The 57,671-nt window shown below is 37.1% G+C and carries 44 protein-coding genes (2 of these 44 cut by a window edge); 16 read left to right on the top strand and 28 right to left on the bottom strand.

Going from position 1 to position 57,671, the window contains the following annotated elements; genetic code table 11:
* Nucleotides 1-1,366: the 5' portion of a methyl-accepting chemotaxis protein gene (locus AO843_RS12285; protein ID WP_054611389.1), read on the bottom strand. Its footprint begins 737 nt before the window's first position; the window shows 1,366 of its 2,103 coding nt (coding positions 1-1,366); it begins with the start codon at nt 1,364-1,366; its stop codon lies off the left edge, out of view.
* 255 nt (nt 1,367-1,621) lie between these two features.
* Here AO843_RS12285 and AO843_RS12280 point away from each other — a divergent pair, with 255 nt between their 5' ends.
* Nucleotides 1,622-3,259 (top strand): hypothetical protein, encoded by a 1,638-nt coding sequence (locus tag AO843_RS12280; protein WP_054611388.1) that lies wholly within the window; start codon nt 1,622-1,624, stop codon nt 3,257-3,259.
* Nucleotides 3,260-3,314: 55 nt separating this feature from the next.
* On the opposite strand, the gene AO843_RS12275 is transcribed toward AO843_RS12280, so the two are convergent.
* On the bottom strand, nt 3,315-4,475 hold the full coding sequence (locus AO843_RS12275; protein WP_054611387.1) for a response regulator: 1,161 nt from the start codon (nt 4,473-4,475) through the stop codon (nt 3,315-3,317).
* Nucleotides 4,476-5,222: 747 nt separating this feature from the next.
* On the opposite strand from AO843_RS12275, the gene AO843_RS12270 reads away from it, so the two are divergent.
* A complete protein-coding gene (locus tag AO843_RS12270; protein WP_054611386.1) occupies nt 5,223-6,515 on the top strand; it encodes a hypothetical protein in 1,293 nt (430 codons plus the stop codon).
* A gap of 138 nt (nt 6,516-6,653) precedes the next feature.
* Here the strand turns inward: AO843_RS12270 and AO843_RS12265 are convergent, their stop codons facing one another.
* From AO843_RS12265 to AO843_RS12250, 4 genes are all read right to left on the bottom strand, one after another.
* Nucleotides 6,654-8,576, bottom strand: coding sequence for an ABC transporter substrate-binding protein (locus AO843_RS12265; protein WP_054611385.1), 1,923 nt, complete (start codon nt 8,574-8,576; stop codon nt 6,654-6,656).
* 140 nt (nt 8,577-8,716) lie between these two features.
* Complete coding sequence (locus AO843_RS12260; protein WP_054611384.1) at nt 8,717-10,627, bottom strand: AraC family transcriptional regulator; 1,911 nt, start codon at nt 10,625-10,627, stop codon at nt 8,717-8,719.
* A gap of 169 nt (nt 10,628-10,796) precedes the next feature.
* Nucleotides 10,797-11,741: an ABC transporter substrate-binding protein gene (locus AO843_RS12255; RefSeq protein WP_054611383.1), complete on the bottom strand. Its 945-nt coding sequence runs from the start codon at nt 11,739-11,741 to the stop codon at nt 10,797-10,799.
* Between the two features lie 101 nt (nt 11,742-11,842).
* Nucleotides 11,843-13,408, bottom strand: coding sequence for an AraC family transcriptional regulator (locus AO843_RS12250; RefSeq protein ID WP_054611382.1), 1,566 nt, complete (start codon nt 13,406-13,408; stop codon nt 11,843-11,845).
* 99 nt (nt 13,409-13,507) lie between these two features.
* On the opposite strand from AO843_RS12250, the gene AO843_RS12245 reads away from it, so the two are divergent.
* Nucleotides 13,508-14,467 (top strand): ABC transporter substrate-binding protein, encoded by a 960-nt coding sequence (locus AO843_RS12245; RefSeq protein WP_054611381.1) that lies wholly within the window; start codon nt 13,508-13,510, stop codon nt 14,465-14,467.
* Nucleotides 14,468-14,508: 41 nt separating this feature from the next.
* Here AO843_RS12245 and AO843_RS12240 read toward each other — a convergent pair whose 3' ends face one another.
* Both AO843_RS12240 and AO843_RS12235 read right to left on the bottom strand, forming a co-directional pair.
* Complete coding sequence (locus AO843_RS12240) at nt 14,509-15,480, bottom strand: helix-turn-helix transcriptional regulator (RefSeq protein ID WP_054611380.1); 972 nt, start codon at nt 15,478-15,480, stop codon at nt 14,509-14,511.
* 89 nt (nt 15,481-15,569) lie between these two features.
* Entirely contained in the window at nt 15,570-16,736 is a 1,167-nt protein-coding gene (locus AO843_RS12235; protein WP_054611379.1) for an MFS transporter, read from the bottom strand.
* Nucleotides 16,737-16,963: 227 nt separating this feature from the next.
* Between AO843_RS12235 and AO843_RS12230 the strand changes: the two genes are divergently transcribed.
* From AO843_RS12230 to AO843_RS12210, 5 genes are all read left to right on the top strand, one after another.
* Nucleotides 16,964-17,920: an ABC transporter substrate-binding protein gene (locus AO843_RS12230; RefSeq protein ID WP_054611378.1), complete on the top strand. Its 957-nt coding sequence runs from the start codon at nt 16,964-16,966 to the stop codon at nt 17,918-17,920.
* A 97-nt stretch (nt 17,921-18,017) separates the two neighbouring features.
* A complete protein-coding gene (locus AO843_RS12225; RefSeq protein ID WP_054611377.1) occupies nt 18,018-19,652 on the top strand; it encodes an ABC transporter substrate-binding protein in 1,635 nt (544 codons plus the stop codon).
* A 34-nt stretch (nt 19,653-19,686) separates the two neighbouring features.
* A complete protein-coding gene (locus AO843_RS12220) occupies nt 19,687-20,874 on the top strand; it encodes a helix-turn-helix domain-containing protein (protein ID WP_054611376.1) in 1,188 nt (395 codons plus the stop codon).
* A 45-nt stretch (nt 20,875-20,919) separates the two neighbouring features.
* Nucleotides 20,920-21,918 (top strand): ABC transporter substrate-binding protein, encoded by a 999-nt coding sequence (locus AO843_RS12215; RefSeq protein ID WP_082389453.1) that lies wholly within the window; start codon nt 20,920-20,922, stop codon nt 21,916-21,918.
* Nucleotides 21,915-22,715 (top strand): alpha/beta hydrolase, encoded by an 801-nt coding sequence (locus tag AO843_RS12210; protein ID WP_054611375.1) that lies wholly within the window; start codon nt 21,915-21,917, stop codon nt 22,713-22,715. The genes AO843_RS12215 and AO843_RS12210 overlap by 4 nt, the downstream gene beginning before the upstream one ends.
* A 48-nt stretch (nt 22,716-22,763) precedes the next feature.
* On the opposite strand, the gene AO843_RS12205 is transcribed toward AO843_RS12210, so the two are convergent.
* The 7 genes from AO843_RS12205 to AO843_RS12185 all read right to left on the bottom strand — a co-directional run bounded on the left by AO843_RS12205 (nt 22,764) and on the right by AO843_RS12185 (nt 34,352).
* On the bottom strand, nt 22,764-23,744 hold the full coding sequence (locus AO843_RS12205) for an ABC transporter substrate-binding protein (protein ID WP_054611374.1): 981 nt from the start codon (nt 23,742-23,744) through the stop codon (nt 22,764-22,766).
* 128 nt (nt 23,745-23,872) lie between these two features.
* Nucleotides 23,873-25,444, bottom strand: coding sequence for a helix-turn-helix domain-containing protein (locus AO843_RS12200; protein WP_054611373.1), 1,572 nt, complete (start codon nt 25,442-25,444; stop codon nt 23,873-23,875).
* 297 nt (nt 25,445-25,741) lie between these two features.
* Entirely contained in the window at nt 25,742-27,682 is a 1,941-nt protein-coding gene (locus AO843_RS12195; protein ID WP_054611372.1) for an AraC family transcriptional regulator, read from the bottom strand.
* Between the two features lie 114 nt (nt 27,683-27,796).
* Nucleotides 27,797-27,919, bottom strand: coding sequence for a hypothetical protein (locus tag AO843_RS25380; protein ID WP_255350375.1), 123 nt, complete (start codon nt 27,917-27,919; stop codon nt 27,797-27,799).
* A 269-nt stretch (nt 27,920-28,188) separates the two neighbouring features.
* The gene (locus AO843_RS12190) at nt 28,189-32,307 is read right to left on the bottom strand and encodes an S-layer homology domain-containing protein (RefSeq protein WP_054611371.1); all 4,119 of its coding nucleotides are present in this window, start codon (nt 32,305-32,307) and stop codon (nt 28,189-28,191) included.
* Between the two features lie 17 nt (nt 32,308-32,324).
* Nucleotides 32,325-32,471 (bottom strand): hypothetical protein, encoded by a 147-nt coding sequence (locus AO843_RS24535; protein ID WP_156313961.1) that lies wholly within the window; start codon nt 32,469-32,471, stop codon nt 32,325-32,327.
* 312 nt (nt 32,472-32,783) lie between these two features.
* On the bottom strand, nt 32,784-34,352 hold the full coding sequence (locus AO843_RS12185; RefSeq protein ID WP_054611370.1) for a sensor domain-containing diguanylate cyclase: 1,569 nt from the start codon (nt 34,350-34,352) through the stop codon (nt 32,784-32,786).
* Nucleotides 34,353-34,853: 501 nt separating this feature from the next.
* Between AO843_RS12185 and AO843_RS12180 the strand changes: the two genes are divergently transcribed.
* Complete coding sequence (locus tag AO843_RS12180) at nt 34,854-36,038, top strand: CaiB/BaiF CoA transferase family protein (protein ID WP_054611369.1); 1,185 nt, start codon at nt 34,854-34,856, stop codon at nt 36,036-36,038.
* Between the two features lie 46 nt (nt 36,039-36,084).
* Here the strand turns inward: AO843_RS12180 and AO843_RS12175 are convergent, their stop codons facing one another.
* The 4 genes from AO843_RS12175 to AO843_RS12160 all read right to left on the bottom strand — a co-directional run bounded on the left by AO843_RS12175 (nt 36,085) and on the right by AO843_RS12160 (nt 40,618).
* Nucleotides 36,085-37,530 carry a hypothetical protein gene (locus AO843_RS12175; protein ID WP_231630134.1) on the bottom strand — a complete coding sequence of 482 codons (1,446 nt, stop codon included), beginning with the start codon at nt 37,528-37,530 and terminating at the stop codon, nt 36,085-36,087.
* A gap of 227 nt (nt 37,531-37,757) precedes the next feature.
* Nucleotides 37,758-38,312, bottom strand: coding sequence for an HPP family protein (locus AO843_RS12170; RefSeq protein WP_054611367.1), 555 nt, complete (start codon nt 38,310-38,312; stop codon nt 37,758-37,760).
* A gap of 199 nt (nt 38,313-38,511) precedes the next feature.
* On the bottom strand, nt 38,512-39,867 hold the full coding sequence (locus AO843_RS12165; RefSeq protein WP_054611366.1) for an acetamidase/formamidase family protein: 1,356 nt from the start codon (nt 39,865-39,867) through the stop codon (nt 38,512-38,514).
* Between the two features lie 136 nt (nt 39,868-40,003).
* On the bottom strand, nt 40,004-40,618 hold the full coding sequence (locus tag AO843_RS12160) for a PH domain-containing protein (RefSeq protein ID WP_054611365.1): 615 nt from the start codon (nt 40,616-40,618) through the stop codon (nt 40,004-40,006).
* Nucleotides 40,619-40,840: 222 nt separating this feature from the next.
* On the opposite strand from AO843_RS12160, the gene AO843_RS12155 reads away from it, so the two are divergent.
* Together AO843_RS12155 and AO843_RS12150 are read left to right on the top strand one after the other, a co-directional pair.
* Nucleotides 40,841-41,563: a response regulator transcription factor gene (locus tag AO843_RS12155; RefSeq protein ID WP_054611364.1), complete on the top strand. Its 723-nt coding sequence runs from the start codon at nt 40,841-40,843 to the stop codon at nt 41,561-41,563.
* Entirely contained in the window at nt 41,560-42,948 is a 1,389-nt protein-coding gene (locus AO843_RS12150) for a sensor histidine kinase (protein ID WP_054611363.1), read from the top strand. Before AO843_RS12155 ends, AO843_RS12150 begins: the two co-directional genes overlap by 4 nt.
* A gap of 21 nt (nt 42,949-42,969) precedes the next feature.
* Here AO843_RS12150 and AO843_RS12145 read toward each other — a convergent pair whose 3' ends face one another.
* The 7 genes from AO843_RS12145 to AO843_RS12115 form a co-directional block, all read right to left on the bottom strand.
* Nucleotides 42,970-43,329: a YxeA family protein gene (locus AO843_RS12145; RefSeq protein WP_054611362.1), complete on the bottom strand. Its 360-nt coding sequence runs from the start codon at nt 43,327-43,329 to the stop codon at nt 42,970-42,972.
* A gap of 1 nt (nt 43,330) precedes the next feature.
* Nucleotides 43,331-45,199: an ABC transporter permease gene (locus AO843_RS12140; RefSeq protein ID WP_054611361.1), complete on the bottom strand. Its 1,869-nt coding sequence runs from the start codon at nt 45,197-45,199 to the stop codon at nt 43,331-43,333.
* Complete coding sequence (locus tag AO843_RS12135) at nt 45,186-45,953, bottom strand: ABC transporter ATP-binding protein (RefSeq protein WP_054611360.1); 768 nt, start codon at nt 45,951-45,953, stop codon at nt 45,186-45,188. The genes AO843_RS12140 and AO843_RS12135 overlap by 14 nt, the downstream gene beginning before the upstream one ends.
* Nucleotides 45,954-46,137: 184 nt before the next feature.
* Nucleotides 46,138-46,611: a glutathione peroxidase gene (locus AO843_RS12130; protein WP_054611359.1), complete on the bottom strand. Its 474-nt coding sequence runs from the start codon at nt 46,609-46,611 to the stop codon at nt 46,138-46,140.
* Between the two features lie 17 nt (nt 46,612-46,628).
* A complete protein-coding gene (locus AO843_RS12125) occupies nt 46,629-47,963 on the bottom strand; it encodes an FAD-dependent oxidoreductase (RefSeq protein ID WP_054611358.1) in 1,335 nt (444 codons plus the stop codon).
* 13 nt (nt 47,964-47,976) lie between these two features.
* The gene (locus AO843_RS12120) at nt 47,977-49,122 is read right to left on the bottom strand and encodes a VanZ family protein (protein WP_054611357.1); all 1,146 of its coding nucleotides are present in this window, start codon (nt 49,120-49,122) and stop codon (nt 47,977-47,979) included.
* A gap of 363 nt (nt 49,123-49,485) precedes the next feature.
* On the bottom strand, nt 49,486-49,773 hold the full coding sequence (locus AO843_RS12115) for a DUF6509 family protein (protein WP_054611356.1): 288 nt from the start codon (nt 49,771-49,773) through the stop codon (nt 49,486-49,488).
* A 158-nt stretch (nt 49,774-49,931) separates the two neighbouring features.
* Between AO843_RS12115 and AO843_RS12110 the strand changes: the two genes are divergently transcribed.
* Nucleotides 49,932-51,110, top strand: a complete 1,179-nt coding sequence (locus AO843_RS12110; protein ID WP_054611355.1) for an alanyl-tRNA editing protein — start codon at nt 49,932-49,934, stop codon at nt 51,108-51,110.
* Between the two features lie 47 nt (nt 51,111-51,157).
* On the opposite strand, the gene AO843_RS12105 is transcribed toward AO843_RS12110, so the two are convergent.
* Nucleotides 51,158-53,155, bottom strand: a complete 1,998-nt coding sequence (locus AO843_RS12105) for a methyl-accepting chemotaxis protein (protein ID WP_054611354.1) — start codon at nt 53,153-53,155, stop codon at nt 51,158-51,160.
* Nucleotides 53,156-53,482: 327 nt separating this feature from the next.
* On the opposite strand from AO843_RS12105, the gene AO843_RS12100 reads away from it, so the two are divergent.
* From AO843_RS12100 to tatC, 4 genes are read left to right on the top strand one after another with little or no spacing between them, the layout of a single operon-like run.
* Nucleotides 53,483-54,232: a gluconate 2-dehydrogenase subunit 3 family protein gene (locus tag AO843_RS12100; protein ID WP_054611353.1), complete on the top strand. Its 750-nt coding sequence runs from the start codon at nt 53,483-53,485 to the stop codon at nt 54,230-54,232.
* 13 nt (nt 54,233-54,245) lie between these two features.
* Complete coding sequence (locus tag AO843_RS12095) at nt 54,246-55,958, top strand: GMC family oxidoreductase (protein ID WP_054611352.1); 1,713 nt, start codon at nt 54,246-54,248, stop codon at nt 55,956-55,958.
* A gap of 41 nt (nt 55,959-55,999) precedes the next feature.
* Complete coding sequence (tatA, locus tag AO843_RS12090; RefSeq protein ID WP_054611351.1) at nt 56,000-56,203, top strand: twin-arginine translocase TatA/TatE family subunit; 204 nt, start codon at nt 56,000-56,002, stop codon at nt 56,201-56,203.
* An 11-nt stretch (nt 56,204-56,214) separates the two neighbouring features.
* Entirely contained in the window at nt 56,215-57,060 is an 846-nt protein-coding gene (gene tatC / locus AO843_RS12085) for a twin-arginine translocase subunit TatC (protein ID WP_054611350.1), read from the top strand.
* 14 nt (nt 57,061-57,074) lie between these two features.
* Here tatC and AO843_RS12080 read toward each other — a convergent pair whose 3' ends face one another.
* A protein-coding gene (locus AO843_RS12080) for a metallophosphoesterase (RefSeq protein WP_054611349.1) crosses the window boundary here: on the bottom strand, nt 57,075-57,671 show its 3' portion. It continues 219 nt past the right edge of the window; the window shows 597 of its 816 coding nt (coding positions 220-816); its start codon lies off the right edge, out of view; its stop codon occupies nt 57,075-57,077.

Here is a 57,671-nt window from a genome sequence, read left to right as displayed (position 1 = left end):
TTTGATCAGATAAATCCATCATGCGATAGTTCGTTTCTTCTGTATCTTCCGATTGCTTCGATGCTCCCTGTGCAATTTCATTGATGGCTACTGATACTTCTTGACTCGAAGACACTATTTCATTAAATGCTTCATGTACCTGGTTTGAAGATTGGTTCAATAAAGTCGTGGAGTTTAATACGGCTTTAATAGCACTATTGGTTTTATCCAGCATGTTATTATAGGCCAATGCAACTGCTCCGATCTCATCAGGTTTAATATATTTCTCCTCTACCTTTTGCGTTAAATCACCCGCTGCCGCTGTTTCAATAGACGCACGTAAAAACTTGAGCGGTTTTAACTGTTTGTAAATGAATAGTACACTTGCAGCAGTCATCAAAACTACCATAATAATGGATGCGATAATCGTATAGACAAATACATGGTTATACGTCTCTAAAATCTTTGACTCAGCTAACACGATTTGAACAGTCCAAGTTTCGTCAATGTCCTCTAAAATCATTGGAGCAAACACATTATAGGCCTTGTCCTTCAGTTGATTAGAATCGATGTACATACTTGTTAGTTCGCCGTTTTCCATTGTCTTACTTATACTTGTCCAAGCAGGTTCCTCTTGCATGTTTTGTCCATCCAACTCTTTACCGAAACTGTTGGCTGTTAGCACACCACTATTTGTGATAATTGCAGCGTATCCACCTTCTGGTGCAACAGACTTTGTTAGCTCATTTAAATAATCAATGGATACATCCGCTGTCAATACACCGAAAAATTCCCCTGCAGCATTGACTAATGGTACAGAAATTGTTGTCATTAGCACGGACTGACCGTTTACACTATATTCATAGGGTTCAGTTAAAACTGTTCGTCCCTCTTCTTTTGGCACCCAGTACCATTGAGAAAGATTTTTATCGTCTACACCTTCAAGTAGAGTGGTCGTTATTTCATTTCCATTTTTGCTTAGATAAGGACCAAAACGTTTTTTGAAATCTACTAAAGTAGCTTTATCATTTGGATCTACAATAATAGAATCCTGTTCAAAGATAGCTCCTACCCCAAGTAAATCATCATTATTGGCTAAATTACTTTCCATTATGTCTAAAATGCCTTTGGTAGATAGAGCCTTATTCTTTTCCATACTTTCAACTATTCTTTTGGTTGTTTGTAAAGTCGTGTTGGCTTTTTTAAAGCGCTCGCTCATTATAGCTGCTGAAGATTCAGCTGTTTGCAATGTTCCATACTCTGCGTCTTTGACACTTTGTTTTTTTATGATAATCCCCGTTGTCACTGTATAGGATAAAAATAAAACTAGAAATAATCCTATTATTAGGGAAGATAGTTTCAATGCAATTCCTCTCGATTTCTTCATCACAAACACCCCCGCTTTTTATAAATAATCATAAAGGATGAATGGTCGTATCACAATAAAATATTTAGCGAATAAAGTAGATATTTACATAAATATAGAGATAAATGCGGATATATTAACAAATTTTTATTATTCCATTAAAGGGACTTATGACTTATTTAAATTTCATTCTATAGTAAAACATACACTTTGAATTCTAAATTATAGAAGAATATGATATATTAGCTATTAAATAAGATGATTGGAGTGACTTACATGAAAAACAAAGCGCTATCAACATTAATGGCCACGGCTATTACAGCGACACTAGTATTACCTGTGTCCACTGCACATGCCTCTTCTTCTCTAAATCAATCAAATTTATATGAAGCTCAGGTAGCGGCAGTAAAAGTAACAGGTGAATCAGTAACAATAAGAAATATTACAAAGGATACGGTTATAACTTCAAACGGTACATTCAGAATCCACAATGATTTAAAGCCACTTTTTGATAATTCAAATAAAATGGCATTAACAAATGCATTAGCAACGATTGTCGTAAAAAATGGGCAAATTACAGACGTGACATCATTAACATTAAACAAAGCCGGCACGAGCAAAAAGTCGTTATACTTCGACGGAGGTGACGCTCAAATCTCTGGCGACCTTACTGTAAACGCAGATTATGTAAAAATTCAAGATGTTACAGTTGATGGTCAATTGATCATTACAAGCAGAGTGAAGAAAGCCATTACACTTGATGATGTTGCCGTGGGTGATACAATTACGCTAAAACCTCTTATAACAAAGAAAGCAAACTGGCTGTATGTTACGTTAAAAGATATGAAATCATCCAATATCAATTTGGCACGTACGAAAGTGAATGTATCTTCTGACCAAGCGCTTTCAAAAATTGACGTAGTTGGTAAAGTTCTATCTTTTGATGTGATGGCAAATGTGGAAAAACTGACGATAGATGTGGAAGAGGATTTCAACCTTTATGGCGAGGGCAAAATTGAACAAATCGTTGTCAAAGGTGGCTCAAAAGTAGCATTAGATTCGAGCCATCAGGTTGGTAAAGTACAAGTCGACGATAAAAACGTCTCTGTTACCCTACCCGTTATTGATAAAAAAGAGCTGAATACACTACTAGCATCACCACCTTATGTACAAGTTTCAGTAAACGGTTATGAAATTTTAACAACTGACAAATGGACAACTCAGGCTGATCGTAATGTTTTTGAGTCTGTAGTAACAAGCGCAAGAACTGTAGCAAACAACAACAGTGCCTCACAAGAACAAGTGAAGAATGCTATTACACAGTACAAAAATGGGCTAGCAGTCTACCAGGCAGCTCAGAAAAGTGGCACAAAATATGGCTATGGTGATAAAGCATCCCTACAGACATTAATTAATTCTGTTCCATATGTGGCAATTTCTTGGAACGGCTCAGAAGTTTCTTACAATACACCTTGGACAACGCAAGCTGAGAGGAACACAATAGATTCTGCTGTTTCAACTGCTCAAGCAGTCGTTAATAATTATTATGCCACTCAAACTGATATTGCCAACGCCACCAATAATTTAAACAACGCCATTTGGACATATAAAAATGCTTATAAGTATGGTAATAATGGGTATAATATGGATAAAACAAATTTACAAACCCTTATTACATCAGCGTTCAACGGGAAGGTAGAGATTTCCTCTAATGGTGGTTATGATATACCTTCTAACTCGCAATGGACTTCCTTATCAGATTGGCAATACTTAAAATCTTATATTGATCAAGCACAAACAATTGCTAACAATTATTATGCTACTCAAACAGAAGTATCAAATGCTTATGAAAATTTAACTATCGCAATTACCAATTACAACAATATGAAATCTCCTGGTTTAAGACAAAACTAATGGAAAGGACTCTGCATTGTGCAGAGTCCTTCTCTACTTATATTAAATTGTATAATTACCTCGAAAAATTCACTTTCGTTATGGTACTTTCTTGTTTCCATCTTTGATACCAATCCTCAGTTTCCTCACTTGGCTCCACTGCCAAATGCTCCTTGAGCGCTTTTTTTAATAGCCAATATTGCTCCTGGACAGCCACTGTATTATTTAGTAAATCGTAAAGCTTCATCAAGGTGAAATAGTTTTCCTCCTCATCAGCGAACAGTGCTTGAACTTTTCCCTGTACTTTTATAGCCGCAGGATAGTTTTCATTTTTTATATAAAAATCAGTTAGCTGATGGGCATGGTGTAACCATAGCCGCCTTAAGCGTTCTCTCTCACTTTCTGCCCATAGATAATCACAATCTCCTAAATAGTCGCCTGTATACATTTGGAATACTTGTTCATGCTCATCCACTGTCGCAAGTTGTATAGATGGTAATGATTTTAAGTTGGACAGCCACTGTTCTACATCAACAACAGTATTTTCAACCAAAAGTTTATAACCTGAGTTGAGTAAAGGACTCGAAATTTGGACGCCATCCATCCCATAGTTTTTTAATGTTTGGCGTATTGTATAAATGGCTGTATAAAGCTGTTTGGATGCTTTATCTATATCAGACTCTGGCCAAAATAACTCTAAAATGGTATCACGATAAATCATCTCATCACGGTGATTGAGCAAGTAAGCAAATAGCTCCTTTGCTTTGGATGTTCGCCATTTCATAATTTGTGTTTGACCGTCTGGCGAAATAACATTGATTCCTCCAAATAAATTAATAATCGTATGTTTAGCCATACTTTTTTTACGTTTATTATTAATTTGTTCAAGACGTTCTAAGGTCTTTTCTAAACGTGTAATTTGTACTGGCTTCAATAAATAATCAATGGCATGTAAATTAAAGGCATCTATTGCATATTGATCGAACCCTGTTGTAAAAACGATTTCAACATCCGGCAATAATTCCTGAATTTTTTCCCCCAATGCTAACCCATCCATATCAGGCATGACTATATCTAAAAATACAACATTTGGTTGTAGGCTCTGTATCTCTTCTATCACTTTTAGAGAATCGGTGTATTCTCCAACTATTTCAATCTCCGAGACATCACTTTTTTCAAGTAAGGTTTTTAGTCTCGTTAATGGTAAATGTTCATCATCTACTAGCACGATTCTCATCTATACTCCTCCTTAAAAACTATTCCTTTACTTATTATCGTTTACTTTTTAAAAGAATTGATAGAGAGACCATTACTTTTGAAGGATAAATAAGCCTATTTGTCGAAATCTATTATTTATAATGAAAAAGAAAATATTATCCAAAAAACTTACAATTTTTATAATTGTTGGTTTGTTTTTTTGTTTTCTTACACTTCTCCGATTTACTTGGTTGAATTTTACCAATATTTCAGACGAAGTCGCAGCGATACATGGGAAGATTGAGTTAGCATGCTCTAACCGTCTATTCCAGAACTCTATCCGTCACTTTTTGAGTTCTATCCGTCAGATTAGTGACTTTATCCATCACTTTTTTAATTCTATCCGCTTTATCTATCAAGAGAGACTAGGCTCACAAGGAAGCCTAGTCTGCAGCCGTCTTGATTCTCCATTTGCTCTTTCCCACCTTCATTAATTAAGAGTGATTTAAACACCACGCATTTTGGGTGAAGTTTCCTTTCTAAGGACCTTTAAAGCAATGCCAGTCTTCACATCACCTGTTTTTCTCACTATATTTCTATTAACTTTACAAGTCCTGTTGCTTTTATAGGTACCGAAGTTATATGTTCCTCGTTATAAAAATATAACCAATCTACCTATTCAACCAAAAAATGCATAAAAAAAACCTAGGCTATGATAAAATTGATATAACACCAGATCTTGGATATATTTTTGTTTCAAATAATAAAATAGGAGGCATCTCACCGTATGAATAACAAAAAAAAGTTGGCCTTGCTATCTTTAGTGGCAGTCCCTTCGCTTCTTTATAGTGCACCAGCATCTGCAGCTGATATGACTGGACATACAAATATGGCATACATATACAATACTTCTTACTACAGTGCTAACGTGTCGAATGTTGTGCAAATGATTAACAATATAAACAATACAACCGCTACCTTCCAAACAAATTTAGAGGCAGCACTTAAGGCCTACAATGCTTTAACGGAATTAGAAAAACAGTATGTGACGAACTATTCCACATTGTCAGCACATCAACAGACAAGAATCTCTTATCGTAAACTAGCTGCACAAATTGAGGAAAAGTTAAATTCCGTAGAATCTACATCTGTTAATTATTATCAAAATGTTATTGAAACGAGAGATTGGTATAATACCTTAAATGCAGCACAAAAATCTTTTGTTAGTACATCTGCGCAAAAAATATTAACATCCTATATCGCGCCCAATACTACTGTTGATAAAGTGGTTAATAAAATCCGACTAATTAATTCATCACGCCTAACTTTTCATAAAGATGTAGCCGATGCCAGAGCAGAGCTGAATGCCTTGCGCAAATTTTCGAATGTGTCTTTACCCGTGGGTGTTGAACAGCTTCTCCTTGATGCTGAACAACTTGTTTTGACAGATAAGGCTGCTGCCAAGGAAGTTGAAAACGCAATTGCCGCATTATCGCCAAAGACATCCACTGTCCAGGATGTACAGGTAGTCAAAACAGCTTTTGAAGCTTTAACACCTGTACAACAGCAACTCGTGCCAAATGTCTGGACTTTAGTTGATTTTGTACAAGGGAAATATACACTCCCTACAAAAGATAACGTACCTAAAACACCTGTACTATCGGATATAGCGGCTATACCAGGCAAAACTACGGCTATGACAAAAAGCAAAAACACTTATAAAGCCAAAATAAATGTTGCTGGATCAGAGATTGATACGGAACGCTTTATTCTAACAACAAAAGACAAAATGACTATTATCATCCCTCCGCTTTATACATTAGTTAATGAGGATGAAGGTGTAATGGACATTCAAGTAACAAAAAAGGGAAATCGTGTTACACTCCAGGCAACACTAAATAAAGAACCAGTAACATTCGATGCAAATATGGAAGTTATTATCGAAGGTTTATCAGCAAATTCATCCATCTACCGCACAAATGATTTTGGCAAGCGAGTACTCGCCGATTTCATCGTAAGTGGAAATCGTCATATTATCCAAACAACTACTCCTGGGACATTCCAAATCATTAGAAATTAAACTCTTTAAGGCACTAAAGATAGCAACGATTTATGTTGGCTTCTATAGTGCCATCTTTTTAGACCTCTCATCTAATGAGGTGTCTCTAAAATGAATGTGCCCCATAAATGGACAAACAATTATGGGGCACATTCATTTTTATTTTATTGTAGCTAATAGACGTTCAACGATGAAATCTAACTGTTTTGTTAATGAATAAATATCGTTATAGTAACAAAAACCAAAATCAATCTCAATAAGCCTTCCTTCTTTAATAGCTGGAATAGAAGACCAAACTGGATGGTCTGTTAAATCTACCATCCCTTCATAAGATGATCGAAAAACATAATCTCCTGCATACTCCGTTAATACTTCTAGGGATACATCCATCGCCTCCTGGGTATTAGCCTTGTCTTCCATTTTCTGTTGAATAATATCAGGGGCTTTCATTCCTAAATACTCGTATAAAGCTTGCGAACCACGTCCAAAGGTGTAACTAGTCACAACTGACATTTTTCCTTTGCCACCTTCCATAATACTAACCGTTTTATCTAAAATGCCTGCCTCTTTTAACTTTTCTTGACTGTCTTCTACTTTTGCATAGAAATTAGCTAAAAGCTCTTTTGCTTCTTTCTCTTTCCCTAGCACTTCACCAATTTTCGTTAAACGTTCATCTAGTGATGTTGAGAAGTCTATCATGACAGTAGGTGCAATCTTTTGCATTTGATCATAAAGTTCTTCCTTACTTGGGATTATGATGACATCAGGTTTTAATTGAATCACTGCCTCGACATTTGGTTCGAACCATTCACCTAAACTTTCAACTGTTTTTAATTCTTCCTCAAATGCTGCTCCCTCTTGTATTTTGGAGGAGCCCACTGGTGTCACATCAAAAGCTAGGACATCACCTGTATAATACATCACCACTACTCGCTCAGGGTTAACAGGTATTTCAACGTCACCTTTCATAGTGGATACAATTTTTGTTTGTGATTCGCTGGCTGTTTGTGTAGTAGAAGCCTGTTTTTCTCCACCTCCTATATTGGTAGATGCTCCGCTGCTACAAGCGCTTAATAAAAGTGTTAAACATAGAAAGAGTGTTGCAATAGTTGATAATCCTCTTTTATTCATCGATTCATACTTCCTTCCCTTATATTGATAACCATTCTCAATATAATCTTGGAAGTTCCAATCGACAATGGAGTATCTTTCAGACATTGAAGGACTATCTTTTACTAGACGATTCACCTGTTCCATTTGACGAAATTTTGTGGGTGAAACGCCTACTCTCTTTTTGAATAGTCTACTAAAATAATAGACATCGCTATAGCCGACACCCATTGCGATATCGCGTAAGCTAGCGTTTGTCTGCTCAAGCAAAACAGAAGCCTTTTCAATACGCAGCTGAATTAAATACTCAATCGGACTACAACCTATTTGTTGCTTGAATTGAATGGATAAATGAGATGGACTATAACGTAATGCCTTTGCAATTGATTCTAAAGTTAATGGCTGTGCATAGTTTTTTTCTATATAGGCTTTAATTTGACTAGAAACATTCGACTTTTGAATGTCGACACTGTCCTGATCTAACTGCATGAAAATCTCATTTAATAATTGATAAAATAACGATTTAATGGTGAATTTGCCGAGATTATTTGCATTCTCCCATTCTATATACATATAATGTATTTTTTCAAACATGGTAATTGGTGAGTTAGGTACAAGACTATATTGATAGTTGAAAGGATTATTGCTTTGTATGACTCTTGCTATCAGTTTATTTGAGGTTAAGGGGATCGAAGCCCGATAAAATATCATATAGTATTCAAACCCTTTGTCGGTTGCAACAATTTGCAGAGTGGAGCCCTTTCCACCGTGAATGAGATGAAAGCCCTCTAGTGTATAGTTTGTTAAATCGATTTTGACTTCCGCACCACCACCTGTGGTATAAAGAAACATATTAGCAGGTAATTTATATAATTTTCCAATTTCCTCGGGTTTGATAAGCTCATATCGTATATCGAGTACTTTAATCGCTGCATGATTCCAAAGAAATAGAAACTCCTCTTTTGGTAGCATCCTAATTCATTCCTTCCAACTTATTACTACCTCCAAGTTTATTATAATTGATAATCATTCTCAATATTATTTTTCTAACAACAATAGCGAAGCATGGAAAAATCACTCAAGCAAAGCTTGAGTGATTTTATTCAACGCCTTTATTTTTCTTTAGCATGCTGTACTAACATTTCTGTCACTTCTTCAATTTGACCAAGAATTGAAATAGGATCAGAAAACCAGAAACTCCATCCATCGATTTCAAAGATTTGATCATTTTGTACAGCATCGAGTGTTTTCCAAACGGGTTCGTTTTTATAATCATATGTTTCTGTCGCTTTATCCACTGCCATAAAAATATAATCACCCACATATTCTGTAAGTAACTCAGGGGATAATTGAAGCCAAGGCTTTTCAGGATCAATCTCCTCTAATACTTTTGTGGGTGGCGTCATGCCAAGCCCATCATAAAATGATCGCCCTGTATAGCCATTACCGTATAATGTTATGTCATCTTTTGCTCCACCCGCAAAAATCGTAACTGTTTTATCCTTACCAATAATATCTTGAACAGTTTGTCTGGCTTTTGCTACTCGTTGATTGTAGTCATCTAACCAAGTTTTTACCTCATCCTCTTTATCTAAAATTCTACTAAATTTCTCCAATGTTGCACCCATTTCTAAAGTAAAGGGTATTAAGACAGTTGGAGCTATTTTAACAAAGGCTTCATATTTCTTTTCGTCACCAGTAATAATAAGATCCGGTTTCAAATCAACTACTGCTTCAAGGGAGTCTTCAAAATATGTAATTCCTTCGTTATGCTCTTTCAAGTAAGGGCTTTTCATATAAAGCTCCTGTGTACCTACTGGTTTTATGCCCAAGGTCAATAAAAAACCAGGGTAATGATCGGTTACGATACGTTTAGGATCAACTGGAATTTCTACATCCCCATTCACAGTTGAGACGATTTTCGTTGTTGCCTGCACTTCCGTTGACTGATTAGCTGATGCTTTTGTCTCCCCACTATTGGAAGTATTAATGGCATTACCAGAACATGCACTGAGCAATAAAGTGAAACATAGCAATAACGTCGCCATCATAGAGGACTTTGTTTTTTTATTCATCGGTAAATCTCCTTTTTGCTTATAATGATAATGATTATCATTATCATTATAATGTCGTATCCACTTTTTATCATTAGACAAAGAAAGCCGATACATAGGACGATACGATTTTTTCTGTCCCCGCTGTTGCTTGAATTGCATTGGGGTTTGCCCACTATATTTTTTAAAGATACGAATAAAATAAGAGACATCTTCATAGCCCACACTCGACGCAATCTCTTGCAAACTCGAAGTTGTATGTATTAATAAATGCTGTGCTTTTTGTATTCTTATCTGGATAAGATAATCGATAATGCTTCTACCCGTCTTTTGTTTAAATTGCTTCGCGATATGAGGCACACTATAATTCAACACTTTGGCAAGGGATTCTCGTGTAATCTGTTGACTATAGTATTCTTCTATATAATTTTGAATTTGCTCCACAAGATCTGGCTGCTGAACAATGACCTGCTGTTGGTGTAATTGCTGCAAAAACTCATAAACAGATTGATAAAAGAGTGATTTGACATAAAAATGGGCTAGATTACCCTGTTTGAGCCACTCTCGGTGCATAGTTTCGATTTTTTCCTGTAATGTAAGTACATTCGAAACTTGAAAAACATATTGAAGCTGAAAAGGTTTTTCACGTTCCCACAACGCTAGTAAACTTTTTCTATGAGGAAGAGGTAACGTCGCTTTGTAGAGAATTAAATAGTACTCCAAACTATCTTCTACAGCACTAATCTGTAGGTAGCTCCCTTTACCAACATGCATTATATAAAAACTTTCTATTTTATAGGCTTTACTATCCAACAATAAATCAGCTTTCCCTTTTATTGCGTATAGAAAACAGCTTGTTGGTACACGATAGGAGCTAAGCTGTTCATCATTTTGCATCCTTGTATAACGGATATCAAACACTTGAATGGAAGCTGCTTTCCACAGAAGAATATGATCATCTATGTTCACTGTTTATTTTCCCCTTTCTAGTAAAATCATAGAATGGTTCCTCTTGTGAATATTATAAATGATAAACATTCTCAATGACATCTTAAATTGTCACAATAAAAAGGAAGCACCTTCGTTTCTTAAGGTACTTCCTTTGCCTTTGAGCTAAGTGATTCACTCCACTCGCGTATTATTTTTTATTCGTTAGCCAGTTTGTTAACTCCTCAACCTGCGCCAACACCGCTGTTGGATCATAATACCAAGAGCGTTCCTCTGGCCAAACATAAAGATGATCATTTTTTACAGCTGGCAAGCTCCCCCATATGGGGTCATTCTTAAAATCTTCAACCGTTCGATCATTTGAAGTCAGAATAATGTAGTCCCCTGCATAATCTGACAGTACCTCTTCTGAAATTTCAGCCCACTGCTTTTCCATAATTTCATCTGCAACATTAGCAGGTGGCTTTCGACCAAGTGACTGATAAATTGGCTGCCCTCCACGTCCAAAGTTGTCTCCATAAACATAGATAGATTTACCTGCATCTTCAATAATTGAAAAACTCGCATCCTCCGGAATAATTGCATCTACTTGTGCCTTTGCATCAGCAATCTTCTGATCATATTGGGAGAGCCAATCCTTTGCTTCTTGCTCTTTTCCCAGTAACTCACCGAAATATGTAAGCTCCTCATGTGCATTCTTCAAATTCCCATAAGGGACGACAACTGTTGGAGCAATTTTACTTAAAGCATCATAATTTTCTCCATTGCCAGAAATAATCAAATCAGGTTTAAGTGCTAAAATCCTCTCAGTCGATGGTTTCCCATATGCACCGATATCTTCAGCATCTTTTAATGCTTCCTTTAAATAATAGTTTTCCAGAGCCAACCCAGGGGCTCCTACAGGTTTCACATCTAATACTAGTAAACTTGCGATATATTCCTCTGCTACAATACGCTTCGGATTAGTCGGAATAACAACCTCACCATTTGTCGTCTGAACAGTTTTTGTCTCCGCTTCATTTGTATCCTGCTCTTCAGTTGGGTTAGCTGTCTTTTCCTTTTCTCCACAAGCCGTTAACATAAGCAGTAATAGCAAAAACAGTGGTACTATAAATTTTCTATTTTGTTTAAGCAATTTTTTCCCTCCACACACTTTAATTGATAACCATTCTCAATAATTGTAGAAGAATGCTAAATTACTGTCTATGCATGAAAGTGATTTATTGCCCTGTAATTTTATGATGTCAGTACTTCCATCAATTTTTGCAATTGAGCTGCTGTAGATAAAGGATCATATCCATAAAATAATTCATACTCATTAATAAAATACACTTGCTTCTTTTGCACAGCCGCTAGTGACTGCCATTTTTCTGAGTGTAATACTGTTAAGAGACACTCTTTTCCGAAATCTTTTGTAGGAAGAGCCGTTACAAATATATAATCCGCTGGAAAGTGAACGATTTCTTCAATATCTACTGTTAAATATCCTGTTTGCTCTATATTTTGTGTGACAATCTCATCTGGTCGACTAAACCCTAAATCTTCGTATAATATATGACTGCCCCTACCATGACTACTATTTAGACAATAAGCTGCATGACTACCTATTTCCCAAACAATAGCAGTACCCCTTGCCCCAAGTTGTCGATCAAGAACCTTGTTGCATTGAACTACTCGGTCATCATATTGTTGAAGCCAATTATTATACACTTCTCGTCTATCTACTAAATTGGCAATAAGTCCAAATTGCTCTCGCCAACTTAACTGTCTACACGGCAGCTCGAATACAGGGGCTAATGACACTAAAGATTGTTTACCCTCTTCACCACTATAGTTAATAATCACATCTGGACAAGCGGCTATTAGTTCCTGATAATTTGAGGCAATATCATACTCATAGCCCTTCAGTTTCTGCGAGGAAGGAACGGGTTTGATATTCTCTAAAAATGGAGAATACACCCCCAACACTGGCGTAATACCCAGAGCCAGTACACATGCAGTATGATTTGTATTCAGCACAATGACACGTTTCGATTTCTGATAATAAACTGTTGGTGATACACCCACTAATTCTTTAAATTTCCGACTTAAATAAGTCCCCTCATTGTAACCAACATCCTGGGCAAGCTCATCTAATTTCGGCATTGCAAACAATAGCTTTTTCTGTGATTCCCGAATTCTTAGCAATGTTAAATATTCACTATATGTATAGCCCGTATGCTTATGGAATGTTCGCGAAAAATGCTCTGGACTTACTTGTGCTTTTTCAGCCATCTGCCCTCTTGTTAAGTCTTCACGGAAGTTTTGATTAATATATTGAAGGACCTTGTCAATCCATTGTCCCTCTTGTTGTTGTTTATTATCGTGTAAATGGCTATACAGCACTTCTAGCATTTCACCAAATAATTTTTGTAAACGAAACGGATTGTTGCCTTCATCGTTCCCTTCCTTTTCTACTTCTTTAGCTAAATTCATAAGTCGATAGGGGCAATGCTCAATTAAGATAGCATCTTGTAATAAAGGATCCGTTTTGCGGCCATATACGCGATATTGAATGACGATTCCTCTACTTTCGCATGCTTTAAGTAGCTGAAAATCGTCTGTATCATTGAATAGCATTACAGAATTTGAACTAAGCTGAATTTCTCTACCCTGTAGCGTACACTCTATATATCCCTCATATATAATGACAATGGAGGGGTGTGTGAATTGTGTTTGTGTGCCACTTAATATTTCCTTTAATTTCACTATTTGAATAGGCTGATAAAAAATATGGGACAGTAACTGATTGTCTTTGTACATTTTAATTCTATCTCCTAAACACCAAATTGATATTGATTATCATTTTCATTATAATGAATTAGAATGATAGAAATCAATTAAATTAGGAGGCTTATAGCTTTGACAAAACTTTTAAAAAAGAATGTCTTCTTAACTGGCATTTTAATTATTTCCATCCTATTAGCTGCATGTGGAAATCAACCATCTTCTTCCTCAGCAAATAAAACAAAGGAAGATAGCTCCAATCGAGTTTTAATAGATTCAACAGATCATAAAGTAACCATTCCTGAAAATCCTCAACGCATCATCGCACCCTATTTGGAAGATCATCTTATAGCATTAGGTATTAAGCCTGTTGCACAATGGTCCGTAAAGGGTGGGACATCTATCCAAGACTATCTTCAGGATTCTTTAAAAGATATTCCAACGATTGAATTCGATCTTCCCTATGAAGCTGTTACAAGCTTTAATCCGGATTTAATTGTAATCGGTTCTCCTGAAATTGCTGAAGGTGAAAAATATGAGCAATATAGCAAAATTGCACCTACTTATGTAATGGGCGTGGAGGATAATAATTGGCGCAATAAACTATTAAAAATAGGCGAAATTTTTGGTCAAACAGATAAGGCAAAGAAAGTCCTAGCAGATTATGATCAATATGCAAAAGATGCAAAAAAAGAAATTCACAACAAAATCGGAAATCCCTCGGCCACTGTAATCTGGAATATCAAAAATTCAATCTATATGGTAAGTGATACAGCTTCTAGCGGTGTTGTTCTTTATGAAGATCTTGGTTTACAAACACCAAACCTTGTAAAAGAAGTCTCAGCGTCTGCTGCTGGTGATTGGTCACAAGTTTCTTTAGAAAAATTCGTACAAATAGATGCTGACTATCTTTTTGTTATTAACAGTGATAGTGCAGGTAGCTCTGAATTGCTAAGCGATCCACTTCTAGCTAATATACCTGCCATTAAAAATGGTCACGTTTATGAATTCGAACCAAGTTCAAGCTGGTTATATTCAGGAGCTATTGCCAATCGCCAAATCATTCAAAATGTCCTAGATAGCATAGCGAAATAAAAAAAAGCCCTTCAGCGTCATCCTAAAGCTGAAGGGTTTTATCATGATCTATATCTTATAAAGTCTCGAGGAGTCAGCCCATACTTCGCTTTAAAAACTTCAGCAAAATGACTTGGATTAGAATAGCCAACAGCATTCGCCACTTCCATCACATTCATGGTTCCGTTTTGTAATAAATAAAAGGCCTTTTCTAAACGCTTTTCGCGTAAATAGCCAAATACTGTTGTACCATACATTTCTTTAAAACCCTTTTTCAATTTAAAATCATTTAAACCAACTAAACGAGATAGCTCCATTAATGAAGGGGGAGTCATCATATTTTCTATCATGATGGCTTGTGCCTGAACTAGTTTGGCTCTATCACCCTGTGAGAATTCCACCGGGTTTGTTGGAGGAGGGAAAAAGGTCTGGAATGTTCTTTTTAAAAGCTGTAAAGTCATACTTTCTAACTCCAAATTAGTCATCCGATTAGTTGCTATAGCTTCTAGCAATTGTTTCACCATACCCATATCTAGTGGATTTATTTCCTCTTGAAACAAGCGATAACAAGATCCATGAAGAACTGTTGAAAAATTAATAGAAGCACCATTATTTCCATTGATTTTTTCCATGTAATGATTAAAAGTTGATACAGGGATTCCAATACCGACCATATGGTAAGACTCCTCTTTTTTGAATAAAAAACTTGCCTCCACTTGCTCGATTAATTGTAATGTACATGTCCCTGCTTTTACTTCATACTGCCTATTGGCAATATGAACTTCTCGTGTTCCTTGCAAACAAAATCCAATTTCCACCATTGGCTCCACCGTTGAGATATTCATTTGATGTTCTTGATGGAATGAATAATCCGATACAATCACCTCTAAACCAGTCCGGGGCATCAAACGATGTATTGCCCCTTCTTTTATTGCCGATTGGAAAGTCATAGGTTGTTTTGACTTTTCCTGTGGTTTTAGTATTCCTAGTGTAAGAAAAAATCGAGTGAAATTTTGATGAAAATCCCCATTCATAGCATTCACCATCTTTCAGTACTTCGTTGAGAATGATTATCAACAATTAACCAAAGTATAGCAAAGACACCTTTTTTCCGCTATGAAAATTAGAATTTTTCTGTTGAATCTGTAGTCAGTGGAAATACTAGCAAAATACATAAAAAAAATATGGTCGCTCCAAACCAATAAGCAACTGGAAATCCACCAAAATACTCAATCAACCAGCCAGCAAGACCTGGCCCCATCATTTGACCAGCTGCATAGAAGATGGAAATAAAGCCAATAGCCGATGCAACATATTGTGAGGACACTTGCTGACTAGCCTTCATCTGAATCAATATTAGAACACCACCGAGGGAAGAGCCCCAAATAATAGAAGAGAGAATAAACCCTCCAATGTTTTCTAACATAATTGGCACCAAATCACCGGCAACCGATAGTAATAGTGCCGATGTTAATGCCTTTCTAACACCAATTTTATCTGCTAACATTCCCCAAAACGGTGCACCCCCTATCGATACAATCCCCGCAATGGCATAAACAGATCCTGCTAGCTCATTGGATAGGCCAAGACTTTTCATATAGCTTGTCTGGTATAGATTAGGGATAAGATAGACTAGACCCACGGCAAAATACATACCTGCAATGATATACAACTGCTTACTACGCCATGAAGTTGTTTTTTCTTGTACGGTATCCTTTTCAGCAGACCTTGGTTGCTTTATCGCCCAAAACGCTAACAACACGACAAGCTGTGTCAATACCGCAAAAGTTAGCCAAGCGCCCCGCCAACCTAACGTAGGAAAATACTGCAGCAAAAGTGGTACCAGTAAACCTGATAATAGCATTCCAATCCCTGCTCCACTCATTAGTAGCCCCATTACCAAACCTCGTTTCTTAGGATACAAGCTAATGGCTATAGATAGTAATGGCGTATACACAAGTGCACTTCCAGCCCCTGCGTAGAACAGCGTGATAGCAGCCCACCAGAAGTTTGTGGCGAATACTAGACCCACTAACCCTAAAACGACAGCGCCTCCTCCCACTAACAGAACACTTTTTGCACCAATGCGCATTGTGAGTCCTCCTGAAAGCCCCACTGTCAATAAATAACCTAAAAATAGCATCGTACCTAGGTAACCAGATTGTGCAGTTGTTAAACCCAACCCTTCCTGCATAAACGGCAAAATAATTCCATATGCCATACGAGCAAAACCAGTAGTTGTAACAATTAATAGCATACCGGTTAGGACAAATACCCAAAATTTTTTCATCTCTAAACCCCTTTCATTGTTGAATCTTAGCTCAATGAAAGGTCAATCCTCTACCGATTAAAGGATGATAATACGGTCAAACGGATTTTATTTTCTGTAATAAAAACATCCTCAATCAGATTTTTGGATAAACCTCAATGACATATATTTAGTTTGTCCATTGTTCTAAGATAAGGTTTAATTTATGCTAACGTATGATAATGATTATCAATTACGGAGGAAAAGATATGAAAAAATTAAATCGATATATGCTCATTTGTAGCCTCTTACTACTGGTTGGAATCCTATTGGCTGCTTGTGGTTCTAACAATGAAGAGACTAATCAAAAAGAGACAGCAACAGCAGAACCAACAACACGTATTTATAAGGATTATTTAGGTCATGAGGTAGAAATCCCTGTAAATCCTGAGAGAGTGGTTTATCATGGCGAAGGATACGGGGATGTGCTTGCCTTAAATATCAAAACAGTTGGTGCGGGATTCTCCTGGATTACTGATTATGCTTGGGAAGATCGTGTAAAAGATGTGGAGGACGTTGGTTTTCCGATTAATGTAGAACAAACATTGTCATTAAAGCCAGACCTTATTATTATTGGTACTTCTGATGATAAAACATATTCACAGCTTTCTAAAATTGCTCCAACTATAGTGTTTGATACGTTCGCACCTTTGAACCAACGTTTAACGGAACTGGGCAATATACTTAATAAAAAAGAAGAAGCAGCTCAATGGATAGCTGATTATACAGAAAAAGCGGATAAAATGTGGGAGTCGCTTGTGGCTGATGGAACTGTTAAACCAGATGAAACTGCATCGGTTTTAACATACTATCCAGGAGATCGATTATTTGTAATGGCACGTGCAGGGCTTTCTCAAGTTTTATACGATTCAAATGTTCTTAAGCCTGGTGATAAGATTCAAAAAATACTTGATGATGGCACAGGCTTTGCCGAAATTTCCACAGAGCTTCTTCCTGAATATGCTGGAGATCGAATTTTCATCCTAACGCCAGTAACTGATGAAGCGAAACAATCGACAAAAGAAATGATTGAAAGTCCGATTTGGAAAAACCTACCTGCCGTTAAAAACGGGCATGTATATACGATTGATATTCAAAAAAGTGATAGCGATGCCTCAAGTAGAGAATGGCTGTTAACAGAATTACCTAACATGTTAAAAAAATAGATAGCAAGAGACATTTCATCTTTGTTGAAATGTCTCTTTACTTTTTATACAATACAGTTAATTGATAATCATTTTCATTTAGCAAGGACGTGAACAGATGAAGGACAACCATTCCATTTCTTTTAACAATGATTTACTATTTCATCTAGAAGATATTGACTGTATTTCAAAGAGCTATCCGTTTATCTCCACATCTCACCATACGATATTACTTTTTACGGATGGCTGTGGGACATTAACGATTGATGATATACCCTATTTGGTCACTAAGGGAAAAATTTTTCTTATTCAACCACATTCTATGATCGATTTATCGGATCTTTCTAATGAATTCCGTTTCTATAAAATAACCTTTACTGCTTTTCAGTTACAGCATGAACGCCCTTCTCCTTATATAGGACCCATTTTTTCTGATGAAGTGGAGCATACTGTTTACCCGAATACACGCTTTGTTCGTCTAACGGAAGATCTGTATCAATTAAAGCCTAAATCGGATTATCTTAAACAGCAAGGAGTCTTGTATGAACTATTAAATTTATTATTTGAACACCAGCTTCATATGAATTATCAATTAACGATGACAAAGGCGGTTGAAGAAACCATCAATTATATACATAAATATTATCAACAGCCTTTAACAGTGAAAATGCTAGCGGAACTTGCTCATATCGCTCAATGGCAATATAGTGCAATCTTTCAGACTTTAACAGGGAAGAAACCGCTAGATTATATTACAGATTTACGTCTTACAAACGCAAAAGAATTATTGCTACAAACAAACGAGCCATTAAAGGATATTGCACAGCAAGTTGGATTTGATGATGAGTATTATTTTAATCGCCGCTTCCGACAGGTGATCGGTATTCCCCCAAAACAGTTTGCACGACAATATAAGCAAAGAACAGTTGTAAAAGATTGGACTGGACATGAAGTAACCATTCCTTCCGCACCTCATCGGATTATTTATCATGGTGAAACGTTTGGGGATATGTTGATTTTTGATGTTCAGCCAATAGGTGGTGACAAAAATTCTATTAGTAAATCTTTTTATAAAAACCATGTTCCTTACATTCAAGATGTTGCCTTTCCCATCAATCTTGAAAAATCTTCGAAGCTAAACCCGGATTTAATTATCTTTACAAATAATGATGAGCAGCAATATCAAGCACTATCGTCAATTGCTCCAACGATTACCTTAAATTCTTGGGATTCTTTAGAAGAACGCATCCTTCTATTAGGACAATGGCTTAGCCAACAACAACGAGCAGAAGATTGGCTAGCCCGCTATAAAATCCAAGAAAAAACAATGTGGCAAAAGTTACAAACAGTTGTAGACCCAGGTGAAACAGCAACAGTCTTGACCTTTGATCATGGTAAACGCCTTTATGTCATGGGCTGTACAGGTCTATCTCCTGCTCTATTTCATCCTGATGGATTTCAGCCACACCAGCAAGTTAAAAAATTGCTCCAAGCAGGCAATGGATATAAAGAAATACCGATTGATCACTTACCTCAGTATGCTGGTGATCGAATCTTTCTGCTCTTATCTGATAAGCCAGAATCGCAAATGGCTACGATGGAATTAATTAATAGTGATATTTGGAAAGGACTTACTGCTGTTCAAAATAACCACGTTTATTTAGTGGACGCAACAAAGTGGAATTATAGCGATGCCTTTACAAGGGAGAAGTTACTCGGTGCATTACCAAAATTATTGGTTACTGCAAAGTAATTTCCATAATTATATACAAGGGGTGACATGTTACATGAAAACGGAAAGCATGACAGATAGGATGACAACTCAAATTTCATTAAAGGATATTCGAGATTATATTGCTAAAAACCATCATCAACCACTAACGATGGAGCATCTAGCATTCATTTCTGGTCTAAGTTCTAGCTACTTTGGGGAGGCATTTAAAAAGGCATTCGGTCAAAGTGCCACTGATTATTTAACAGAGTTGCGTATCGGACATGCTAAGCAGTTATTGCGTGATACAGATCTATTGCTTCGTGAAATCGCTAGAAAAGTTGGATACAGTGATGAATTTTATTTTAGCCGGAAATTTAAAAAAGAAGTTGGGGTTTCACCATCAGCTTTTAGTAAGATGGCTCGCCAGCGAATTTCTACTTTTTCTGTATCCGCCACTGGAAATTTATTAGCACTTGGTATCATACCAGTTGCAGCCCCACTGAATGCTAAATGGAGCCCTTATTATTACAACCATTACCAAGAAAAAATTAAAGTACACGTCAATATATTTGATGCAGAATCTGAGGACAACTTTAGAAAACTAGCCTCCGCCAAGCCAGATATTCATATTTTTCAAGAGGAGCCCTCCCTCTCCATGCTTGATCGGCTTCAAACCATCGGCATCAAAAATGTGTATATTCAAGCAAAAGATTGGAGAACACAGCTAAGAGAGATAGCTATTGCTGTCAAAAAACAAAGCATATGTGAGTATTTCATTCAAACCTACGAACAAAAGACATTAGAGGCGAGGCAAGAAATTAAACGAGTGACCAAAGAAGATAGTTTTGCCGTTCTACGATTATGTGGCGACCAATTATTTTTATATTGTAATAAAGGAATTCAAGATGTGCTATTTACGGATCTGCAGCTTCGTCCTGTTGATGCGCAACAGCAAACATGTAACGAGCTTATTACACTTGAACAGCTAGTAGACATAAATCCAGACCGGCTCCTATTTATCATTTGTCCAGATTCGCCTACTCGGAATTATTGGCTCACTTTACAATACCTCGATCATTGGCAAGAGCTCCAAGCCGTAAAAAATGGACATGTCTATGTTTTACCATCAAATCCCTGGTTTGAATACTCTGCTATTGCGATAAACCGAATGCTAGATGAAATGTTGCTCATGTTAACCGGAAAAAATCCAAACTCTTTTCCTGTTCCCGTCCATGGTATCGTATCCGACAGTGAATTATAATTCCATTTGAGAATGATTATCAACGGAAGGAGACTTTGATGAACAATGAAACAAAGTTGTCGTAATCACTGTCATATGATTTTAAAACCTGTCTATATACTAGCCATTTTATTGCTTGCTTTTGGAATACTTTCTGCCTGCAATGCCCAATCAAGCAATAAAGAAGAACAAGTAGAGACGCAGGCAAACTCAGAAAGTACAAAGGAGCAAAGTGTTTATCCATTAACCTTAAAAGATGAGGTTGGCAATGATGTGACATTACCTGCAAAGCCCGCTAAAATATTTGCACCTGTTATGGAGGATTCGTTACTAGCTCTTGGTATTCAGCCTACTATGCAATGGTCGAATGGTGTTAAACCACAGCTCTATTTACAAGATCAGCTACAAGGTATACCAGAAATTAGCTTTGCCAGTGGTCCCCCATCTCCTGAAGCGATTATGGCGGACAAACCAGACTTAATTATTTTGCATAATTCCTTTTATGTTGAAAATGGCACATATGAAAAATACGCAAAAATTGCACCAACCTATGTGTTTAAAAATGCAGCGACTGATTTAGAAGGTTCTATTAAAATATTAGGTCAACTACTTGATGAACAAGATAAGGCACAGCAAGCCGTACAGGATTATCAAGAAAAGGTGGATGCAGCAAAAACAAAGCTCGCCTCCATCACAGAAGGTAAAAAAGTAGCATTAATTCGCTTTAACGCAAAAGGTATGTTTTTCATGACTGATGAGTATTTCAGTGGTTATGTACTAACACATGAGTTAGGATTTGAACAAAGCAGCTACGTGAAGAATGGTGCCTTCGAAGTATCATTGGAAATTCTACCTGAACTAGATGCCGATTATATTTTCCTAATCAATGATGACAATCTTGGCGATGAATTTTTAAATGAATTGAAGGAAAGTACAATCTGGCAAAGTACAGATGCCTTCAAAAACAATCAAGTATTTGAAACATCCGAGGATTATTGGCTAAATGGTGGTATTCATGCACAAGGGAAAGTGATAGACGATGTATTGGAGTTTCTAGCGCCATGACAACAATGACAAAAAAACTGTATGTATCAGAAAGCTATTTTGAGTATGCCATGACATCCAGTCAGCAATTAGACTATCGAATTCTAATTGCTGCTCCAACAGATGCTCCACCAGCAGATGGCTATGCCGTTGTATATGCATTAGACGGGGATGCCCTTTTTCCAACGCTTGCAGAGGCAGTAAAATTACAAACACGCAAACCCAAAGGCTATGATCCCATTCTTGTTATTGGAATTGGCTATCCCTCAAAGGAACCTTTTGATATGGAGCGACGCTGCAATGATTTTACACTACCTGTAAGTGAAGGTAATCTCCCACCACGTCCAGATGGTACACCTTGGCCTCCAAATGGCAAAGCCAATGATTTCCTAGACTTTATTGAGCATGACCTCATGCCTGCTGTAGCAAAGAAATGGCCTATCAATAAAAAGAAACAAGCTGTTGTCGGTCATTCTTTAGGTGGTCTTTTCACACTATATGCTTTATGTGCGAGACCCCACTTATTTAGCCATCTTGTAGCTGGCAGTCCCTCTGTTTGGTGGGCTGACAATGCGGTACTAAAAGAAATAGACAAATTTTTTGAAGATTGGAACGGTCAGCATGCTATTAATCTCTTACTCACAATCGGTGCTAACGAGCTGCCAGATATGCTAGAGGGAGCTGATCAAGCAGCTGAACATATGAAGCGTTTAAGCGACAAGAACGTTCACACGCACTATGTAAAATTCGATGAAGAGGACCATGTAAGTGTCCTACCTTGTATGCTTAGTCGTCTGCCCCGTTTTTTGGATTCCTAGTTGAAAAACCCAAGTGGCAATCATTCCACTTGGGCATTTTTATAGCATTTACTTCTCTTTCTCTAAACGATCCTTGAGCATGTTAGCAATTTCCTCAACCTGCGATTCTACAGCAATTGGATCATAAGGCCAGAAACGCTCTGGGTTTAAGTTGAATACTCTATTATTTTTGACAGCATCAATCGTTGACCATACAGGGTCATTCTCATCAAATTCCGCTTCCCCTGAAATGTCTAAAAAGATATAGTCACCTGCATAATCTGCAATCTTTTCCTGTGAAATACTAAGTGCATTAATTTTTGGCTCAATTAAATCCTTGTGTACTATTTCTGGTGGTGTTAAACCTAGCTGCTGATAAATTGCTTGTCCACCGCGATTCACACCATCACCATAGATATAAAAATCCTTTCCAAACGGACCCATAAGAGAAAAAGTCGTTCCTTCTCTAATTAACCCTTTAATAGAATCCTTTGCCTTCGCTACTTTTTTATCAAATTCTTTTAGCCATTCTTCCGCTTCCTTCTCTTTTCCTAAAATCTCCCCAAAAGCTCTCATTTCGTCATGAACTTCATGATATGTACCATAAGGGATGACCAATGTTGGGGCAATCTTGCGGTATTGATCATTTAATTTTTCATCTCCTCCAACCGTGACTATTAAATCTGGTTTAAGTGACAAAATTTTTTCAACCGAGCCTCCATCTATTTGGCCAATGTCAGTAATTCCTTCACTTAAATCTATTGTATAGGGACTTTCCAATTCCCAATATGGTGCCCCTACTGGCTTAACGCCATAAACTAAAAAATTTGCTAAATATCCCTGTGTAACGATTCGTTGAGGGTTGGCAGGTATTTCAACATCTCCATCAACCGTTTTAATAATCTTTGTATCTGTTTTTGAATTACTATTTGACTCAGACTGAGGGTTTTCTGAATTGCTTTCTGTCGCTTTGCTACAGCCACCTAAAACAATCAAAAGCATCAGTAGCATGATGAAGCTTTTCCAGCTTCTTTGTTTAACCTTGACCATTTTTTCACTCCTATCAACAATGATAATCTTTCTCAATTGATATTCTTATCGTAATGGTCTATTTTTAAATCGTCTATTTCAAAATGTGACAACTTGCACATAGACAATCGTTACATAGGTTAAATTATTTAACTAGTAAGAAGCTTTTCTAGCATTATGTAGAGCTGTTTTTCTAGTGCTAATCCATCATTGCACCAAAACTCATTTAATCTAATAGGTATTATCTTCCTAGAAGGATCGTCTTGTAGCTGACTCCAAGCTTTACGCTTTAATAGCTTCTCTGAGAAATCGTTATAGTAATCTTCAGGGAGAACAACAAACATTACGTCAGCAGCGTAGTCAGCCAATACTTCTTCATCAATATAAAGATGGCTATTCACAGCCAGCACCTCTTGCTGAATACGTGGATGAGGAGTTAGCCTTAAGCCATTATATAAATTATAAGTTGCTCTTGCCGTGGTATTCCAAATACAGATTGTATAATCCTCCCAAACCTCGTATAATCCCACATTTACTTGTAAGCCTGATTTAAGTTTAGTAGCTGCTATATGTGTAAGGGATTGATAATGTTCTATCCACCCATTCGCTTCAGCCTCGCGTCCAATAATTTTCCCAATAAGCTGAACCTCTTCAAGTCGATCTAATTGATTCCAAGGTAAAACCACAACAGGCGCAATCTGTTCCAACTTTTCTAACTTCCCTGGCCAATAATATAAATATTCAGGTGCAATAATTAGGTCCACTTCTATTTTCTCTAGTTGATGAATTCCTTGCTCTATATCAATTGCACTGCCAAGCTCCTGATGAATAAGTGGTGATACCTCCCATGGTGTAAAAGGTGCTGCAATTGGTTGTATACCTAAAGCTAGTAAATCACCGCTATATTGAAACGCTACAATGCGTCTCGGTTTAGGCCGCTGCCGATATTCACTTGGTGATACACCGACAATTTGTTTAAACTTACGACTTAAATAGAGTCCATCTGTATAGCCTACTTTTCTTGCAATCTCGTTTAATGTGTCATCAGTAGAAAGTAGGTACATTTTTGCTTTATCTATCCTTACTCTTGTCAAATGATTAGAAAAGCTACGTCCTATTTGCTGCTGAAATAGTCTAGAAAAGTAACTAGTATTAAATCCCATAAGCTTGGCCAATTGTGGTCGATTCAAATTTTGATCATAATAGCGATTTATGTACACTAAAGCTTCTCTCATAATTAGTTCATCTTTTTCTTTATATGGCTTTAAGGCTTGGATAAATAAATGTAGTAATTCCTCTAAAAAATAATTTTGTTTGGCATAGATATACCGTTCACAAGCTTCAGATTTTCCTACAAGTTCTTGAAAAAGCGTAACAGCACGGTACGACAGCGTTTCTATACCAGCAATGGAGCCGTGAGCAGGCAATTTTTCATGATCGACATAATAAATCAGCTCATCATCATTTTCTTCGGCAAGATTGTATTTTTGAAAAGATACTATATATAAATGAACAACTTGGTGGTCTGCTTTCTTTAGCGTCACTATTTTCTCAGCACAAAGATAAATCATTTCACTTTTAGCTAAATGAAACCATTCCCCATTTAAAAAGATTTTGGTAGAAACATCAATGGCTAGTAGCGTTGGGTATTTTATATGAAGCGTATATATATTCGTCTTTTCTTGCCATTCGATTATTGCTGTGTTCATTAACTTGTACATTTTCCATCCACCTCAATATAATTGGAACATTCATCCTGCAATAATTATAATTGATAATGATTTTCAATAAAAGCCAAGCTACTAGAGTTATTTACAATAGCTTGGCTTTTATAAGTGTTCAGAAATAGAATAGACATCTTCATTTATAGGAAATACTCTGTTATTTTTAACAACAGAAAGATTTCAATAGTGCTGATTTTCCTTAATTTCTTATTCAAGGCTCTCTAAATAAACAAAAAAGGCTAAGAATTTCTCCTAGCCCACCATATTTGTGTAATTTCCCCATACTAACAATGCTTATTTTTTCAGCATATTTGGAAATTCCTTTAACAACATGTTACTCGTTGTCATATCGTCATAATTCCATTTATCCTCAATGAAGTATACTTTATTGTTTTTCACGGCAGGTAAGGAGTTCCACAATGGCTCTTGTTTTAATTCCTCAAAAGCATTTTGTGCTTCTTTATCCGCAGAAATTAAAACGAATAAGTGATCACCAACAAGTGTCTCATGCAACGTTTCTTGTGTAATCTCAATATACGGTCCACTATTTGGCTGTAGTGCTTGTACTTTTTCGTCCATAGCAAATCCTTTTGGTTGATACAATAAATCTGCCACCCCACCTGTTTTCATCACATACATGGCTTTGTTCCAAAAAAACTGCAATACGACAGCCGTTTCACTATCAGCTACCTTGCCATCTGCACGAAGCTGTTCCCACATTGCATCTACATCTTCATTATATTTCTTCAGGAGCTGCTCCCCTTCTTCATTTTTACCAACAATATCAGCAACGACTGGGAATCGATCCTTTAATGGCTGCATACCATCGAAAACAACGGTTGGTGCAATTTTAGAAGCTTCTTCAACCTCATTATCCATGACGTAAGACATCATAATCAAATCTGGCTTTAATGTCAGTACCTTCTCTAAGTTTGTTGGATAGCCAATATCTGTTGAACTAATTTTCCCGTTATCTTCTAAAACACCGCTTTCGATAAAACGACGATCTACCCCCACAGGCTCAATACCTAATGCAATTAAATCACCGATTGCATTCCCTTGAAGTACAATTCGTTCTGGACTTGCTGGAATTTCTACTTCAGCTCCTTGATGGTTTTTATAAACTCTTGTCTCAGATGAACTGGCTAGCTTATTTTCTACCGTAGTCTGATTTTGCCCAGTAGTTTCATTGTTCAAATTAGCAGTTCCTCCCGTACATGCTGATAATAGTAATGTAATACAGAGTAGTGCCATTGCAGTAATTGAAGTCTTTGTGCCTCTATGCATATGTAAATCTTCCTCTCGTTTATATTGATAATGATTATCACTATCAATATATCGCCATATTTGTCGCCAAACAATGGACGATTCAATGCTATTTTGAGGACGATGTGTTGCATTTTTTCTTTCTTGTTTTCTAAAACGTAATGGTGAAATACCCTTATACTTTTTAAAAAGACGACTCAAATAATAAGGGTCCTTATAGCCCACATTTTCAGCAACTTCCTTCAACTTTGCATCCGTCTCTATTAATAAATTAGCTGCTATATCCAGGCGTGTTTGAATCAAATAGTCAATTACACTATAACCCGTTTTCTTTTTAAAAATTGACGATAGATAAGGGACGCTATAATTCAAATTGGCTGCAATAGATTCTAGTGTTAAAGCCTGTGCATAATGCTCTTGTATATACATCATTACCTGTCCTACAAGGTCTGGCTTAACTATGTCTATGCCTTGACTATAAAGTTGCTGTAGCAGATTATGAACAAATTGATAGAACAAAGATTTCACATGAAAGCGATCTATTCCACCGGACTTCCTCCATTCCTGCTCCATCAATTTAACTTTGTGAAAAATAAAAATTGGGTAACTGGGTATATAGCTGTATTGCAGTTGAAATGGATTACTCTTATCCATCAGGCGTAATACTTCCTGACGCATAGGAATAGGCATGGTCGCTTTATAAAAAATCAAATAATACTCCAACTCATCCTCGGTCAGAAAAATATCTAAAACAGTCCCTTTGCTACCATGTATGACTTGAAACTGCTGAATAATATACTCTATTTGATTGAGCTGAACTTGCGCCCTTCCGCGTGAAACAAAAATAAAGCCATTAGAAGGCATTTTATAAGACTGTAACGTTTCCCCCATTCTCATAATCTGATGCCTAACATCCAGCACTTTGATAGCAGCATGATCCCACAGGTATATATGGTCATCGACATTCATAACGTACCTAAATCCTCCTATCTACCTTCTTTGCTATTATCATTATAAATGAAAATGATTCTCAAATAAAAGCCAAACTACGATTGATGTAGTTTGGCTTCTGAAAATTTTCATTTATTCATTTTTTTGTATTTTGCTAAAGGCTTCTACTACAAAATCTAGCTGCTTCTCTAATGAAACAGGTTCATTAAAGTAAGAAGCATTACTATCCAATATCGTAACCATGTTATTATTCACTGCAGGTAACTCATTTCGCCATACTTAAAACGGTTGGTGCAATCTTCTTAAAGTCTTTCTTACCATATAAAGGAAAAAATAATTCTGGTTTCAACTCTATTTGTTTATGATTGTTACCTATACTTTTAATTCCATCTATTTGCCTTTAAAACGAGGGTAGTATAACACAAAGTTAAGTTCCCCACAGGCTAATTAATAAACGCTTTGCTCTCGGCCTTCACAAAAAATTATTTTAGGATTAAATGAAAATAAAGAATAGCTTTAAATCATTAAGGCTTATAAACATAACCTACTCTTTGGTACGTTTTTATTAAATTACCATATCTATCTTTTAATACTATCATTATCCAATCTCCTTCTACAAATTCAACTGGATGGTTAAGACTTTCTTTAAAGCGAGAATCGTCCGGAGTAAATGAGCCTTTTCCCTTAGCTAGACTATTATTACTTTGATTAGATAATACATCTTCAATTATTTTTTCAGGCGTCTTGTTTTTTATTATATCTTCACTTGTTCCAATTGGAGCGGATAAATAATAATATGTTATTTTTTCATCTTTTTCAAAATCTGGACTACCTGTTTGTAATAATAGATCCACCAAAACATCAACCTTCTTGTTATCACCTGAAACAAGTTTTGCATATACAAACATAGTGTCTAAAGATCTAAATACATACTTACCAAAATCATTCAAATCAAATGTATGCTTTGCTTTAACAGAATCTATTACATCTGGACTCATAGTAATACTAAACGTTTTATCCCCATTTGTTGACGGTGTTCCCGTGAATTTGATGACTAACTTACTCTTTTCTGTTGTCTTTGTTCCCTGTGTGTAGCTAACAAACTTGTAATCACTCAAATTTGCTCCTGTCATAACTAATAAACTATCAAGCGAGTCACCTTCGTTTAGGTTAATTGTTGATTTCTCATCTAATCCTCGCATTATGGCTTCACTAAATGTTATTTCAAATTTATTCTCATCTCTTACAATTACATCTTCAACTTTTGGTTTAGTTCCATCAGAATAAAATTCAGCCTTTTCCATTTCCGTTGTATTTCCTGCTAAATCTCTAGCTACATAGTAAAGCACAAAGTCCTTATGAGCCTCGGGAACAGCAAATACTTCAGTTGTTTGTGGACCTTCCTTTAATTCGAGTGTTTTACTTGAATTCTTTACTTCTTCTAATGTTGGTGGTTGTTCATCTTTACGTTTTAATATATAACGAATTTGACCAGCCTCATTAGAATTAATATCTAGTTTTGCTGTAGCATCACCTTCTTGAGGCTTTACAATACCATTCATAATTTCTGGCGCAGTTCTATCTTTAACAAGTTCAATTGTCTGTATTTTTTCTGTCAAGTTCCCAGAACGGTCAGCCATAAAAATGTAAATACTCCAAGAATGGAACTTTGTTAAATTATTGGGTATTGGAATATTTAACTGACTGTCTCCTATCTCAATGGCTCTTGAACCTCCATATAAATTTAGTGGTACGTCCTGTAATGTTAATTCATTATTTGTACCACTTGGCAGTAACGCATTCAATTTTTTATCCATTATATCTCGCATAGATAAATCTGAGACTCTATTATTTGCAGGTAAAATGACATAATAATATGTCCCAGCCTTAGATGCATTAACGTTTAAAAGACCATGATCATATTGATCGTTTGTTTCAACACTTTTAATTGTTAATAAAGGCGCTCGTGTATCCTCATGTGTGTAAACAGCAAAATTCCGCGGTTTTTCATGAGTTCTACTATTTTCAAATTCATTACCTGCAAGGTCATATAATGTAGGTTCTATAGTGACACGAATCGTATCATTATTAATAAGTCCTGTTGCTGACGGTATTGTTAGCGTTACCTTTGTATCATTTTCCTTATAGTCTACCTTAGATGGATTTATTTCTTTTTGTCCTGAAATACTCATAATCCCAGTACCACTTAAAACATAATTTTTCACATTTTTTGCAGCTTCTTCGTCAAGTGGTTCACTAAAATGGACAGTAATTTCATTTAATCCTGTCAGTTCTAGTCGTTGTTTTTCAATAGGGATAAATGGTGCAATATCATCCAGTTCCTCTGTTGTAAAGTCAGTCCATACAGCAGGATCAATCGAGAAGTTACCTGACTCATCCTTCATAACAACGTAAAGTTGATATTCCGTTTCAGCCTCTAAGCCTGTTAATTTATCTTCTATCCCTAGGTTACCAGCTATTGCTTTACCCTTACCTGTTGTAGGGTCAGCAACGATATCTGCCGTTGTTGGGGCAGGAGCTGATGTTTTCTTACGTACATAATAGTAATAGTCCCCGGGCTCAGTTGCTTTAAATGTGAATTTAGCACGTGTGCCTCCATGTAAAGCTGTCACATTTAGATTTTCTACTTTTGGTGGAGTTCCATCTTTCATTTGGAACGCTTGAGAAACAATATCCGATGCATTTTTCGAACCGTCTACCACCATAATGTAGATGACATATTCCTTTTTCTCACCCAGATTGGAGACCTTAATGGAGTTTGTACCTTTTACTGCGGCACCACTTCCGTAGGCTACGTTTTCATTTGAAAGATGATTTACCATTTCACTTTTATTTGGTGCCTCTGCACCTTTTTCACGCACAATATAATAGTACGTACCGACTTCATCCGACGTGAAGTCTGCTTGAATCTCACTGCCATTGAGCACTTTGACATTTGTAATACTAACCGTAGGCTTTGTTTTATCATCGGGAACTTGATTCTCGTTTTCATCTTTATCAATTGGTTTGCCGTCTGGATCAGTAATATTGCCAATGTTATCTTTATCATCTAGGAAATCATCGAAGATATTATTCGGTGATCCATCCTTAGGTAAAATGACTTTATCAATATACGTATAATCTCCAATATCAATCTTGCCGTATGAATTATCAACAAATAATGTGCCGATGCGACCATCGATATAAAGCTCAAGATCTGTATAGCTATTGTAATTGATCCAGTCAATATTCCCAGAACCGTAAATGGTAAGCTTTGTTTCAGTATTTAGATTCAACGTGTCGATATCGCCTTGAATTTCAAACTCTCGCACATTGCCAATGATGTCTACGCGAGGTAATTTTGTATTTGTCTCAATCTTCGTACCTGTTTGAGATACGACTAATCGAGAAACAGTACTGTTATAAAACTCAAGATATTTTTCAACATTTTTCATTTCCTGTTTTTCTTTAGACCAGTTGACTAGTGGCTTGTCTTTATCAGAATTTGGATTTGTCCAATTTTGAAGATCATTCGTTGAATTATTATTAGACGAATCTTCCCCCTTATTATTATCTGGATTTGACCAATTAATAAATGAGATATTGTTGCTTGCTACACGTCCAAGAGCCAATGGTTGATTATAAGTAGCTCCTAAATGTAATGGTGGACGAACTGTTTCATTAACAAACATTGTTCCTGTCATTGTCAGATTCGAAAATTCAATATAGTTTCCATTGACAACAATCGTTGCGTTTAGTGAACCATACTCGCCATCAAAATCAAGGGAGCGAGAGCTTGTTCCACTGGCATTTAGAGTTAATTTTGAGATGGAGCGAATAGCTTTACTAGAAAGATCCCCCTCAATTAAGGCCCCTTTTAAAACTGGTGCATTATAGTCATTAAAAATATGTGAAAGACTTTCTGGAATTGTATAAGATTGACCATTTATATAAACTGCATCATCATCAACACTTGTAATTTTGTAAGATGTTTCATTATTCTTCTTCTCTTGTGAACCCACCACAAATGAAGCAAATTGTCCACGTGTTACGGCATCAAAAGGAGAAAATGTAACAGGTGTTGTGCCCTTTGTAACATTCAAATCAATTAATGTTTGAATATAAATAGCATTACTTGTTTGGCTGTTGACATCTTTGAAAATATTATTATACGTAGGAGAAACCTCTAAATGGAATCCGACTACTACTATTTTGGCTAATTCGCCTCGAGTAAGTACCTCATTTGGCATAAATGTGCCATTTGAATAACCAGACATGATGCCTGCGTTTTGCAATGCCGCTACATATTTATAGTATTGACTTCCCTTGGGTACATCCTTATAGTAAGGGTCTTGGATATTTTTCGTATCCAATTTTAACGCAGTAGCCAGCATTTTCGCTGCTTCTCCACGAGTTACACTTACATCTGGGCGGAAAGTATTATCCGCAAATCCGCTCATCACGCCCTGAGAATTTAATTTTAAAATTTCATTATAATTATCTGAGTATTGGTTAATATCCGTAAAGGGAGAAGTAGCCGCTTCAGCTTTTTGTGGTGAGGGCACTACAACAGCAATCCCACTTGAAGCAAATACCGTTGCAATCAAGGCTTTATTTACTTTTTGGATTTTAGATTTATCCATTCCACTCTTCCTTTCACTTATGTAATTTGATACGTACAAATATCATTTTCATCATACCCTTTATATCGACCAAGAGCAGGTGAATCTTCATAGACAAATCTAAAATAGTCCAGTAATTTTATCGATAAAAATAGTTCGATACTACTCTTTGGAATAGTTAACACTATCCCTCTATTGAACAGATTTTCACCTTCTTTTATTCATTCCAACAACAAAAAGCCAAGGAGCATCGGTGCTCACTTGGCTTTCACAATATATAGGCATACATCTGGTCGTACTTGTGGTGTCATAAGGGAAAGGGGGATAACCTTACGTCTTGTCAAGTCGATCAAGAGATGTGACCCGAATTACATATCATTTGAACATGGTTTAAAAGTCATTTGGCGGATGACTTAAAAGTAGCTTGCCCAAATGATGTTTGCACTAATCACTTACCCCAAAAATCAGAAGTGTAAGCTCTTTTTTGTGATAAATTTTCACTCTATTTTTTGTACAGCTATCTTTACTTGATTGCGTCCAGCTTGCTTTGCTATATATAAAGCGCCATCAGCTGCTTCGATTAACGTCTCAGTCGTAACGGCCATTTCTGGATATAAAGCTATGCCTGCTGATAATGTTACTGGCCTACCACAAGGACTTTCCGTCTCAGCTAATTTTTTTCGCAATTGTTCCGCTACCTGCTCTGCTTCCTTTGCAGTCGTATTTGGCAAAAGCATGACAAATTCCTCGCCTCCATAACGGCAGCATACATCTCCTTCACGTGCTACAGATAACATATGTTTAGCTAAAAATTGCAGTACTTTATCGCCAACTGCATGACCATATGTGTCGTTCACGCTTTTAAAGTGATCTAAATCTAGCAAAATAATGGCATGTGGGACCTTATTAGCCAACCACTCTGCTAGCATGGCATCCATCGTTCTTCGATTAGTAACACCCGTCAATGGATCTACGGTTGATTGATCCTTGAAAAATGTAACTTGTCCATGTAAAAACGATAGACTGCGAATTAAGACATTCTTCAATGAATGGGCTTCAAAGTACCAGCCACTGACAGATTTTAAACCTTCTACATTTTTCTTATCTAGACTTTCTTCTGTTAACGTTGCTAATTGCTGTAACGGATTAGCAATACGAGTGGCAGCCCAAAGTACAATGATAATTGAAATAATCATAAGCGGTACAGATTTGATAATAACTTCTTGTACTCTATCGAATGAAGGAGCCAGTGCTACATCTAGAGGTTTCTGAGCGACAACCCCCCAACCTATTGAAGGCACAGTACTATAGCCAGCAAGCATTTTTACTCCTTTTGTGTTCTCAACTAATTGAACGCCACTCTTACCTGACATTACAGCCTGAACTACTTTATTTTTTGTAACCACATCATTGATACGGCTCGGGTCCTGATGATAGATAACGCGTCCATCTGAATCTACAACATATACGTAGGAGCCATCCTTACTATAATGTTCTCCTAATAACGTTTTAAAGGCATTTGGTTCTTTTAGATAAATCGTTCCCGCTACCATCCCTAAGTATTCGTTAGATGCTGAAAATATAGGATGGGAAATAAAAATAATGAGACGTCCTGTCATCGCCTCGTATGGCTTAGAGACAAGTGGTTTTTTTTTGGCTAATGCCTCTTGTGCGCCAAGAGATGTTAAAATCTCACCTTTAATTTCAATGGAGGGCGGAGATACGGATAAGACAAGACCTTCTGCATTTGTTATGACCACAGAATTGAACATTTGATTTTGCAATCTCAGACGTTCTGTTTCTAGATTTAAAGCATGCTCATCATCCATACTTGTGCTCACTTGATTGGCACTATAGCTTAAAATTTGAAAGGCTTCATGAAGATAGGCGTCTGCAGTTGAAGCCAATTTCTGCGCATACACTCGATTTGTCTCAAGTGTATTTTCTTTTATGGAGTCAACATTCATTCTGTATCCACCCCAAACACTACCAATGCTTGTAAAGAAGAATGCTGCCATAGCTACTCCCATAATTAAATGCTTTAATTTTAACTGATGTGATTTCATTACTTCCCACCTATGTATGCTAGTTTATAATTTTTAACAATTAGTGCCTATTATAAGCAAAGGCTCTACTGGAGGAAAGGGAATTTGGAGATACCTTTTCTCCCTCCTTACACTCTAGAACATATCTCTAGGATTGTATCAATAAAGAGGAGCGAATAATATGGATATCTAGTAAACTTTCTTTTTCATAACAAGCTAATTACATCTCACTAAATTTTCTAACATTCGCTAATAATTATCTGAAATTTGACAGTTAATCTAAATTCTAATTTTTTTTACTTTTATTGTTATTCTGACATATAAAATTAATAGTGTTTATTCTATAATTAAAAATAACATAGGCAAGGAAAGAGCCATTCTGTTATAATACTGATTAAAATTAAATATTCTGTATTATTACAGATTTTGTATGACGCTTTTCGCACAATGGGGATTATGAGAAGAGCGCTACTCTACCATCTAGGATGGTCGTGTAGCCTACACAAAAAGGGGTTGAAAGATTTGGGTATTTTAAAGGGGTTAAAAATTCTCGATTTTTCTGCATTACTACCGGGGCCAATGGCGACAATGATATTTGCTGATTTAGGAGCAGATGTCATACATGTTGAATCTTCAAAACGCGTTGATTTAACAAGAATTATGCCTCCTTACGATGATGATCATGAGGCATACATCCATCAACATTTAAATCGATCTAAAAAATCTATTACTTTAAATTTAAAATCACCGGAAGCTATTGAAATTGTAAAATCTCTTGTACAAGAGTATGACGTGATTATCGAAGGTTTCCGGCCAGGGGTAATGCAACGGCTTGGGATAGGCTACGATGCTCTTAAAGAAATAAATCCACGAGTTATTTATTGTGCGATTACAGGCTATGGACAAACAGGACCATATAGCAATCGACCTGGACATGATAATAACTATCTTTCATTGGCGGGTGTTCTAGATTATTCACGCCATAAGGATAAAAAGCCTGTCTCTATGGGGGTCCAGCTAGCTGATATTGCCGGAGGAACTATGCATGCTGCAATTGGGGTACTAGCAGCTGCCCTTCATCGTGAAAAAACAGGTGATGGCCAATTCATTGATATTAGTATGACGGATGCTGTTTTTTCACTAAATGCAATGTATGGTTCAGCTTTTATTGGTGGTGGGCGTGTTCCACAGCCAGAGCAAGAAATTTTAAATGGTGGCAGTTACTATGATTTTTATAAAACGAAGGATGGTCGTTTCTTCTCTGTCGGTAGTTTAGAGCCTCAATTTCGGAAATTACTTTGTGAAGCACTCGATATTCCTGAATTGATTGATAATACCTTCAATGATTCTTACTACACGCAAATTCGTTTTAAAGAGGCTGTTCATGATGCCTTTTTATCTAAAACGTATGAGGAATGGCTAAAAGTATTTAATGAGGACTTTGAAGGTTGTGTGGAACCCGTTCTTACATTTCCAGAAGCCTGTGAGCATCCGCAACTAAAGGCACGAGAAATGATTGTAGCTATCCCGAAAAGTGATGGAACCCTACAAAAGCAAATTGCATCTCCTTTTAAATTTGACGGAGCTCAACCAGAATACAAGCACGTTGGTGCTAAACTTGGTGAGCATAATGAAGAAATTCTGTGTTCACTAGGTTATGATGCTGAACAAATCAAAGCTTTGAAAGATAAAGGCATTTTGGAATAAAAAAGAGTGTCTAATACTGTCGATGAAAGACGTATTAGACACTTTTTTATACATATGCACTAATAAATACTCTGAGATTTTCAAAATGATCATCAATTAATAAATATTTTTTATAGATCTCCATTAATTTCTCAAAAAGCTCGAACTGCTCTGTTACAAATAAAACTCGTAAAATATTTAACATATGCAAGGAGGCACTCTGTGCTACAACATGGTATGACACATCAGGTTGGCGATAATTCCGTCGCCACTCCTCCACGGACAAACCAATATGTTGTAGTGAGTTGTTCACCTGTAGAGCGATGTCTTGTTGAACATATGCCTCAATAGCAATTAGTTGTTCACTACTATAATTTTTTTGCACTAATGAGGCATTTATTTTTTTATTAGACGCTAGTACATGCTCCTTTAATAGGAGTAAGCCATCTTCGTAACGAGTCACTTTTACATAATGATCAAGTAAAATGGCATATAAATTTTCTAAATAATTCAGTTGATAATTTTTAATAATGGCAGGTGGTGTTGGTTTCCGATTTGGCAAAAGATCTTTATACTCCAATAAAATTTCGATAGCGTAATTATTTAATCGTTCATCCTCTAATAAATATTCGCCATAATGTATAACCATTTCACTCTGCTGTTCTCTATTTGCTATATGAAATAAAATATAGGCAATTAACACTTTTTCCTTCTCAGTTAGGGCATACATTGAGTAGCGCCATTCCGCTTCAAATGAAGTAATAAACGCTTTGACTTGATTATAATCGCCCTCCGCTAAGCAATAATGTGTAACAATTTGGTAAAGTCGTAGCTGTTTCTTAGCCAAACAGCTAGATTTATTTTTATCCACATGAGTTATACACTTATCCAGTATCACTTTATAGTTATTCACAAAGTTATCCACATGTTCACAGCTCTTTTTCATAGAATGCTCGAAATGTCCCATTATTTCATAAAGAAATGTAAATTGTTCTAACGGTCTGTGGATAAAAAGTGAATAAACTTTTTTTACGAAAAGCCAATGCCAAAACGATGAATGTTCTTTATACATCATATGCACTAAATACTCGTCCTGAAATTTATATAACATAATCGTCAGTAGTTCATTTACTGGCATTTCTATCTGCATTCGTTTCCCGAAAACCAACCAAATTAACCGTTCCAAATCTATTGTGTGTTGCGCAAAGAGTTGCTCAAAAAAAGTTTCTTTTCCCTTTTGTGTATAAAAAAAGGCATTGAGCCGGTCATTCACAAATTTTGCCTCTAAACCGTATTTGTCAAAATACATTTGCATTTCTGTTGATACACGACCCCAATATTTACGTGCTGTGGAAAAGGCAATATTCATAGCCGATTCTTCGTTTACTAAAAATAGTTTGGGTGAGAGCGAAGTACCAAGTATTTTTGGATCTTCTTGCAAATCTGACTCTGCCTCTTGCCATGTTGCAAGTAAATCTTCAGCACCCTCTACACTACCTTGTTTATATGTCATGAATAATTGCTCATCACAGTCCAACAGCATACAATTGGAGCCTCCCATCAATTTTGATCAACAAAGATCTTTCACTATCATTAAAATACATGTTTTTAACACTCTTTCTTCAATATAACAAATCTTAACTAAAATATGCTAAAAAAGTAGTGGTATGCCTATCGAAAACGCTATCAAATAAAAAATCCATCTATGAAGTGAGCACTTCATAGATGGAGATACCTTCATCACCAAAATTGTGGATATTTTCTTGTTTCTCTTAAATTATTAATCAACAAACCAAAGAAAACAATAATGACTGCCCCAATCAGCACAGGCATGATTAAGTAATTCCAGCTATAGCCCCCTAAAATAATAATTATAGGGTTGGCTCCTGCAGGTGGATGAATAATGCCTAGAAAGGCCATGAAAAATATGGTTAACCCAACACCAAGACTGATGGACAACATGCTCGAACCTAAAGTTGTATACAATGCTAGGCCAATAAATGCAGACACTACATGACCTCCGATAATATTACGAGGCTGGGACAATGGTGCATTCCAAACAACAAATACAAGTACACAGCTCCCACCAAGGGATGCCATTAACCAAGGTGCATCTGTATAATTTGTTAACCAAAGCAACGCAAAAATACAAATTAAGCCACCGATCGCACCAGTAAAGGCATCAGCAAAGTTTGTCCGAGAAGGTGCATGTCCTCCTCCCTTCATCTTTAAGATAAAGGGTTTTACCATATTCTTTTTTTCTATTTTATTTCCCACTCTCAAAAATTCTGTCATTCAGCACCAACTTTTCTACTCAACTCTAATCTATTTAAATACTGACATATTGATGAACGTTAAACTTTATTCATTATATCAACCCATCAAGGGATTTCAATTCTAACTTCAAATTTCCGACAAATATTCACTTTTTCCACTTACAACACATACAAAAAAAAGCAAACCTTTAAAAGTTTGCTTTTTAAAAATAGATTAATTAATCATATTGTTTTTTCACAGTTTTATAAATTCGAACCTTTTTCAGTATTGTTTTAGGTACTTGGAATGTTGCTGTGACCACCCCGGGATGACGACCAATCTCAATAGAACCTGTGATCGTTGCTCTATTTAATACTTCTGGTTCGGTCATTTCAAATAGCTTTGATGCTCGACGAATGGCATTATCAGTTGCCTCATTTAATGTCTTGCCAGAACCAACTACTGATACAGGGAATGCCTCCTCTATCTGTTTCACACCGAACTCCTCTGCTAGCTCGCGAGCACGACGTTTTTCTTCTTTTGTAAAAGGCTTCGCTGTGTATGGTAAATCTTCCTCGTTTGGTAGTAACACAGGACCCTCCAATGCTACTTTCTTCAAGACGCTAACTTGAAGCTGGACAATCCCTGCTACATCTGTTGTATGTCCTGCAATCTCACCATCACCCTGCATGGCATGCATATCTCCAATATATACACCACCGCCAGGTACCTTAACAGGGCAAATAATTGTTGCTCCTTCACGAACTCTGCTAATATCCATATGTCCATCAGTACGATGTAAATCCAATTCATCCTGTGTAAATGCATATTCATGTGGTGCCCCAATTAAAAATGAACCGAAATCACCCGCGTTATGGGAATCTGGCATTGCCTTTGAAGGTGTTGTGCCAAGTTGACCTAAAAATGGGCGCATTCTAGCCATTACACCTACTATGTCGCTTGGCGCTAGCGCAACAACAGGGTTTTGAGAGGAATTTTCTGGTGTTCTCATATAATTTTTCGCATCAAGGGCTATACGACGAGCACCCTCTCGTCCAACCGTTACACCTATATGCCCTTTATGGTCAAACGTCATTGTGTAGCCATTGGTCATTTTGAATGGTGCTGTTTCTGTGTCACATGTCGAACAGCGAATCGCTTGAGGACCTATGCCTTTAACAACTGTGCTTGGGTGGAGCTTGCCACAACCTGGGCACTTTACGGAAACAAATGGGTCCCCAATGAATCGATCTGTAATCGCCTCATCGTGACCAGATGAAGTGGCAAGTGATGTCACCTGAATAGACTTAATTTTAATGACGATGGCGTCACCCACCTCAGCCCCCTCCACAAAGACAGGCTTCGTTACTTCATGTCCACCACGTATAGTTGGTGTTAGCATGGGTCCCCAGCATCCAGGTGTTGTATTGGCAATGATCGTTCCTCCATCTTTAACCGGCCCAAGCATTTGCCGCGAAGGGTCTAAAATCCCATCTATGAACTCATTTACGAACAATGTCTCAGCGGCTTGCGGTTGCTGTATAAGGTCACTTTCTAGTCCTTCTTTGTCAAGCACATGCAATTCGTTTGTCATTTTTCGTCACGCTCCTAGTTTTGTTTTTTTATGTATAAGGTTATATGTAAAAAACGCTCTCCACATTTGCAGAGAGCTATTTTTTTATCTTCTTTCGGTCCTTGAACTGCACACAGCAGCAAATACCAAAGTACAGTTAATTATTCATATATAAATCAAAAATATGTGAGAAATCTTCCTTTTTGTACTGATCTTTATGATCAATCATCCAAGAATTCGCAAAGCGGGTAATATTCTCGAATGACGCTGATGGAGAAATGTTATCATTGCCAATTCGACCAAGTGATGAAGCAGCAATATTTAAGCTTTTTTCTGCTACTTCTAACTTATAGGCATTGTTCTTTTGTTCGTAGCTAATCGCATGTAGTGCTTTATATAAATCTTTAATGTCATCAATAAAGCGTTTATGAATGTCGATGGATAGTGGAGAATTGCCGATTGTAAACTTAATTTCGACATCAAGGTCAATTGTTCCTGCTGTTTCGAGAAAAACATCTGTAATGGCGTACAGAGAATAGTCATAGCGACGTAGTAATCGTTTCTTACTCATGGCACTTTCGCCATCTACATGGAGAATAGCACGATTTGTAAAACAGTACTCATCTGCCTTCGTTTTAATTAAAAAGAAAATTTTCTCACCTATTTCGTGTAGGATAAAATCATCTGCATCTGTTTTATCATAGTCCTCTCGATGGACGACTACCCCAATATCAGATAATCCTAATGCATCGGCTGCAATTTTTTTAAACATCGCCATTCCTCCTCAATAATTTATACTCTTTTTACGCTTTAGCATCTGTAAAGGTTTCATTACTTTCCTCCATTATCTATTTCAGGCATGCATCTAGCTAGAGAAAATCTTCTATTAGCAATACTTCATTTCCTCTTTCCTGTACATTTCATTTATAATGATTTTCATAAAAGGATTCTTTCAAAATGAAAGTATTCATCAAAAGAAAGGGCGTGTAAATAAGTGCAAGAGCCAACCATATTAGTAGTGGATGATGAGGTAGATTTAGCGAATCTCCTAAAAGTAAGCTTACAAAAAGAAGGCTATAAACAAATTTATACAGCTGGCTCCATTCACGATGCTTGGACAAGCTTTCAACAAACAAATCCAGATATTGTGCTTCTAGACGTTATGCTTCCTGATGGTGAGGGCTACGATTTATGTAGACGAATCCGTGAAGTATCACATGTACCTGTGCTCTTCATGTCTGCTAAAAATGAAGAAATCGATAAAATTTTAGGGCTAGCCATTGGAGGCGACGATTATATTACAAAACCCTTTAGCCCTAAGGAAGTTGCCTATCGCGTAAAAGCACAATTACGTAGGGCTGGCTATCGAACACAGGAGACAACTTCGAGCATTCCAGAAAAAACGATACAAATTGGGCCATTCCTGTTAAACGCTGACGAAACTGAAGTACACAAAGAAGGGGTTTTATTGGAGTTAACTGCTAAGGAAATTGGTTTAATGGCATGCTTTATGCACAATCCTAATCGAATTTTAAGTAAAGAGACTCTATTTGAGCGTGTCTGGGGAGAGGATTTTTTCGGTTCTGATAATACTGTCATGGTGCATATTCGACGACTACGTGAAAAAATTGAACAGGATGCTTCTAAACCTTTATATATCACAACTGTAAAAGGACTTGGATATAAGTTCGTCCTACCAAAAGTGGCACAAGGATGAAGTGGAAATTAACTGCTCGCTTTCTCTTCTCAGTTCTATCGATTGTTATCATCGTTATTTTCATCAATACGGCCATTTTAATAGGACTCCTTACTTATCGGTTAGCAACTGATTCTGAAGGTGTTTCTGCAACTGAAGAGGAAAATTTTGTACGGGAATTTCAAAAGTATATTGAAATTAAAAACGGCGCTCCCTCAGTAAGTGCTGATGGACTTGAACAATTACATCAGCGAAATGCTTGGATTCAAATGCTTGATGCAAATGGCCAAGTTATTGACGCCCACTTTGCACCAGAAAAAGCATCTTTACACTATGCACCCATCGACTTAATTCAAGTATATAAATATAAAGAATTTGATTCTGATACTACGGTGTATATTGGTAGTAAGGGTGATTTTAGTTATTTAATTGGTATTAAAGGTAGTGGTGTTACAAGATTTATCATGCATGTTTCTGGAACATCACTTTTACAGTTTGTTGGGAAATTTGGGTTGTTCATTGTTATTGCTGACTTATTAGTAGCTACATTGGTAGGCTGGCTTTTTGGTCGTACACTAACGAAACCTCTTTATGCGATGATAGAACGTATTCATCAGTTAAAGAATCATGAGCATAAATCCATTAAAGCCCCTGGTGGTGTTTACAAGCCTGTTTTTGAAAATTTAAATGAAGTATCGCAAGAATTGGCTGCCCATGAGCAGGAGAGAAAAAGACTGGAGATCATGCGTGAGGAATGGATTAGTAATGTCTCCCACGATATGAAAACCCCGCTCGCCTCTATTCGTGGTTATGCAGAGCTCTTGAATGATGACCAATTAGCACATAGTGAACAATCTGAGTACGCTAAAATTATCGAAAAACAATCGTTGCATATGCAAGATCTACTTGATGATTTAAATTTAACAATGCGTTTAAGACATCAACGACTTCCACTAACATTAAGTAATGTGAATATGGTGCCATTTATTCGTGAAATTGTCATTGATACATTGAATACACCACAATATGAACTGGCTAATCTTGCATTTGAGGCAGCCACCGAGAACAGCCCACATCAAATTGACGAGCATTTTATGCGCAGAGCTATTATGAACTTTTTACACAATGCCCTTCTTCATAATGCTCCTGATGTATCAGTCGTTGTATCTGTAGATAAAGATGCTATTACAATTACTGATAATGGTAAAGGGATTGCGGCGGTGGATTTAGAACATATTTTTGAACGCTATTACCGAGGAACAAATACCGAGAAAACAACTGGCACTGGTTTAGGCACAGCTATTGCTAGAGATATCATCGAGGCCCATGGAGGTACTGTTACCATCACCTCTGAAGAAGGAAAAGGGACAAGCGTCCACATTTATCTAAAAAAGGAGCAGTCCTAGTTCTATGACTGCTCCTTCTTGCTATTTCAATTGATCTTGTACTTTAGCAGGTAATTCGTGGAATTTTACTTCATCATAAGAAGTAACTTCATTTTCTTTTTTTACATAAAGCTTTAAATAAGCGTCATGACGTAAATTTTTCTGTGCTGAAAATTTTAATGTTTTTTCTTTACCATTTTTATTGTAAGTAGGTAGCTCGTACCAATACATTTTAAAGATTTCACCATTACTTGCCTTATACTCCTCTACCTCTCCATCAGCTGTAATATGGACATAGTACGTGTCTTTATTTAAACGATTAAAGTCTACCGTCATCAATACAACCAATCCTGCCACAAATAAGATGAACAATGCACCTATTCCTAAAAATACTTTTTTCATATTAATTCCCCTGTCTCACTATTTTATAGAACGAACGTACGGTAAAGATATAATAAACAAAGTAAATTGCTGAATAGGCAACCATCCACAAAATGACTGGCTTAGTAATATTCATACCAAATAGCTGTGAAAATGCTAGTAATGCAAACGCACTATGCACGATACCCACGATAAGAGGGGCACTAAAAATCACAGCAACCTGCCCTGCCACTGTCTTTAAAATTTGCTTACTATTTACACCGATTTTATTTAATATTGCATATTTGGCCTGATCTTCTTCAGCTTCCGTTAAAATTTTGAAATAAATAATACTACCTGTTGCCGCTAGGAAAACCAAACCTAGGAAACTTCCCACAAACAATAGTGCACCAACTGTCGCTAAACTATCCTCATAGCTTTGCGGAACACTAGAGAAGGTTTCTTGTTGCTCTGAAGGCAATTGCTTGTATATATCCTTGGAAACGTCCTGTTGTTTCAAATCATTGTCTAATCCAACAACCTGCATCTTCATTACTTCAGCATCTGTAGTCGAAAACTCCTGATCATTCACAACGAGTACTGTTCCCGCTGCTATAAAGTTTAGAACGCTTTCCGTGTACATCTTCTCTACATGGAAAGAATCACCGTTTTGTAACTTAAAGTTTTCACCCGTAAAGTCATGTGAAAATCGTTCATCGTAGGCTGCATCGAGTAAAACCGTAGAGCCATCTGCAATGTGTAGTTCTTCATCCTTGCCTTGTAATTTAGCTAAACGATTATAATCTGATTCCTTCAATAATGTATATTCGAAAAACGAGAATTCATTATCGACACGTAAATTTTTGACAGACAGCGCTTCGTTATATAAGACGTCTTGCTGAGAAAATTCAACTGTCTCGCCTTTCCACATAAATGTATTTGGCAACATCTGACGAACAGTTGCTTCTGCATTGTAATACATACCGAAGACACCACCACCAGCTGTAATCGTTGTTGCACTTAAAATTGCAATGATTGACAGTGATTTAGCATTGGCTCGAATACGATACAATAACTGAGAGACACCAATTAGATTTAAGCCCTTCCATGACCATGATGTGGCTCTTTTTAAAGCCGTTAACACAAAGACACTGACACTATGGAATAAAAGATATGTTCCTGCAATCGTTACACCAATAACCATTAATGGCGTACCTAATACTGTAAAGAATCTCCAAATTTCACTCGTAAACATATCAGACGCAGCTGTATAATAACCAAATGCAATGAGCGCTGTTCCTAATACTGCAGCTACTAAAGATGCACGTGGAATATGCTCACCCTGTTTTTCTGCATGAAATAAATCAATCAGTTTAAATTGATAAATAACACGATAGCCTTGTAATGATGTAAATAAAAACAGTAATGTAAAAATGCCTGTTGTATTAACCAGTGCCTCTACTGAAAATGTTAGGCTTCCAACAATTTCATAGCCCATTAATCGAACTAAGATCATTAACAGTCCTTGCGACATAAAGAATCCTAGAACGATACCAAGTATTAGCGAAACTAGCCCTATAACTAAATTCTCGAAAAAGAGCATTAAGCCAATTTTTTGCTTACGCACACCTAGTAATGAATAGAGGGCTACTTCCTTTTTCCGCTTCTTCATAAAAAATGAATTGGAATAAGCCATAAAAATGACAATAAAGAATAGTAGCACTACTGACGAGGCACTCATCAATCCCTTAATCTGTTGTGAGGATTGTTTTAAAGCTGAAAGATCGTCATTATATTTCAACGTCACGAACGTAAAGTAAATGACGATACTGAATACCATAGAGGCAATATATAAAAAGTAATTCGACAAATTACGTTGAATATTTTTACGCGCTAAACTAAATAACGTCATTTACTCCACCCCCGATGCTTGACAGCACCTGCAAGATCTCTTGGAAAAATTGCTTCCTTGTTAGAGTCCCACGTTGAATTTCCTTAGAAAGCTGCCCATCCTGAATAAATAGGATGCGCTGACAGAAGCTAGCTGCAAAGGCATCATGGGTAACCATCATAATGGTAGATGCTTGCGATTGATTTAAATCACTTAAACTTTCAAGCAAATCTGTTGCTGATTTTGAATCTAGTGCACCTGTAGGCTCATCAGCAAAGATTAATTTTGGCTCTGTTACTAACGCTCGTGACGACGCTGTACGCTGCTTTTGTCCACCCGATATTTGATAAGGATATTTATCCAATAAATCATTAATACCAAACAATGAGGCAATACGATCAACTCTGGCGCTAATAGCTTTTGTTGGCATCTTTGCAATAGCCAATGGCAAGACTATATTTTCTCGTACAGTTAACGAATCAAGCAAGTTATAGTCTTGGAAAATAAACCCCAAATTATCACGACGGAAATCTGCTAATTCAGCATCTTTCATACGTGCTAAGTTTGTATCACCAATGATAATTTCACCAGTAGTTGGCGTATCGATCGTCGCTAATACATTAAGAAGCGTAGATTTTCCAGCTCCTGAAGGACCCATTACACCAACGAATTCACCTTTTTTTACTTCAAATGATATATTAGATAGCGCTGTAAAAGTATTAGCGCCCTTGCCGTAAGTTTTCCCAACATTTTGTACCTTTAATAATGGCGTCATATACGCTCCACCTCTTCTTTCTGACTTTAGTATACGCCCTCAAACTTACAGCAAATTTGTCGTAAGCTTACAGCAACCTTAAATCATGTATTCTCGTTAAAACTCTGCCTTCACCGCACAATCTTTGAAATTTATCGATAAAAAAAGATTCATACACAGTTTGTGCATGAACCCTTTTAACTTATTATGCTAAAACTTTTTTAATATCATTCTCAAAACTACTTGGTTTATCTGCCGATGCGTATCGTCCAACAACCTCGCCATCTCGATTCACTAGGAATTTCGTAAAATTCCACTTAATGCTATTGCCTAAAAACCCTTTTGAATGAGAAGTAAGATAATCAAAAATAGGATGTGCTTCTTTACCATTCACCTTAACCATTTCATGCATCGGGAACGTCACACCGTAGTCTAATCGACACTGTGATGCCGCTTCTTCAGCCGTCGCAAGCTCTTGCTTGAATTGATTGGACGGGAAACCTAGTACAACAAGACCTTCTTCCTGATATTTCTCAAAGAGGTCTTCTAATTCCTCAAATTGCGGGGTAAAACCACATTTCGAGGCAGTATTGACAATTAACATTGGCTTTCCCTTATAACTTTCTAGACTATAAACAGTACCATCTTCTAAAGTTACGTTAATATCATAAATACTCATTGCTCTCTACCTCCTATTTATAAACGTCCGTTCATTCTTGCGACCTGTTGTAAAGGATCCCAAACACCGTTAAATGGCGGAGCATAAGCTAAATCTAAATCTAGCAAATCAGGTAATGTCATTTTACTATATAATGCGGTTGCAAAAACATCGATACGCTTATCAACACCAGCTGGTCCCACAATTTGTGCACCTAATAGCAACTGATCTCGTTTACGTACAACTACCTTAATGTACATACGTTGTGCACCTGGATAATAGCCTGCAATATGGCGAGCTGATAATTTAAAGGCCTCGTAATCAAAGCCAAGTTCTTTTGCATTGCGTTCATTAATACCTGTTGTAGCGATTGTTAAATTGAAAAATTTTAAAATAGACGTCCCAACTATCCCTCTAAACGGAGCAAACTTACCAGACATATTAAGCCCCGCTAGCCGGCCTTGTTTATTGGCAGTCGTTCCCAAAGGAACATAATCTAAACGTTCTTTGACAATATTAAAATGAGTTGCACAATCTCCTGCCGCATAGACATTCTCCACAGAAGTTTCTAAATGACGATTGACGATAATAGCTCCATTCTTTGCAAAAGCTATACCAGTACCTTCTAGAAACTTTGTATTTGGTCTAATACCAGAAGCAACAATGACTAAATCTGTTTCCAAGACACCATTATTTGTGATGACCCTTTCCACTCGGTTATTCCCTTCAAAAGCTTCTACATCTGTATTTAATAACAGCTCTACATTGTTCTTTTTTGCTTCTTCATGAACATGTTGAGCAAGCTCTTCATCTAAAATTTTTGCCACATGGCTTCCTCGTTGGACAAGTCTTACCTTTTTCCCACAGGCATGCAATGTTTCTGCCATCTCTAATCCGATATAGCCGCCACCAATAATAGTTACCTGTTCAATATCAGGCGTTAAATCAGCCATTAAATCTTCTAATTGAGGAATTGTTTTTACGGTGTGGATACCTTCTAGATCAACACCTCTTTTGACAGGTACAACTGGATCTGCCCCTGTTGCAATAAGAAGCTTATCATAGGAAACTTCAAATACTTCGCCACTTGCCTGTATCCCCGAAACAACCTTCTTCTCTACATCTACCTTTTCTACCTCATAGCCAACTCGTGCATTGATGCCATATTTACCTCGAAAAGTTTCAACATCTCTTGCAATCAATCGTTTGGTTGATGAAATACGACCATCTACAACATATGGCAATCCACATTGTCCATATGAATAAATAAAGCCACGTTCTAAAGTAGTTATTTCCGCTCCTGGTACATTACGATAGATTTCCATAGCTGCAGACATCCCCGCAGCATCTCCCCCAATGATGACGTATTTCATTCGACGGGCCCCCTTATTTTTTCCTTGTTGCCGTTAGATCTGCATATTGATCGATATACAAACGACGTTTTCCTCCGCTTACAATGACACGTATAACATGAATAGCTACAATCATTATAAGTACAAAACCTCCTAATGAGGCGAGTAGAGAAATGACAATTTGTAGGACATAAAATGGTGAATCCATATCTAATTGAATGTCCCCGATTGTTGTAATGGCCTCTAATAGAGAAACGGTGGCGACAATCGCTATACAGCGTCTCCACGACTGCCTTACAATACTTTTGCCTTTCTTATTGACCATTGTAAAACGCATAACTTTCATACCTAGCGTTGCGCCATTCATTATACTTGGTATGAAACCAAAGAGAACCATGTATAGTGCAATGATGACCAAGAATTCGAAAGTGCCACTATACCCAGTCAGAGCACCAATAATGAGCCAAATCACTTGCCCGATAAAGAAATCAATGACTAATGCCAGCAAAATTGAAATTGGTTTTACAATACCACTTTTTTCCATTTCAGAAGCTTTAGCCTCAACCTCTTCATGAGAAGGAAATAGAGCCCATACGATAGGTGCTAAAAAGAACCCCAGTAACGCGCCTACACTGTTTAGCAATAAATCATCCACATCAAAGATACGGTAGGCACAATTAAAAATGCCATAAATACCTGTTCTTTGTGTGATCTCATAAAACAATGTTAGCAAAAAGCTTAATAAAAATGCACGTTTCCAGTACCTTCTTTCTTGAAGAAAATATCGTAAGTACACACCAAATGGCATCAATAATAAGAAATTAAAAAAGGCTTGATAAAATGCTTGTTGTTTCGTGATAGCAAGCCATGTCGACGGATTTGTTATAACAACCCCACTGTTTTTTAAAATATCATCCACAAATTGAAAAAGTCGTAAATTTGTATGGACTGTGTCTGGCGATTGAAGTGAGCAAGTATCTCTTGTAGCTGGGAATGGCAGTAATACTAAACAGAGCGCGGATAAAAAGTAAAAAATAAATGAGAACATTATAATGGTTTTAGACATTGATAAATAACCATATTTTCGATACGTATAAATAAGCCATGGAGTAAAAAGAACAAATGATAAAATAATAGTTATAAAAAATGCAATAAAAATGGATTGTGTGTAAGTTGACATATAAAAGCACCTCTCTATTTAAACTGCCCGAATTTATGAACCCTAAAACTCAGTTTAATCCTCAAACTCTACACGAATATGTCAATAAGCTTACATAATCCTTAAGTCAATCCATCGCGTAATTGCGTCCAGATCTATTCGAGCCTGATCGAATTAATCTGAGACATCTGCAGCAGACTATGGGACAACATGAGTGTTCCCATTAACATTGCCATAGGACATAGCACTTTTTGACAGTGTCCCACTATTTCAACGAGTATTTAGACATCCACTAAATGAATGCCCATTAAGCATTTATCGAGAAGTGACTGTTGAATTAAGTTAAAAAAACAGGTAAAGAATATACTCTCTACCTGTTTCGTTCTATGCCTTTGCTATTTCTTCTTTACAAAATACTAAAATCCCCTCTAGTTCATCATCCTCTAAAGCAAAATCTAAGTATTCACCCTCTGCTTTTTCCATGATGAAGTAATTTAAAATATATGGCTCCTCTGCCTTTTCACCAATAAGAACACGAATTTCAATACCTGCTTCGTGATATAGCTCATCTTCTTCATCAATTTCAATATCTAAAATAAATTCGTAACGCTTCCCTTCTATAATATTGGTTGGGTCTAAAATTTCTTCCATTGAGAATTGTGTAATTTCCATAATGCTAGCTCCTTTATCTTTAGCTGTTCCTTTCTATATTAAATCAATTTCAGCATGGGTCAACTAGAAAAGCCGTATACACTTGTAAGTAATTATGCCAAAATAAAATGGAATCCATCTAACGTTAACCATTACCTACATAAAAAGGAGGCTTTTACTTGAAAGATCTATTATATTATCAGGATGTAATGTTACGTGAGTTTGATGCTCATATTGTCAGTAAAGAAACCGACGAAGCTGGTCGTCATTTTGTGGTACTATCTAATACTGCATTCTATCCAACTGGTGGAGGGCAACCTCATGACACAGGTACATTGAATGGGATAGAGGTCATAGATGTTGAGAAAATTGACGAAGAGATTCGTCATTATATTCAAGGTAGTCTATCTGAATTGGACGATGTTGTACACGGCGAGTTAAATTGGTCTAGACGATTCGATCATATGCAGCAGCATGCTGGTCAACATATTTTAACAGCGGCATTTGTAGAGCTTTTTGATGCCCAGACTGTTAGTTTTCATCTAGGAAGCGAGCAGGTCACAATTGACATTGCTGTAGATGCTTTGACTGAACAACAGTTGGCTGCAGCTGAGGCAAGAGCAAATGAAATCATTTTAGAAAACCGCTCTATTGAAACAACATGGATTACAGAAAATGAACTTGGCAATTATCATCTTCGTAAAGAAGTAGCTGTAACCGGAGATATTCGACTAGTCATCATTCCTAACTATGATTACAACGGTTGTGGTGGAACCCATCCAACAACTACTGGGCAGGTCAGTGCCATCAAAATTCTAGGAACTGAAAAAATGAAGGGCAATGTGCGCGTCTCCTTTGTTTGTGGACAACGTGTTTTAAACGAGCTTGCTATGCGTAAAAAAGTGTTAGCAGATGTAGCACGACAACTCAGTGTCCCTGAAGTAGAAGCTGCTACAGCTCTCTCTAAAGTACTATCCGTTCAGAAAAATACTGAAAAGGCACTTGCTGCAGCCAAAGAAGAGTTACTAACATACGAAGCAAAAGCACTGGTTCCAAATAGCGAAGGTGTAGTTACTGCTACTTTTCAACAACGGACAATGCAAGAACTACAAAAAATAGCACGTATGATTGTTTCTGAACAACTAGACATTACAGCCTTGCTTGTTTCAGAAAGTGAAGGCAAGCTGCAGTTCGTTGCAGCAAGAGGAAAAAATGTATCCAAAAGCATGAAGGTTATTGCAGAAAAGGCACTACCCCTTATTAATGGTAAGGGTGGCGGAAGCGACCAAATGGTACAAGGTGGAGGCGAATGTACGATTTCTAAAGAAGAGCTTTTAGAAGCTATGCAAAACGCATAATCCCGCTAGCAAAAGAGGAGCTGTCATAACTGACAGCTCCTTCTTCTTTAATATTTAAATTTTTGGATGGCCCCGTATAAACGTTTTGCCATTTCTGATAGCTTTTCTGTTTGATCATTCATCGTTGTAACTGTTTTTAATTGTTCTGTTGTGGCCTCTGTAACCTCATGCACATAATCACTTGCAGCATGTGCAGTAGCCGCCATTTCTTCCATAGATGCTGAAACTTCCTCTGTATTTGCAGACATTTGTTCAGCAGAAGCATTCATTTCTTCAACTTGGCCTGCTATTTCCACAACAGCTTGAACCATCTCCTCGAAGCGCTCACCCACTGCCTCAATAGATGCTAATCCTCGTCCAACATTCTCTTCACCTGATTCTGCCGCCTTAACTACTTCTAATGTGTACGCTTGAACTCGTTCGATTAACACATTAATTTTAGTAGCTGACTCGGCTGTTTGCTCCGATAGCTTACGAACCTCTTCTGCCACAACGGCAAAGCCTTTACCAGCATCTCCTGCTCTTGCAGCTTCAATAGATGCATTTAGTGCTAATAAATTTGTTTGATCGGAAATATCAGTAATCATATTAGAAATTAAGCTAATTTCCTCTGACTCCTTTTCTAGCTTGTGAATAATCATTAGCTCGGTAGTAGTCCCTTGCTGAATCTCATTCATACGATGAATGGACTGTTGGACAGCGTTATTACTTTCACTAATTCTCTGGGAAATAAAGTCTGTATTTGAGGCAATTGTTGAAGCTACTTCGGCCACATTTTGTATACCCAATGCCATTTGTTCCATTGCAGAAGCACTTTCCTCTGCCATCACTGTTTGACTTTGGGCTCCTCTATCTACTTCATTTATGGCACCGGCTATTTGCTTAGAATGCTTTGTTACAGCAGTTACATCCCCCATTAAATCACACGAGGCTTCATTCACTGTAGTTGCTTCATGGCTCACTTTTGCTATCATTTCCCGCATATTATCAGTCATGCGATCTAATGCACGCGACATTGTCCCCATCTCATCAATACGTTTTAAATACTTCTCAGGAATCTCCTGTGTAAAGTCACCTTCTGATAAGCCTTCACTAATACGGAGCATATGACGAAGTGGTCTACTAACAGACCGTGAAATAACAAACGAGATGAATAGTCCTAGTAACGAAACAATAATGGTCGTCACAATAAAGTTTGTCTTAAGCTTAGAAAGCCCTGAAAACATTTCATTTTCTAAAGCTATAACGCCCATTTTCCAACCATTATCAAGCGTATGGTAGCCCATTAAGTTTGTACCCGCATCCTCTGATTTAAATGCGAAGTAACCGCTTTTATTTGCAATCATTTCTTTGGCTGCCAATGCTCTACCTGTCATTACACCTTTTTCTTCTGCTTCCTTGATGGGATTATTTTGTTCTTTCACATATGAATGCTTATTATGCCCAATGATGGTTCCTTTAGCGTCTAACATAAATGCGTAGCCACTGTTTCCAACTTTAATATCCTCTACAATATTGGATAAATAGTAGCCATCCATGCGGGCTAGTAATAATGCTTTTTCACCTGTCGCTGTATCTATAGGTGACACAATTAAAATAACTGGTTCACCTGTTACACGGCTAATCGTGATTTCAGACATTACAGACTTACCAGTAAAACCTTCCTTAACATAATCACGATCACCCAATTCAGCGGTTGTATCATCTAAATAATGGGCAATCCCATCAGCCTTAATAATGCCAAATCCTAAGTAATTCTTATTATTAGCAAGACGTTTGGATAAATATTGTTTTTGTGTTTCAAAATCCATACTACGAACTGCCTCTTGCTCCGCAATTGCCTCAACTTCTACTAATGTTAATTGAAAATGTTCTTCTATGTATTGTGAAACATCTTCGGCTCTTGATACCAAATTTGATTCCACTTGCTCATTCATTGCCTTTGTACTATTTATCCAAGTAGACAGTCCCAGCGTGCCACACGTCACAAAAACAAGAGCTATAATTGCAACGACTAATTTACCGCCAATTCCTTTTATCCACATTTCCTTTTTCTCACTTCTTCCATTTTTAGCTATAAAATTCAGTTATTTATGCATTACTCTCAGAGTAAAGTCAGTAAAAGTATAAGTCAACAAAACTTTTCCAATAAGATTAATTAATGTATAATAATACCATTTTCACTATCGTTATAGTGCTTACAATTTTCTACAAATTTTTGACTTTTCGGCTCATTTTGTTATAGCTGGACAAAATACAACAATTCTATTGGATGAAATTTAAACTTTTTCCAACAGAAATTGATTATAATTCACATTTTTTGCTGATTATTAGAAATAGGATAGATTCAAAATTTTGAGGGGAGGATGACTATGAGTTCAGACAAGAACAATGTTTCACGTCGAGACTTTTTAAAAACGACTGGTATTGCTGCCGGGACATTAGTCGGCGGTGGATTAATAGGAGGTCTAGTAGGCTACAACATTAATGGTAAAGGAACTTCTACTCTGGAGCATGGGGGACATGGTACTACCAATGAGGCCCTAGGTTCACCGAAAGCAAAAATGTTTTTTAGAAATGAAAGGGATTTTAGTATTTTATCAAAGGCAACAGAACGTATTTTTCCAGAAGATGATTTGGGGCCAGGTGCTATAGGGTTGGATGTTCCCTATTTTATCGACCATCAACTAGCTGGAAATTATGGGAGTAATTCCAAAGAATATATGCATGGTCCTTTTGATGTGGGTTCCCCTACACAAGGTTATCAAAGCCGCCTAACACGAGCTGAAATCTTCAGACAGGGTATTCAAAAAATGGAGGATGAAGCTCAGAAGCGTTTTAAGAAGAGCTTCAATGATTTAGACGGTAAACAAATCGATGAAATTTTAACAGCTTTTCAAAAGGGTGAAGTAGAAATGGTTGGTGTGCAATCCGCATTCTTCTTTACATTGTTACGGGCCGCTACTTTAGAGGGTGCCTATTCTGATCCAATGTACGGTGGTAATCGTAATATGGATGGCTGGCGCATGAAGAACTTCCCTGGTCACCAGATGGCTTATATTTCACAAATTGAAGATGCGAAATTCCAAAAAATTGAGCCTAATGCATTGGGCAACCACTAAGGGGGGTTAAAACATGGCCAAAACATTACCAAGTGTAGACGTTGTAACAGTTGGTGTAGGTTGGACCGGTGGTATCGTTGCTGCTGAATGTGCGAAAGCCGGTTTAAAGGTTGTAGGTTTAGAGCGAGGACAAAAGCGTGGTACCGAAGATTATTTAAACGTTCATGATGAATACCGTTATGCAATTCGTTATGATTTAATGCAAAATCTATCCAAAGAAACTGTTTCTTTTCGTAATGATCGTAATATGAAGGCATTACCAATGCGTCAGCTAGGTTCCTTTTTACTGGGAGAGGGGTTGGGAGGATCAGGAACACACTGGAACGGAATGACCTATCGCTTTTTACCCTATGATTTCCAAATCAAAACGCTAACCGACAAACGTTATGGTCCAAACAAACTTGGGCCAGATTATCTCATTCAAGATTGGGGTTTAACATATGATCAACTTGAGCCTTATATGGACAAGTTTGAAAAAACAGCTGGTATTTCAGGAGATGACAAAAATCCATTTAGTGGAAAGCGTTCAAATCCCTATCCGACCGGACCTATGAAAAAAACTCCTATGCTTGCGCAATTTGAAAAAGCTGCAAAAGACTTAAAGCTAACACCTTATATGGTGCCATCAGCAAACGTCTCTGAAGTTTATAAAAATCCCGATGGTGAAACGATTAATGCTTGTCAATATTGCGGCTTTTGTGAACGCTTTGGTTGCGAGTATGGAGCAAAATCTTCTGCAGAAATTACAGTTGTCCCAACTGCATTAAAGACAGGTAATTTCGATTTACGCTACAATTCTAACGTTGTTGAAATTTTGAAACAAGGCAATAAAACTACTGGTGTAAGATATATCGATACCGTATCAGGAGAAGAATATATTCAGCCTGCCAACGCTGTCGTATTAACTAGTTACGTCTTTAATAATGCCAAGCTTTTAATGGTTTCTGACATAGGTGAAAGATATGACCCTACTACTGGTAAAGGGACACTCGGAAGAAACTATTGCTATCAAATCTTACCTGGTGCTGCTGGTTTCTTTGACGAACAATACAATACCTTTATGGGGGCAGGCTCTTTAGGCATGTGTGTAGACGACTATAACGGTGATAATTTTGACCATAGTGAATTAGATTTTATTCATGGTGGCAATATCGCTCTCACACAGACAGGTACCCGTCCAATTGGGTCAAATCCAACCCCTCCAGATACACCTACATGGGGGCCAGAATTTAAAAAGCAATCTATTCATTACTTTACACGCTCATTCGGGATTGGTGCGCAAGGAGCGTCAATGCCACATAAGCAAAATTATTTAACGTTAGATCCTACCTACAAGGATGCGTACGGACTTCCATTGATGCAACTAACGTACAACTTTACGGATCAGGATCGTGCGCTTCATAAATATATTTCTGCCCGTGCAGCTGACATTATGAAGCAAATGGGCGCAAAAACAATCGTCCCAAATGCTGAAATTACGGATTACAATATTGTGCCTTACCAAACAACACATAACACAGGTGGAACTGTGATGAGCTTAACACCAGAGCAAGGGGTTGTAAATAATTACCTACAACACTGGAATGTTGATAACCTCTTTGCTGTAAGTGCTGGAAACTTTGCTCATAATAGCGGCTACAATCCAACTGGTACGTTGGGAGCACTGGCTTACCGTTGTGCAGAAGGTGTCATTAAATATAGTCAATCAGGTGGTTCCTTAGTTTAATTTTTTATAATCCAACTATTTTATTAAAGGAGGTAAGGCATATGGGTGGTCTTGGAGCAATTGGAGTACCTGGATTAGTCATTATTTTAGTCATCGTGTTAATTGTATTTGGTCCAAAAAAATTACCAGAAATCGGTGGAGCAGTTGGAAAAACCTTTGCAGAATTTAAAAAGTCTACTAAGGGGCTTATAGAAGATGATGATGATTCCGTGAAAAAGGTCGAAAAAAAATCTGATGCTTCGTAGGAGGGTTTCCTATGGATCCTTATGAGGATGGAAAGAGGAAATTTTTAAGCCCTCTTGATAAACCACAAACTGAGCCCCCGTTACCTATGGAGGCTTTAGTTGAAATACCAGCGGTAACAATGGAAGAAGAGCATGTATTAGATGAGCCTCTTATACCTGTTACCTCATTATTGGAACATCTTTCTGAACTACGTAAGCAAATTATAAAAGGGCTAACTGTTTTTATTTTATTTTTTATTGTTGTTTTTTCTACAATTAATATTTGGTTTCCCTTCGTAACTCGAGGTCATTCTCTCATTATTTTAGGACCGCTTGAGGTCGTCAAATTCTATATGACCATTTCAACTACCTTAGCATTTGGTCTTTCAATGCCTTTTCTCGTTCATTTTCTGTGGAGCTTTGTAAAACCGGGATTAAAGGAAGCAGAAAGCCGTTTTTTAGGACTCTATGCACCAATTATGCTAGTCCTTTTCTTAATGGGGATCGCTTTTGGCTACTTTGTTGTAAACCCGCTAAGCTATTCATTCTTAGTGAGCATAGGAGCTACCAATTTCGATGTCATGGTATCAGCAAATGAATATATGCATTTTTTAATCATGACCACGGTACCGCTTGGTTTATTATTTGAATTACCGATTGTTGCCCTGTTTTTATCGGCTATTGGTGTACTGACTGCTGAATCCATGAAAAAAATACGAGGTTGGTCATATATGGGGATGGGTGTAGGCTCTGCTGTCATAACACCACCCGATTTCATTAGTCAACTACTTGTATTAATTCCGATGCTTATTTTGTATGAAATAAGCATTTACCTCGTCAAACGCACAGAACGAAAACAAATTGAAAGCACTGCGTAAATTTCACGCAGTGCTTATTTTTTCTTTAAATCCATCACAATAATTTCTGGGAGATTAAAAATGCGGAATGGTACCGAGCTATTGCCTAAACCACGACTAACAACCATCTTAGTCGTTCCTTCATCATAGACACCGGCAGTATATTTTGGAAATAGCCCCTGTCCAGGTGCTACAAGTCCTCCAAGTCCCGGAATACGAACTTGCCCACCATGCGCATGTCCAGAAAACACTAAATCTATGTCATAATTTACATACGTATTAAACACTTCAGGTCGATGCGCCAGTAACAGCTTAAACATATCGTCTGGTAAATATGCTGTAGCCATATCCAGCATGTCCTCTGTTGATCTACCCATTAACGGATCTTCAATTCCAACAATCGCCAAGCGCTCCCCGTCGCGCTCTAACACGGTCGATTCATTGGCCATGATATGTACCCCTAACGATGATAGCGCCTCATAAATTTCACTAACCTTATTCGTCGCCACTTCATGGTTTCCCAGTACATAATAAACATCCGCTATTTCAACTAGTCCTTTAACTGCCTGTAAACTTTGTTTTAAATCGTAGCGATTGCTATCAATCACATCACCTGTGATAAAAATATAGTC

The sequence above is a fragment of the Lysinibacillus sp. ZYM-1 genome, assembly GCF_001308875.1.
In the GTDB taxonomy this organism is placed as follows: Bacteria; Bacillota; Bacilli; order Bacillales_A; family Planococcaceae; genus Lysinibacillus.
Note: the sequence above shows the minus strand (reverse complement) of the source record. Positions and strands in the feature narration are given on the sequence as shown.

Excerpts from the sequence above, each read along its gene's own strand:
- AO843_RS12115 (WP_054611356.1), bottom strand. The coding sequence starts at position 49,773 with ATGGAAATTACACAATTCTCAATGGAAGAAATTTTAGACCCAACCAAT.
- AO843_RS12240 (WP_054611380.1), bottom strand. The coding sequence starts at position 15,480 with ATGAATGGGGATTTTCATCAAAATTTCACTCGATTTTTTCTTACACTA.
- AO843_RS12130 (WP_054611359.1), bottom strand. The coding sequence starts at position 46,611 with ATGAGTATTTATGATATTAACGTAACTTTAGAAGATGGTACTGTTTAT.
- AO843_RS12150 (WP_054611363.1), top strand. The coding sequence starts at position 41,560 with ATGAAGTGGAAATTAACTGCTCGCTTTCTCTTCTCAGTTCTATCGATT.
- tatA (WP_054611351.1), top strand. The coding sequence starts at position 56,000 with ATGGGTGGTCTTGGAGCAATTGGAGTACCTGGATTAGTCATTATTTTA.
- AO843_RS12165 (WP_054611366.1), bottom strand. The coding sequence starts at position 39,867 with ATGACAAACGAATTGCATGTGCTTGACAAAGAAGGACTAGAAAGTGAC.
- AO843_RS12120 (WP_054611357.1), bottom strand. The coding sequence starts at position 49,122 with ATGTCAACTTACACACAATCCATTTTTATTGCATTTTTTATAACTATT.
- AO843_RS12230 (WP_054611378.1), top strand. The coding sequence starts at position 16,964 with ATGAAAAAATTAAATCGATATATGCTCATTTGTAGCCTCTTACTACTG.
- AO843_RS12145 (WP_054611362.1), bottom strand. The coding sequence starts at position 43,329 with ATGAAAAAAGTATTTTTAGGAATAGGTGCATTGTTCATCTTATTTGTG.
- AO843_RS12275 (WP_054611387.1), bottom strand. The coding sequence starts at position 4,475 with ATGAGAATCGTGCTAGTAGATGATGAACATTTACCATTAACGAGACTA.
- AO843_RS12170 (WP_054611367.1), bottom strand. The coding sequence starts at position 38,312 with ATGACAGAATTTTTGAGAGTGGGAAATAAAATAGAAAAAAAGAATATG.
- AO843_RS12105 (WP_054611354.1), bottom strand. The coding sequence starts at position 53,155 with ATGTGGATAAAAGGAATTGGCGGTAAATTAGTCGTTGCAATTATAGCT.
- AO843_RS12235 (WP_054611379.1), bottom strand. The coding sequence starts at position 16,736 with ATGAAAAAATTTTGGGTATTTGTCCTAACCGGTATGCTATTAATTGTT.
- AO843_RS12205 (WP_054611374.1), bottom strand. The coding sequence starts at position 23,744 with ATGGTCAAGGTTAAACAAAGAAGCTGGAAAAGCTTCATCATGCTACTG.
- AO843_RS12190 (WP_054611371.1), bottom strand. The coding sequence starts at position 32,307 with ATGGATAAATCTAAAATCCAAAAAGTAAATAAAGCCTTGATTGCAACG.
- AO843_RS12125 (WP_054611358.1), bottom strand. The coding sequence starts at position 47,963 with ATGAAATACGTCATCATTGGGGGAGATGCTGCGGGGATGTCTGCAGCT.
- AO843_RS12135 (WP_054611360.1), bottom strand. The coding sequence starts at position 45,953 with ATGACGCCATTATTAAAGGTACAAAATGTTGGGAAAACTTACGGCAAG.
- AO843_RS12220 (WP_054611376.1), top strand. The coding sequence starts at position 19,687 with ATGAAAACGGAAAGCATGACAGATAGGATGACAACTCAAATTTCATTA.
- AO843_RS12095 (WP_054611352.1), top strand. The coding sequence starts at position 54,246 with ATGGCCAAAACATTACCAAGTGTAGACGTTGTAACAGTTGGTGTAGGT.
- AO843_RS12265 (WP_054611385.1), bottom strand. The coding sequence starts at position 8,576 with ATGCTACCAAAAGAGGAGTTTCTATTTCTTTGGAATCATGCAGCGATT.
- tatC (WP_054611350.1), top strand. The coding sequence starts at position 56,215 with ATGGATCCTTATGAGGATGGAAAGAGGAAATTTTTAAGCCCTCTTGAT.
- AO843_RS12280 (WP_054611388.1), top strand. The coding sequence starts at position 1,622 with ATGAAAAACAAAGCGCTATCAACATTAATGGCCACGGCTATTACAGCG.
- AO843_RS12100 (WP_054611353.1), top strand. The coding sequence starts at position 53,483 with ATGAGTTCAGACAAGAACAATGTTTCACGTCGAGACTTTTTAAAAACG.
- AO843_RS12215 (WP_082389453.1), top strand. The coding sequence starts at position 20,920 with ATGAAACAAAGTTGTCGTAATCACTGTCATATGATTTTAAAACCTGTC.
- AO843_RS12140 (WP_054611361.1), bottom strand. The coding sequence starts at position 45,199 with ATGACGTTATTTAGTTTAGCGCGTAAAAATATTCAACGTAATTTGTCG.
- AO843_RS12160 (WP_054611365.1), bottom strand. The coding sequence starts at position 40,618 with ATGTTTAAAAAAATTGCAGCCGATGCATTAGGATTATCTGATATTGGG.
- AO843_RS12185 (WP_054611370.1), bottom strand. The coding sequence starts at position 34,352 with ATGAAATCACATCAGTTAAAATTAAAGCATTTAATTATGGGAGTAGCT.
- AO843_RS12225 (WP_054611377.1), top strand. The coding sequence starts at position 18,018 with ATGAAGGACAACCATTCCATTTCTTTTAACAATGATTTACTATTTCAT.
- AO843_RS12200 (WP_054611373.1), bottom strand. The coding sequence starts at position 25,444 with ATGTACAAGTTAATGAACACAGCAATAATCGAATGGCAAGAAAAGACG.
- AO843_RS12270 (WP_054611386.1), top strand. The coding sequence starts at position 5,223 with ATGAATAACAAAAAAAAGTTGGCCTTGCTATCTTTAGTGGCAGTCCCT.
- AO843_RS12175 (WP_231630134.1), bottom strand. The coding sequence starts at position 37,530 with ATGACATATAAACAAGGTAGTGTAGAGGGTGCTGAAGATTTACTTGCA.
- AO843_RS12195 (WP_054611372.1), bottom strand. The coding sequence starts at position 27,682 with ATGAATGTCGATGACCATATATACCTGTGGGATCATGCTGCTATCAAA.
- AO843_RS12210 (WP_054611375.1), top strand. The coding sequence starts at position 21,915 with ATGACAACAATGACAAAAAAACTGTATGTATCAGAAAGCTATTTTGAG.
- AO843_RS12250 (WP_054611382.1), bottom strand. The coding sequence starts at position 13,408 with ATGTACAAAGACAATCAGTTACTGTCCCATATTTTTTATCAGCCTATT.